The sequence below is a fragment of the Virgibacillus sp. W0430 genome (assembly GCF_051846935.1).
Taxonomy (GTDB): domain Bacteria; phylum Bacillota; class Bacilli; order Bacillales; family Amphibacillaceae; genus JBPYCR01.
Map to the genome: position 1 here is coordinate 1 of NZ_JBPYCS010000002.1, position 57,671 is coordinate 57,671.

The 57,671-nt window shown below is 39.1% G+C and carries 53 protein-coding genes and 1 pseudogene; 2 read left to right on the plus strand and 52 right to left on the minus strand.

What is annotated here, in order from left to right:
- The 8 genes and pseudogenes from ACLIBH_RS01175 to ACLIBH_RS01210 all read right to left on the minus strand — a co-directional run.
- Window positions 1-431 (minus strand): transposase family protein (locus ACLIBH_RS01175; RefSeq protein WP_439314846.1); only part of this gene is annotated, 431 nt, incomplete at its 3' end.
- Between the two features lie 204 nt (window positions 432-635).
- On the minus strand, window positions 636-1,673 hold the full coding sequence (locus tag ACLIBH_RS01180; protein WP_439314847.1) for a TRAP transporter substrate-binding protein: 1,038 nt from the start codon (window positions 1,671-1,673) through the stop codon (window positions 636-638).
- 197 nt (window positions 1,674-1,870) lie between these two features.
- Entirely contained in the window at window positions 1,871-4,030 is a 2,160-nt protein-coding gene (locus ACLIBH_RS01185; RefSeq protein ID WP_439314848.1) for a helix-turn-helix domain-containing protein, read from the minus strand.
- Window positions 4,031-4,499: 469 nt separating this feature from the next.
- Window positions 4,500-4,817, minus strand: a complete 318-nt coding sequence (locus ACLIBH_RS01190; RefSeq protein ID WP_439314849.1) for a hypothetical protein — start codon at window positions 4,815-4,817, stop codon at window positions 4,500-4,502.
- A 279-nt stretch (window positions 4,818-5,096) separates the two neighbouring features.
- The gene (locus tag ACLIBH_RS01195; protein ID WP_439314850.1) at window positions 5,097-8,168 is read right to left on the minus strand and encodes an efflux RND transporter permease subunit; all 3,072 of its coding nucleotides are present in this window, start codon (window positions 8,166-8,168) and stop codon (window positions 5,097-5,099) included.
- Complete coding sequence (locus ACLIBH_RS01200; protein WP_439314851.1) at window positions 8,165-9,034, minus strand: efflux RND transporter periplasmic adaptor subunit; 870 nt, start codon at window positions 9,032-9,034, stop codon at window positions 8,165-8,167. Before ACLIBH_RS01200 ends, ACLIBH_RS01195 begins: the two co-directional genes overlap by 4 nt.
- 166 nt (window positions 9,035-9,200) lie before the next feature.
- The gene (locus ACLIBH_RS01205; protein ID WP_439314852.1) at window positions 9,201-9,719 is read right to left on the minus strand and encodes a competence protein ComK; all 519 of its coding nucleotides are present in this window, start codon (window positions 9,717-9,719) and stop codon (window positions 9,201-9,203) included.
- Between the two features lie 260 nt (window positions 9,720-9,979).
- Window positions 9,980-10,191, minus strand: a pseudogene (locus ACLIBH_RS01210) (IS5/IS1182 family transposase); the annotation flags it as partial.
- Window positions 10,192-10,662: 471 nt separating this feature from the next.
- Between ACLIBH_RS01210 and ACLIBH_RS01215 the strand changes: the two are divergent.
- A complete protein-coding gene (locus ACLIBH_RS01215; protein WP_439314853.1) occupies window positions 10,663-10,851 on the plus strand; it encodes a YjfB family protein in 189 nt (62 codons plus the stop codon).
- 214 nt (window positions 10,852-11,065) lie between these two features.
- On the opposite strand, the gene ACLIBH_RS01220 is transcribed toward ACLIBH_RS01215, so the two are convergent.
- Both ACLIBH_RS01220 and fabZ read right to left on the minus strand, forming a co-directional pair.
- On the minus strand, window positions 11,066-11,341 hold the full coding sequence (locus ACLIBH_RS01220) for a hypothetical protein (RefSeq protein WP_439314854.1): 276 nt from the start codon (window positions 11,339-11,341) through the stop codon (window positions 11,066-11,068).
- A gap of 199 nt (window positions 11,342-11,540) precedes the next feature.
- Window positions 11,541-11,960: a 3-hydroxyacyl-ACP dehydratase FabZ gene (gene fabZ, locus ACLIBH_RS01225; RefSeq protein ID WP_439314855.1), complete on the minus strand. Its 420-nt coding sequence runs from the start codon at window positions 11,958-11,960 to the stop codon at window positions 11,541-11,543.
- 130 nt (window positions 11,961-12,090) lie between these two features.
- Here fabZ and ACLIBH_RS01230 point away from each other — a divergent pair, with 130 nt between their 5' ends.
- Window positions 12,091-12,234, plus strand: coding sequence for a lmo0937 family membrane protein (locus ACLIBH_RS01230; protein WP_439314856.1), 144 nt, complete (start codon window positions 12,091-12,093; stop codon window positions 12,232-12,234).
- 157 nt (window positions 12,235-12,391) lie between these two features.
- Here ACLIBH_RS01230 and ACLIBH_RS01235 read toward each other — a convergent pair whose 3' ends face one another.
- The 42 genes from ACLIBH_RS01235 to ACLIBH_RS01440 form a co-directional block, all read right to left on the minus strand.
- Window positions 12,392-12,664: a DNA-directed RNA polymerase subunit beta gene (locus ACLIBH_RS01235; RefSeq protein WP_439314857.1), complete on the minus strand. Its 273-nt coding sequence runs from the start codon at window positions 12,662-12,664 to the stop codon at window positions 12,392-12,394.
- A gap of 56 nt (window positions 12,665-12,720) precedes the next feature.
- Complete coding sequence (locus ACLIBH_RS01240; protein WP_439314858.1) at window positions 12,721-13,542, minus strand: flagellar hook-basal body protein; 822 nt, start codon at window positions 13,540-13,542, stop codon at window positions 12,721-12,723.
- Between the two features lie 10 nt (window positions 13,543-13,552).
- On the minus strand, window positions 13,553-14,371 hold the full coding sequence (locus ACLIBH_RS01245) for a flagellar hook-basal body protein (protein ID WP_439314859.1): 819 nt from the start codon (window positions 14,369-14,371) through the stop codon (window positions 13,553-13,555).
- Between the two features lie 165 nt (window positions 14,372-14,536).
- Window positions 14,537-15,538 carry a rod shape-determining protein gene (locus tag ACLIBH_RS01250; protein ID WP_439314860.1) on the minus strand — a complete coding sequence of 334 codons (1,002 nt, stop codon included), beginning with the start codon at window positions 15,536-15,538 and terminating at the stop codon, window positions 14,537-14,539.
- Between the two features lie 538 nt (window positions 15,539-16,076).
- Window positions 16,077-16,364, minus strand: coding sequence for a sporulation transcriptional regulator SpoIIID (spoIIID, locus tag ACLIBH_RS01255; RefSeq protein ID WP_439314861.1), 288 nt, complete (start codon window positions 16,362-16,364; stop codon window positions 16,077-16,079).
- 373 nt (window positions 16,365-16,737) lie between these two features.
- Window positions 16,738-17,565: a peptidoglycan DD-metalloendopeptidase family protein gene (locus ACLIBH_RS01260; RefSeq protein WP_439314862.1), complete on the minus strand. Its 828-nt coding sequence runs from the start codon at window positions 17,563-17,565 to the stop codon at window positions 16,738-16,740.
- Window positions 17,566-17,717: 152 nt separating this feature from the next.
- The gene (gene spoIID / locus ACLIBH_RS01265) at window positions 17,718-18,872 is read right to left on the minus strand and encodes a stage II sporulation protein D (protein ID WP_439314863.1); all 1,155 of its coding nucleotides are present in this window, start codon (window positions 18,870-18,872) and stop codon (window positions 17,718-17,720) included.
- A 1,129-nt stretch (window positions 18,873-20,001) separates the two neighbouring features.
- Window positions 20,002-21,342: a UDP-N-acetylglucosamine 1-carboxyvinyltransferase gene (gene murA, locus ACLIBH_RS01270; protein ID WP_439314864.1), complete on the minus strand. Its 1,341-nt coding sequence runs from the start codon at window positions 21,340-21,342 to the stop codon at window positions 20,002-20,004.
- 35 nt (window positions 21,343-21,377) lie between these two features.
- The gene (locus ACLIBH_RS01275) at window positions 21,378-22,091 is read right to left on the minus strand and encodes a YwmB family TATA-box binding protein (protein ID WP_439314865.1); all 714 of its coding nucleotides are present in this window, start codon (window positions 22,089-22,091) and stop codon (window positions 21,378-21,380) included.
- A 187-nt stretch (window positions 22,092-22,278) separates the two neighbouring features.
- Window positions 22,279-22,509, minus strand: a complete 231-nt coding sequence (locus ACLIBH_RS01280) for a DUF1146 family protein (protein ID WP_439314866.1) — start codon at window positions 22,507-22,509, stop codon at window positions 22,279-22,281.
- Between the two features lie 1,255 nt (window positions 22,510-23,764).
- Window positions 23,765-24,163 (minus strand): F0F1 ATP synthase subunit epsilon, encoded by a 399-nt coding sequence (locus ACLIBH_RS01285; RefSeq protein WP_439314867.1) that lies wholly within the window; start codon window positions 24,161-24,163, stop codon window positions 23,765-23,767.
- Between the two features lie 236 nt (window positions 24,164-24,399).
- A complete protein-coding gene (atpD, locus tag ACLIBH_RS01290; RefSeq protein WP_439314868.1) occupies window positions 24,400-25,803 on the minus strand; it encodes a F0F1 ATP synthase subunit beta in 1,404 nt (467 codons plus the stop codon).
- A gap of 39 nt (window positions 25,804-25,842) precedes the next feature.
- The gene (gene atpG / locus ACLIBH_RS01295; protein WP_439314869.1) at window positions 25,843-26,700 is read right to left on the minus strand and encodes an ATP synthase F1 subunit gamma; all 858 of its coding nucleotides are present in this window, start codon (window positions 26,698-26,700) and stop codon (window positions 25,843-25,845) included.
- Window positions 26,701-26,816: 116 nt separating this feature from the next.
- Window positions 26,817-28,328: a F0F1 ATP synthase subunit alpha gene (atpA, locus tag ACLIBH_RS01300; protein WP_439314870.1), complete on the minus strand. Its 1,512-nt coding sequence runs from the start codon at window positions 28,326-28,328 to the stop codon at window positions 26,817-26,819.
- 21 nt (window positions 28,329-28,349) lie between these two features.
- Window positions 28,350-28,892, minus strand: a complete 543-nt coding sequence (locus ACLIBH_RS01305; RefSeq protein ID WP_439314871.1) for a F0F1 ATP synthase subunit delta — start codon at window positions 28,890-28,892, stop codon at window positions 28,350-28,352.
- Complete coding sequence (gene atpF, locus ACLIBH_RS01310) at window positions 28,889-29,353, minus strand: F0F1 ATP synthase subunit B (RefSeq protein ID WP_439315019.1); 465 nt, start codon at window positions 29,351-29,353, stop codon at window positions 28,889-28,891. The genes ACLIBH_RS01305 and atpF overlap by 4 nt, the downstream gene beginning before the upstream one ends.
- Window positions 29,354-29,529: 176 nt before the next feature.
- Window positions 29,530-29,736 (minus strand): F0F1 ATP synthase subunit C, encoded by a 207-nt coding sequence (atpE, locus tag ACLIBH_RS01315; RefSeq protein ID WP_439311583.1) that lies wholly within the window; start codon window positions 29,734-29,736, stop codon window positions 29,530-29,532.
- A gap of 115 nt (window positions 29,737-29,851) precedes the next feature.
- Window positions 29,852-30,574 (minus strand): F0F1 ATP synthase subunit A, encoded by a 723-nt coding sequence (gene atpB, locus ACLIBH_RS01320; protein ID WP_439314872.1) that lies wholly within the window; start codon window positions 30,572-30,574, stop codon window positions 29,852-29,854.
- Window positions 30,575-30,671: 97 nt separating this feature from the next.
- Window positions 30,672-31,034 (minus strand): ATP synthase subunit I, encoded by a 363-nt coding sequence (locus ACLIBH_RS01325; RefSeq protein WP_439314873.1) that lies wholly within the window; start codon window positions 31,032-31,034, stop codon window positions 30,672-30,674.
- 483 nt (window positions 31,035-31,517) lie between these two features.
- Window positions 31,518-33,710, minus strand: a complete 2,193-nt coding sequence (locus ACLIBH_RS01330) for a S8 family serine peptidase (RefSeq protein ID WP_439314874.1) — start codon at window positions 33,708-33,710, stop codon at window positions 31,518-31,520.
- A gap of 371 nt (window positions 33,711-34,081) precedes the next feature.
- A complete protein-coding gene (wecB, locus tag ACLIBH_RS01335; RefSeq protein ID WP_439314875.1) occupies window positions 34,082-35,197 on the minus strand; it encodes a non-hydrolyzing UDP-N-acetylglucosamine 2-epimerase in 1,116 nt (371 codons plus the stop codon).
- 128 nt (window positions 35,198-35,325) lie between these two features.
- Complete coding sequence (upp, locus tag ACLIBH_RS01340; protein WP_439314876.1) at window positions 35,326-35,955, minus strand: uracil phosphoribosyltransferase; 630 nt, start codon at window positions 35,953-35,955, stop codon at window positions 35,326-35,328.
- A 219-nt stretch (window positions 35,956-36,174) separates the two neighbouring features.
- Window positions 36,175-37,410, minus strand: a complete 1,236-nt coding sequence (gene glyA / locus ACLIBH_RS01345) for a serine hydroxymethyltransferase (RefSeq protein ID WP_439314877.1) — start codon at window positions 37,408-37,410, stop codon at window positions 36,175-36,177.
- A 403-nt stretch (window positions 37,411-37,813) separates the two neighbouring features.
- Window positions 37,814-38,578, minus strand: a complete 765-nt coding sequence (locus ACLIBH_RS01350; RefSeq protein ID WP_439314878.1) for an NRDE family protein — start codon at window positions 38,576-38,578, stop codon at window positions 37,814-37,816.
- 496 nt (window positions 38,579-39,074) lie between these two features.
- The gene (locus ACLIBH_RS01355) at window positions 39,075-39,614 is read right to left on the minus strand and encodes a TIGR01440 family protein (RefSeq protein ID WP_439315020.1); all 540 of its coding nucleotides are present in this window, start codon (window positions 39,612-39,614) and stop codon (window positions 39,075-39,077) included.
- 457 nt (window positions 39,615-40,071) lie between these two features.
- Window positions 40,072-40,518: a ribose 5-phosphate isomerase B gene (gene rpiB / locus ACLIBH_RS01360; protein WP_439314879.1), complete on the minus strand. Its 447-nt coding sequence runs from the start codon at window positions 40,516-40,518 to the stop codon at window positions 40,072-40,074.
- 65 nt (window positions 40,519-40,583) lie between these two features.
- On the minus strand, window positions 40,584-41,873 hold the full coding sequence (locus ACLIBH_RS01365; protein ID WP_439314880.1) for a methyl-accepting chemotaxis protein: 1,290 nt from the start codon (window positions 41,871-41,873) through the stop codon (window positions 40,584-40,586).
- 10 nt (window positions 41,874-41,883) lie between these two features.
- Window positions 41,884-42,489, minus strand: a complete 606-nt coding sequence (locus ACLIBH_RS01370; protein ID WP_439314881.1) for a low molecular weight protein arginine phosphatase — start codon at window positions 42,487-42,489, stop codon at window positions 41,884-41,886.
- A 294-nt stretch (window positions 42,490-42,783) separates the two neighbouring features.
- A complete protein-coding gene (locus ACLIBH_RS01375; RefSeq protein WP_439314882.1) occupies window positions 42,784-43,338 on the minus strand; it encodes a manganese efflux pump MntP in 555 nt (184 codons plus the stop codon).
- A 171-nt stretch (window positions 43,339-43,509) separates the two neighbouring features.
- Window positions 43,510-44,526: an L-threonylcarbamoyladenylate synthase gene (locus tag ACLIBH_RS01380; protein WP_439314883.1), complete on the minus strand. Its 1,017-nt coding sequence runs from the start codon at window positions 44,524-44,526 to the stop codon at window positions 43,510-43,512.
- 560 nt (window positions 44,527-45,086) lie between these two features.
- On the minus strand, window positions 45,087-45,488 hold the full coding sequence (locus ACLIBH_RS01385) for a hypothetical protein (protein ID WP_439314884.1): 402 nt from the start codon (window positions 45,486-45,488) through the stop codon (window positions 45,087-45,089).
- A gap of 73 nt (window positions 45,489-45,561) precedes the next feature.
- Window positions 45,562-46,248 (minus strand): stage II sporulation protein R, encoded by a 687-nt coding sequence (spoIIR, locus tag ACLIBH_RS01390; RefSeq protein ID WP_439314885.1) that lies wholly within the window; start codon window positions 46,246-46,248, stop codon window positions 45,562-45,564.
- Window positions 46,249-46,454: 206 nt separating this feature from the next.
- Window positions 46,455-47,312 carry a peptide chain release factor N(5)-glutamine methyltransferase gene (prmC, locus tag ACLIBH_RS01395; protein WP_439314886.1) on the minus strand — a complete coding sequence of 286 codons (858 nt, stop codon included), beginning with the start codon at window positions 47,310-47,312 and terminating at the stop codon, window positions 46,455-46,457.
- A 1-nt stretch (window position 47,313) separates the two neighbouring features.
- A complete protein-coding gene (gene prfA, locus ACLIBH_RS01400; RefSeq protein WP_439314887.1) occupies window positions 47,314-48,384 on the minus strand; it encodes a peptide chain release factor 1 in 1,071 nt (356 codons plus the stop codon).
- A 115-nt stretch (window positions 48,385-48,499) separates the two neighbouring features.
- A complete protein-coding gene (locus tag ACLIBH_RS01405) occupies window positions 48,500-49,114 on the minus strand; it encodes a thymidine kinase (RefSeq protein ID WP_439314888.1) in 615 nt (204 codons plus the stop codon).
- Between the two features lie 293 nt (window positions 49,115-49,407).
- Complete coding sequence (locus ACLIBH_RS01410; protein WP_439314889.1) at window positions 49,408-49,653, minus strand: type B 50S ribosomal protein L31; 246 nt, start codon at window positions 49,651-49,653, stop codon at window positions 49,408-49,410.
- Window positions 49,654-49,926: 273 nt separating this feature from the next.
- Complete coding sequence (rho, locus tag ACLIBH_RS01415; RefSeq protein WP_439314890.1) at window positions 49,927-51,207, minus strand: transcription termination factor Rho; 1,281 nt, start codon at window positions 51,205-51,207, stop codon at window positions 49,927-49,929.
- Window positions 51,208-51,648: 441 nt separating this feature from the next.
- A complete protein-coding gene (gene glpX, locus ACLIBH_RS01420; protein ID WP_439314891.1) occupies window positions 51,649-52,626 on the minus strand; it encodes a class II fructose-bisphosphatase in 978 nt (325 codons plus the stop codon).
- A 66-nt stretch (window positions 52,627-52,692) separates the two neighbouring features.
- On the minus strand, window positions 52,693-53,997 hold the full coding sequence (locus ACLIBH_RS01425; protein WP_439314892.1) for a UDP-N-acetylglucosamine 1-carboxyvinyltransferase: 1,305 nt from the start codon (window positions 53,995-53,997) through the stop codon (window positions 52,693-52,695).
- Window positions 53,998-54,146: 149 nt separating this feature from the next.
- The gene (fsa, locus tag ACLIBH_RS01430; RefSeq protein WP_439315021.1) at window positions 54,147-54,788 is read right to left on the minus strand and encodes a fructose-6-phosphate aldolase; all 642 of its coding nucleotides are present in this window, start codon (window positions 54,786-54,788) and stop codon (window positions 54,147-54,149) included.
- A 403-nt stretch (window positions 54,789-55,191) separates the two neighbouring features.
- A complete protein-coding gene (locus ACLIBH_RS01435) occupies window positions 55,192-55,575 on the minus strand; it encodes a response regulator (RefSeq protein WP_439314893.1) in 384 nt (127 codons plus the stop codon).
- 308 nt (window positions 55,576-55,883) lie between these two features.
- Window positions 55,884-57,476: a CTP synthase gene (locus ACLIBH_RS01440; RefSeq protein ID WP_439314894.1), complete on the minus strand. Its 1,593-nt coding sequence runs from the start codon at window positions 57,474-57,476 to the stop codon at window positions 55,884-55,886.
- Between the last annotated feature and the right edge of the window lie 195 nt (window positions 57,477-57,671).

A 57,671-nucleotide genomic window follows, 5' to 3' on the forward strand; every position in this document is an offset into this window, starting at 1 on the left:
TCCAACAAGGTCGAACCTACTTCATCAAACCTACGCATCACAGTTGTCGCAGAAGTATTAAACCTAGAGGCAATATCTTGAAAGTTCTTCCCATGGATAAGCTCCAATGCAATAGCCTTTTTCAATTCCTTAGATTGTCTTTGATAGCGTTCTACTAAAGAATTATTCTCATAGAAACGTTTTTCACATCCGTGCTGCTGACATGAATAACGGCGTTTGCGGTAAAATATAAGTGTTTCTCTTACAAATAATTTCGTATGTTGTATCTTTTGAATGCGATAGTCGTGCACTTTCTTTGTATGAGAGTTACACGCTGGACAGTGATGCGAAGTGACATCCAGTTCCACGTGAATTTGAAAAACACCATCATTTTCAATAGATTTTTTGATGTGAAATGCTTCTAAACCTGGTAAAGAAATGTTAAAATTCACTTACACGCAACTCCTTTTGTGTTTGTTTTGTCGTTAAAACAAGTCTAACAAATTTTGGAGTTTGCGTGCTTTTATTTTGCTGAATTTTTTCTATACCCCAACATATATTTTAGAGCCTAATTTTTCTATGCTTTCTAATCGGTATAATAAAAAATAGAGGCGGACATCCCGCCCCCTTATCTATTTCGTTACGTTAACGAGTTTTTAGTTGTTTGCTCGATATTCTTCTAAAAATTCCAGCATTTCATCTACTGCTTCATCGCTCGTTTGCTCTCTTGCGATGTCATAAACTGGATCCATTTTTTCACGGAATGGAGCTGGGTCTGGTTCCGTAATTTCTACAAATTCGTCTGCTAATAGCTCATCCATTTCTAAGCTTTCTTCAATTGTATATTCGCGTGAAGCTTTTTCTGCTTCTTCACCTGCTTTTAACACAATTTGCTGAAGCTCTTCATCGAGGTTATTAAATAAATCCAAGTTCATAATGAATTTCGCTGTGTAAAAAGAAATGTTTACGTTTGTTAAATAGTCTTGAACTTCATGGAATTTCGTTTGATAAATCGCGTCTTTCGGGTTAAATTGTCCATCAACAACGCCTTGAGAAAGTGCTAAGTAAAGCTCTGAATATGGCATACTAGAAACCTGGCTGCCTAGTGCTTCAAATGTTTCCATCAAAATAACGTCATTCGGTGCACGCATTTTAATACCTTCTAAATCTTCTGGCTTGTTAATTGGACGTACATTGTTCGTTATTTGAGCAAAACCACCTAAATCCGTCGTACCGATTACTTTAAAGCCGTAATCTTCGCCCATATCTGCCCATTTTTGACCGATTTCACTATCCAACAACGCGTACGCCTCGTCAAAATCATTAATTAAGAACGGCATTGAAATTAAGCCATATTCAGGGATCGTATTTGCTACAAGGCTTGTCCCAATAATTTGCATTTCAAGTGCTCCCGCTTGGATAGACTCTAACATTTCTTGCTCATTTCCTAACGCTTCTCCTGGGAAGATTTCTACAGTAATGCGACCATCTGATTCTGCTTCTACGACTTCTTTAAACTTTTTAGCAGCGATATCCTTTACGGAACCTTCTACTGTATTAAAACCAATTCTCCATTCTTGTGTTTCTTCGCTGTCTCCACCTTCACTTCCAGCATCATCTTTTCCTCCACATGCAGTAGCGAGTGCAAGTACAAAAGCTGTTATCGCAACTAAAAATAGCCATTGTTTTTTCATTTATAGTCCCCCATTATTTGTTAAAATTATGTTTTTATTGAGCATACTAGCTTTTCTTTATGCTCTTCTGCTAAGCCTCCTCTGATTATATAATAAAGTACAGTATAAGCAATATAGCGCATTAATTCAGTGTGTAAACATACAAATTATTAGAATAAATATTGAACGATATACAAAACGTTACTTTACAAATGCCGTTACATTTTCATCCAATCGCTTTTTGTTCCGAGAACCTCCATAATATTCCAGGCAAACTTCAGTTGTAACAAGTCATCCTTTGGGGATAAGCCTATTATTTCTTCGATTCGTTTTAGTCGATAATGCAACGTGTTAATATGCAAATGTAGATCTTCTGCTGTTTGCTTTAAGTTTTGATTATTGCTTAAAAATATATCTAATGTTTTTATGAGCTCCTCTCGGTTTTGGTGCTCATAGTCGAATAACGGCTTCAACTGATCCAGCACAAATTGCTGCAATTCTTCCTGAGATGTGTTCATTATGATTCGCGATAAACCAATTTCCTTATACGTCATAATTTGCGCGGGCACTTTTCTTTCATGTAAAATATCCATACATTTATTCGTATCTTGAAACGATAGTTGGATATCTTTCCACGATTTTGAAAGTCTACCAATCGCAAAGGAACAGGAAAAGCTTGGGAAGTCATTTTCGATTTGCTGTTTAATTGTTTTTACAAGGGTTAGTGCGCGTTCAATTGCACGTTCGTCGGTCACATTTTTATTCCAGCCGACTAATGCTTTTAAGCCATGCATTCGATGAAATGTAATATTGCTCATGTTTGCTTGTAAAATGATTTTTTCAATTCTTCTTTGCAACCGTTTTATTTGATGCTTATCAAAGTAAATATGATTATCTATCGTTCGATCAAGCTCAATTCCGATAAAATTATAATAAAATCGATCGGAAATTCCTAAATAGCTCCCTTGCTTTTTAATGAGCTCCACATCAAGGTTTGTATCGATATCATCTAAAAACTCCCCTTTTATTCGTTGCTCCGTTTCATATATTGACTCCCGCTTTAGCAATTCGATAGCTATAACGGTTGCCGATTGTTCAATCGTCGTTTTCTCTAGCTGTTTAATCGCATTGTTTCTTTCTACAATAATTAAATAGCCACGAACATGGTTAGCGACGATAATCGGATAAAGAAACAGAGGGTACGTGATGGGATATGTTTCGGCTTTTTTTATATGAACCGGCTGTTTTGTTTGTTCAATCTTTTTAAATTCGTGTAAAAAAGACGGCATTTCCTGTACGAACCCTAAATCCTCTTCAATATCGGATGCGGCTAATAAATTTATGTGTTCATCGTATATTACGATTGGGTTATCTATAACGTCGGCGATAACATTTGCCATTTCTGATATTTGCTTTTGCTGCAAAATTATTTCCATTAGTTTTGTATGAATGTTTGAGGCAGACTCGAGCAGTTTGTTTTTATGCTGAATGGACTCATTCAATTGTTGGAGCACTTGTACTTGATCTTCAAGCTCCTGAAATAATTGAGCACGTTGAATAGCAAGTGACGCTTGGTTACAAATAGCTTCCAGCAAATCAAGGTCGTCCTGATTAAAATTAGCATTAATAAAATAATTGTTAATGACAATTACGCCGAGACATTTACCTTCTATTATAAACGGGCACCCCATCGTATCGCGAGGTTGTGCATTTTCACCGTTTGCATCTTTAGGAACGGCCTGATCAAAATAATATCGGTTTTTTTCCTCCATCGTTGTCATTGCAGCTAATACATTTTTAGTATTTTTATAAATTGTCGGCTTACCTGTAGAAAAGGTAAGTCCGGTTAATGATTCGTTTGGCTTAAATCGAATATGTTTAATATACCTCCAGTCGTATCCGCCTGTCACCATGGGAACTAACAGATTTTCTTTTTCATCGTAGAAATAAATACTTCCTGCATCCGCCGCTTCAATAACTTCCAACGTATTGCTTAAAATTTGTTTAAGTACGTCTTTAAATCTTAGCGGGGAGGCGAGTGTTTTCGCAGTGTACAGAAGGAGATTTCTCGATTTTAACTGGTAGCTTGCTTTCCGGATTAATCCAATAAATTGCCAATGATGATGAACTATTTTCTCCCAGCGGTCTTTCTCCCTTTGAGAGAAAAGCTCGGAAAATGTAAGTAATACCGTTGTTTGCGGTTCGACATTGACTTGTATTGTTGTAGCCTCTGCTTCATTGACCGTACATTCTTCATTCTCAAGCATGAAATTATACGTAGTTTGCTTATGTGTAATTTCAAAATCTACGAGCTGATGATCCAACAGTTCTGCTAAATTCGTAATTGACTCAGAAAATGATTTATATACTTGCAACACGTATGATCATCCTTTTTATATTTGCATGTTTTGGTGCAAATGCTCTATTATTACAATAAAAATTTTACCATAAATTTAACGGAATTATCGCCTTTTTATTTCTCTCTATTTTATTTATTGACCATCTTATATTGATTTAATTACATACGAGCGGAAATGGGGTGGAGCGACATCGAAGTCGTAAAGTGTTTTCGTTACTTTATTTAATGTATTTAAGAGCACGTGCGGGGGGAGATCGGATACAATGAATGCTACCTAATTAAGTTTGATTGTTTTACTCCAAATAGACTGCTTACCCACGTTTTCCCTATGGAAAAAGACTTGCTTTATGCAAGTCCTCCTGTGTAATACGTATATTTGTGCTATAGCTATTCGTTTATAGTTTTAAAAAGGCCGTTCGTTAAATCACATAACAGAGTAATAAAATAAGTAATATGAGAACGATTGCTAATGATTTATAATGGATAGCTTATAAAACTTCTCCATTCGCTTCCAATTCAGGATCTGGCTTTGCAGCATTAATCATTAAAAAGATTGCTGAAATAACGTGCATGATCCAGCCTAAAATTGGAACCCATCCAATACATGAAGTAATTATCCCAATTATACTACCTGCTGTAGGTCCACCATCTTTTTTCGTCAGTATAAGTGTGACAATATGTAATATGAGCATAACTAAAAGCGGTGTCCAATAAAGACCGATTACAAATGCACCACCGATAAACGGAATGGCTAAAAGGGCTTCACAACTACCAGAAATCCACTTTAAAATACGCGATACAGACATTTTTTCACCCCAGTTCTCCTCTTTAGTTTCGATATAAAAATATATTTCTATCGTACCATTCGTTCCTAATTTTGTCGATTGATTATTCGCATGATACGGAAGGATGAACTGTATATACGAGCGGTGAAATTGGTGTCGAAAAGTTCGTTTTCGGTAGAAGTGATTTTAACGGAAGTCTTGTACAGGAAAACGCACTAACGCGATTTGTTTAGACCAAAGTATCCAGCCCCAAGCATCATTGTCAATTGAAGCTTGGGGCTGTTCCATATTATTGTTCTTTCACACCGTTTTTTCATTTTTCTTGCGGCGCATTACTTTATGAGTTAAATCATCAAAGAATGTGTAAACAACCGGGATGAGTAGCAATGTAAATATACTTGCTATTCCTAATCCAAAAATAATTGTTATCGCAAGCGGTTGCTGCATTTCTGCCCCTTCTCCAAGAGCTAGGCCGAGAGGAATCATTGCTAGTATTGTCGTTAATGTCGTCATTAATATCGGACGCAAACGGCTTCTTCCTGCCTCAATAATTGCTTCGTACCGTACCATACCTCTACCTCGTAATATATTAATGTAATCGACTAATACGATTGAATTATTGACAACAATTCCTGCAAGCATAATGATTCCGATAAATGCAGGGATACTGAAAGGAAGTCCGGTGACAAGCAAGCCAACGATCACTCCAACGACAATGGCAGGCATAGAGAACATAATAATAAATGGGAAAAGAAAGTTTTCAAATTGGATTGCCATGACCGCATAAACTAAAAATATAGAAAAAACGAGTGCTAAGGCGAGATCAGAAAAGGACTTGGCCATATCCTCTGCTTGGCCGCCAATTTCATAGCTGTAGCCTTCCGGAAAGCTCATTTCATCTAAGACAATCTCTACATCTTTAACGATAGAGCCGAGATCTCGATCAACGATCTCACTCGTAACGTTCATTTGCGATTGTTGATTTTGACGCAGCAATGTTTCCGGCCCTTGTACTTCTGTAAAGGATGCTATTTCCGCTAATGGAATGAGTCCGCCTGACGGAAGTTGAATTGTTGTATTTTCAAGGTCGTTTATTTCGGTTCTCTTTTCTTCTGGATAAAGTAAGGTAACATCGATTTCATGACCAGCCTCACGATATAACGTTCCGACTTGACCGGTAAATTGCAATTGAATTTGTCCGATCACTTGCTCCTTCGTTAACCCATAAGCAGCAGCCTTTTCAGCATCTACTTCTATGCCCATTTGTGGAATTGTATCCGACGCTGCTGATTGTGCATTATAAATGCCTTTAACTTCTTCAATTTCGTAAACTACGTGTTCAGCAAGGTCACGTAAAACGGCATGTTCCGGGCCGTTTAACTGAATTTGAATTGGGTCGCCCATTCCCATGCCTGCATCCATTGCACTAACACTAATATCCGCTCCAGGAATTGACTCCAATTGTTCGTCTAGCCCTTGGACAACGTCAACAGTAGATTGTTCACGGTCAGCAGATGGAATGAGTTGTATTGTAAAGGCTGCACTATTTGCGCCCGTACCCATACTATCAAATCCTGTGTTCCCAATACTGACGAAGTTTGTTTCGATCAGTTCCTCATAATGCGATACCTTTTCCTGAACTTGATCTACAATTGCTTCGGTATACTGTAATGCACTTCCTGCTTTCGTTTCCACTCTGATTTCTAATTGCCCTTGATCGGAAGACGGAATAAACTCCGCACCGATTAATGGGGTAATTGCTAAGCTAGCGACAATTGCTATTATCGTACCGATTACCGTTGTTTTTCTAAATTTCAATACTTTTTTTAGGACTTTTGCATATCCATCGGTTAAATATTGTAAAAGTCGGTCGAACCAGTAGCGTCTGCCGCTATCCTCTAACCCTTTTGATAAAAGCTTCGATGACAGCATCGGAACAAGTGTTACTGCTACAACGAGCGATGCAATCAATGAGAAGGAAACTGCTAACGCAAGTGGTGTAAACATATCTGAAGCAATTCCTTCTACATAAACAATCGGTAAAAATACGACAAGGGTAGTTGTTGTTGAGGCAATTACAGCTGGTGCAAGCTCGGTTGCTCCTTTAATTGCTGATTCAATAAGCGAAAGCCCTTTTTGTCGATACGAATATATATTTTCCAATATTACAATGGAGCTATCAACCATCATTCCGAGTCCCAGTGCCAACCCACCGAGCGTTAATATATTCAATGTTTCGCCTGTAAAATACATTAATGAAAAGGTTGAAATGATTGCAATTGGAATAGACAATCCGATAACGATTGTAGCGCGTATGCTCTTTAAAAAGAGTAGCAATACAAAAATAGAAATTGCTCCACCGATTAAAATGTTTTTCGTAACGGAGTCGATGGACATTTGAATAAACTCCGATGTGTCAATAATAACATCGAGCTGAACACCTTCTGGTAATTGCGACTGAATATCTTCCATACTTTCCGTAATGTTTTCAGCTACTTCAACTGTATTTGCATCGGTTTTTTTCATAATGGATACGACGAGGGATGGCTTACCGTTAACTAATGTCGCTGACCCCATTTTCTTGAACGTATCCTTTACCTCTGCAACATCATCAATATGGATTGTCGCCCCTAGCTCGGTTTGTACGATCGTCTTTTCTATATCTTCAACTGATGTAAATTCTCCAATTACCCGCAGTTGTAAATCTTGGTTTCCTTTTTCTATTTTCCCAACAGATGCCGATTGATTTGCGGCGCGTAATGCTTGGGAAATTGCTTGAGTCGTCACACCATATTGCTGTAGCTTCGTTTGATCAAGAACGAGTTGAATTTCGCGTTCTTTCCCACCTTCAACGGATACAGATGCCACGCCTCCTTGTCTTTCAAAAAAAGGTACAATGTGGTCATCGGCAATTTCTGTTAAAATGTCGGGATCTTTACCTGTTAAACCTACCCACATTACCGGTAATTGGTCTGGACTAAATCGCATAATATTCGGCTCTCTAGATCGTTCAGGCAGCATTCCTTTAACTTGGTCTACTTTCTCCCGTACATCAAGCAAGGCTTGATCCAAATCTGTTCCATTTTTAAACATCATAATTACAAGTGATGTTCCTGATTGTGATTGGGATTGAACGGTTTCCATTCCTTCAACAGAGCTAACGGATGATTCGATTGGACGACTTATTAGTCTCTCTACTTCCTCTGGGGCAGCATCTTCATACGAAGTCGCTACGACGGCAATCGGTAAATCAATTTTCGGAAACAGATCAACAGCTAAATTTTTTAAAGAGACGATCCCTAAAGCAATAATCGCAAGAACAATCATAATAACGCCAACTGGCCTTTTTACAGAAACGTTTACGAGCTTCACGATGATTTCCCTTCCTTCACGACTTCCACTTTACTCTGATCCGATAGTGTTAATTGGCCACTAATAACAACTTGATCTCCTTTATTAAGCTCACCGGTGATTGCCGTTTTGTCCGATTGTGTCGCTTGAATTTCAATGGCTGTTTTCGTTGCTTCGTTATTTTTAATGACATAAATAAAGACGTCACCGCCTTCTGTTACAACCGCTTCTGTTGGCACGATAATCGTCGATTCAACGACTTTTTCTGTGACATACATCTCTGCAACTACACCAGCATGGATATCAGATTTGCTATTGTCGACACGTGCCTTAACTTGATACAAGCCTGTTTCCTCCGGTATCGTACTTTTCGTTATAATTTCTGCCTCATATTCTATATCTGAAATGAGAACAGGCCATTTGTCTCCTGATTTGATAAGCTGAAGGACATTTGCTGTCACTGAAAATACAATATGTATTTCTTCTGTATCTACAATCATAGCGATCGGTTCTTCGCTCGTAGCTACCGTTCCTTCTAATTGCAAATTAGCTACCTCTCCATCTCTTGGTGCTTTAACAGTCTGTTTCCCCATCGGTGTAGTTATTCTAGCAATCCGATCGTTCTTTTCCACGATATCGCCATTTTCAACGTAGCGTGTATCTATTTCACCTGGGTTTTGTGCGAGTACTGGAACCGCTGCCGCTGGATTTGTGCGACCGTATACGGATCTTTCTACAACGAAATCACCTGTTTCGACCTCTACTACTTCTACTGGAATCGACCTTTCATTATCCGTGTTTTCATTGCTGACTTCCTCTTTGTCCGTACAGGCGGCAACTATTATTATGCACATAAGAATAAGAACGCCTACCAATTGTTTTTTCATTCAAGCTACTCCCCTCAATACACTCTATTTGAATGTTCGACTTCAATTTGCTTTGAATTATTTGGGTAAAGAAGAGACCCCCTCTACTATCTTACATCTTATAAAACCGTTTTGTAATGAACGTTTTGTTAATTTTTTGCATTTGCTGTTCAGTTTCACTTACTAACTATCTAGGCTTTATTAATTTATCTGTTGATTTGACCATTTCTATCATTGGCATATACTCTTTTCTATATATAACGTCGCGGTGATAATGAACAATTAATTGACTTGCCTTTTTATATTGCTTATCAAAGCTATTTGCAGATATATTCACTAATAAACCCGATTGATCGGTAAAACAAATAAATGTTTGATTTTCTCTTGATTCATACGATTTTATATGGAAATAGGACACATAAATACAGTCGTTTTTTCTTGGAGATGCGGTTGGAATCATGTAAACACCTTGACTTGGTATAACAGCAACCGGGAGTTTACTACTGCTTTTAAGGATGTTGACAGCTGTTTCTTTTCTGCCTGCTAAGCTTGCTCCATAAAAGGTACAGCTGTTATCCAAAATTTTTTCCGGAGAATGTGTGGATTTTCGAACCGTATTCCCTTCAAAAATAATTGATCGGTAATACGTGGATTCACTCGCGGCAATTGCTTTTGTTCTCCGGGATATAATAAATACAGCCGACATGTCCATCCTCCTCGTATATTGAGTCCATTTCATAATTGCCATTTTTAAAAAATGACAAAAGAACAGAATTTTAAAATCCACTTAAAAATTTAAAGCGAGATTGGTGTCTGCTGTGCTCCATCCGAATCCACTTCGCTTTCCGCAGGCAACGCCTCAACTACTTTTAAACGTTTTTCCCTACACTTTTAAAATGGATTTTCGACTGGTGCTTTACCTGCGGATCCAGATTCTACACAGACGAGTTGGTGTTGCTATGCAGTCTCTGTTTCTTGGTTATAGATAGGCAAGTTAGCTTCTCTTTCAGCCTTTTTTTAACCATGCCTCACGCTCTTCTTTTGGTTTACGCCCACGTTTCTGCGGTTCAGATTTGGTTTTTTCCTTCTTTAGCGGAGCCTGATCACGAGCCTCACAAAGGGGTTGCATCAATCGCGACAGTATCATCAATGATGTAGCCTTCTTTGATTGCTTGAAGAACAAGATTTCTTTAACAATCTATTGTACTATTGTTGGATTAATTTATCTAATTATTGTGGCGTTGGGATTGAGTCACGTATTTGTGGGTGTTATATTAAGAAGTTAAAAAACCTCTCTTTGTATTCGTTAATTTTAGTATTGAATCCTACCGACCGCAATAGATATACACTACGCTTTCCGAGGAGTCTGAAGCCGTGCCCGCGGAAAGCATCCACCTGCAGGGAAAATCAACGGTGTTATTCATGTGTACATCGTTCGAAGTATAATTGATCACATATTATCGAGTTAGATTCGTGCATCTGTTCCCCCACAAACATTTTACTCATACTGGCGTTGGCGTATTTTCTGAACGCATTTGTTATAAGCCGTTTATGCATGTCTTATACTGTAAAAATAAGTGAATCAAAAGCAATCTATGGTACAATTTATGAAGTAGTACAAAATGTTTTCACAACGAGGGGGAAAGTCGATGGATATTGCAGCTATGTCTATCCTTATGGCCAATCAAAACGTACGTATTAATGCACAAACAGCTGTATTAACTCATGCGAAGCAACACGCACAGCAGCAAGGAAATCAAATCGTTGAAATGCTACAGCAATCTGCTCCAAAGGTCGAGCACCCTTCTTTAGGAAAAACGGTTGATTTTTACGGATGAAAAGTAGCGTCACTATACTTTAAAGCTCATTATACCACCTATTTGAAGAAAAGGTATACCGCCTCGTTTGAGGAGTATACCTTTTCTATTGATACATTTGAGGTGCTACGGTAATTGCTTAACTATCATTCATTAAAGCATGCAAATAACCAGCACTTACACCTTTACGTTATTTTTTACGTTTCCTACACATAATGAAGCAATGTGTTTTAAACTATTGATTGTTATTATTATTCATACCACCGTTATTATCATTTAAATCGGGTTCATTCCCGTCTTCATTATCAACTGGATTGTTGTTATTATCGTTATCCATATTGGTATTATCGTCTAAATTCCCGTTATCCATATTATTATTGTTATTTTCTTCGTTTAACGGCGCATCGTTGTTGTCATCACCCGGGAGATCATCATTATTTGTTCCACAAGCAGTTGCTAAAGCTACTATGAGTAATGGGGTGCAAAGCTTTAATAAAAGATTCCTTTTCATCTGACTTCCCTCCTTTTATCCATGTTATTTCCGTTTTAGCTTAACCACTTTTATATAAGTGATACTTCCTTTTTAAAAAGAATTAAAAAAACCACCGACGTAACGAGTGGATTTTGATTCGATGTACACTAAGAAAATCCGCTCAACGTAGAGGTTTTTTTATGTTAGCATTATTTAAAATGGAACTAATACAATGCGCTTATTTTATTGCAAAAGTAATTTCTGCCTCACAAGCAAGCTTGCCATTTACTGTTGCTCGCCCTTTCCCTTTTCCGATTGGGCCTTTCATCCGTAAAATTTCGACTTCAAGCATAAGCTGATCGCCAGGCTGTACTTGTCGTTTAAATCGGCACTTATCTACTCCGGCCAAAAAGCCAATCTTTCCTTTATTTTCCTCTATACCAAGTACGGCGATTGCCCCTACCTGAGCAAGTGCCTCAAGAATTAATACACCTGGCATTACTGGATAATCAGGAAAATGGCCTTGAAAGAATGGTTCATTGATCGTAACGTTTTTGAGTCCAACGACTCGCTTTCCTTCTTCCATTTCAGTAACTTCATCCACAAATAAAAAAGGGTATCGATGTGGAATAATTTTTTTAATTTCATTTACATTCATTTTATCAACTCCAATACATGTTTAACAAAAGGAAAAAACGGATATATCTTTTTCAAAGCAACAATTAGTAACTAAATCGGTATCAAGGATATTTAATGTTTTAAATTCGCTTAACAAGGAGGATATAATTGTGCTTTGGACTATCATTTTTATTTTAATCCTGTTATGGGTACTCGGTTTTTCATTTGAAATAGCTGGTAATTTAATTCACATTTTGCTCGTTATTGCGTTGATCGTTCTAATCTTCCGCATATTTACAGGAAGAACGCCTTAAGGAGTATAATGGAATTTGCGATTGCACATGACTGTTGCAATGTTTCTACAGGTGCGAACATGCAATAGACGGATAATTCAAACGCTGCATAGTAGATAAACGAAAACTAGACGATTTCTGTCTAGTTTTTTTATCGTCCAGCGATTTCTCTTATCCACTATTCCTTCGTTACGATATCAATAATGTGTTGCCATGTTTCCTTCTTTAAAGCATCCGATGGGTTTCCATCTCCAAGTACTCCATAACCGAACATTAAGCCAGCCATAAGGCTTCCAGCAAAAAGTAAGAGAACAAAGATTACACGTAAGCCTATCGGAAATATACGGCGTCTAGGCTTCTTCGTACGCTTCTTTTTCTCTTTTTCTTCCTGCCTTGTTTTTCCTTGATCGTGTTGTTCTTTTTCTGAATGGTTATTTTTTAATTGTTTCATGGGTTGTTTCACCTTAATTCTATTAAAACTTCGGCTATGCCGAACGTTCATTTTGATTAGCGAAGCTGGTTTACTAAGCCTTGCATCTGATCCCCCATCGAAATGGTGCGTGCGTTAAACTGATAGGAGCGCTGGGTCATAAGTAATTCGGTCATTTGTTTCGCAAGATCAACGTTTGATTGCTCTAGTGCTCCGCTTTTCAGTATTTCTGTCGCCGGATCTGCCGCTTGAATTACTTCATTGATCGGGTACTCAACATCTGGAAGTCGATACAAATTTCCCCCCGTTGCCTCAAACACCTTTGGACGAATGGCCTCCACAATTGCCAAGCTTCCGACTGTTTCTGTTTGATTTCCACGTTGAACGGTAATTTGGCCGTTTGTGTTGATATGAATGGAATCAAACCCTTGTGGAATAACGATAGATCCATTTAAGCCTCGAACAGGATGCCCAGCTTGAGTAGTTAACTGTACATCCGCACCATTGTTAATTGGCTGCAAATAAAACGCACCGTCTCGCGTATAGCGTGTTTCCGTAATGCCATTTTCAATTACATCCAATTGGTAAAAATAATTTTCTTGGAGCAATGCTGTGTCAAGCGCCCGGTTTGTTTCTTTTATTGCGCCGAGCTGATCGTTTGTACTTATTTTACCGAGTTTGGCTCCTGAACCGATCCGCAAGCCGTCCGGCGTTTGCCTACCTACGGCATTGCGTGAATCCGATAAATTATTCATTTGTTGAAATAGTAAGGAGGAAAAGGCTGTTTCACGACTTTTGTAGCCTGTTGTCTGGCTGTTTGCCATGTTATGTCCAATAACATCGAGCTTCTGTTGCAGCTGATTCATCGTAACGGCTGCTTGTATCATCGTTCGTGACATAAAATACCTCCTATCCTAATCGACCGATTTCATTAACTGCTTTCCCCATGCTTTCATCATACGCTTTCAACACGCGCTGATTTGATTCAAACATACGGTACGCTTCCATCATTTGTGTCATCGATTGCAATGAATCGACGTTTGATCGTTCTAAATACCGTTGCTTAAGCATAAAAGTTGCTCCTGCTTGTCCAGGTGCAATACTGTTTATATTGGCTTCTCCGCGCAGTAATCCATTTCCTTCTTTAACTAATTGGCCGACATTTTCAATGTACATAATACCGAGTTCAGTAGTTTGTCCTTCCGCTTCTACGAGACCTTCAGGGGAAATGGTAAATTCCGAGCGATTTGTTTGGATTCGATTTTGTCCGTTGTCCAATACGTAATAGCCTTCATTCGTTACTAAAAACCCTTGTCCGTCTACTGTAAAATTGCCATTTCTCGTATACCGAACTTCTCCAGATTCGTTTTGGACTGTAAAAAACAAGCTGCCTGTTTCGTCTGGAAGTGTTCGATTTACGAGGGCGACATCGGTAGAAATGCCTGTTTCAGTTATATCGCCTTGAGCAAAATTTGGAATTGTTTCATGAACATATACGCCGGTATTCATCCTGCCAATTGGCTGTTGAACCGGTAATTGTAAATGTCGCTTCGTTGGAGTATGTTTCGTACCCATTTGCTGAAGAAGCATTTCAGGAAACGCTCTGAGGGTCGCTTCATCGGCTTTATACCCTGGTGTGTTCGCATTAGCAATATTGTTTGATAGCGCTTCTTGGCGTCTTTGCTGGGCAATCATTCCACTTGCAGCTGTATAAAATCCTCTAAGCATCCTTTCCCCCCTAACGTATTTAAACCAGTAATAGCTGTTTATTTGTTTTATTCCCTTGAGTAACCGAGCGTACGCTGCAGAATGGAGGAGCAGTACGTCTGTTCAAATTGGAAATTTGTCGTCCTAGCTACCTACGCATTTACTTGTATTTCGTGTAAGATGTAATTACATAATTTTTTTACGATCTATTTTATCAATGTTTTCTAACATAAGCCCTGTGCCGGTAGCTACACAATTCATTGGTTCTTCTGCTAAAAATACAGGTACTTTTAATTCTTCAGACAACAATTGGTCGATGCCATGAATCATCGCGCCTCCACCAGTTAAAATTACGCCGCGGTCAATAATATCTGCGGATAACTCGGGTGGTGTACGTTCGAGAACCGATTTTGCTGCTTGTGTAATTAATGCGACCGATTCACGTAGTGCTTCTTCAATTTCGTTGGAGTAAACGGTTATTGTGCGTGGCAATCCTGTAACCATATCCCGGCCGCGAATAGCCAATTCCTCTTGTCTTGATCCTGGGAAAACCGTCGCGACGTTTACTTTAATGTCCTCGGCCGTCCGTTCACCAATTAAAAGCTTGTATTCTTTTTTAATGTACTGCAATATTTCAACGTCAAATTTATCGCCGGCCATTTTAATCGATTCAGCGGTTACAATATCACCCATCGATAATACCGCGACATCAGTTGTTCCACCACCAATATCGATAACCATGTTTCCGCTCGGCTGGAAGATTTCCATACCAGCACCAATGGCTGCTACTTTCGGCTCTTCCTCTAAATATACTTTCCTACCGCCAGATTTCTCTGCCGCTTCTTTAATTGCCTTTTGCTCCACTTTTGTAATATTCGTTGGGCAGCAAATTAACATGCGTGGCTTTGACAAAAACCCGCGCACATTTATTTTATTTATAAAATGCTTTAACATTGCTTCTGTAACATCAAAATCTGCTATAACGCCATCTTTCAGTGGACGAATGGCTTCAATATTCCCTGGTGTTCGACCGACCATCCGGTGCGCTTCTTCGCCAACTGCAAGTACTTTCCCTTGCACTCGATCCATTGCTACGACTGCCGGTTCATTTAATACAATCCCTTTTCCTTTTACATGGATCAGCACGTTTGCTGTTCCAAGATCAATCCCAATATCCCTAGAAAACATGTACGTTTATCCTCCTTGCAACTAACTGTCCTGAGCCGTTTTCAAAAAATGCATAACTAATATAATATTTTACCACAAAGTTCTACAATTAACTGCATTTAAGTTAAAATTGTTAAATCAATTTTCGACACTCGTCAAATAATCTGCTTCGTTTCAGATCCTCTACTCATTACTGCAGTGAAAGGCAGACGCGTTTCGCCGGTATGGCATCAGCCGCTTCCCTCGCTACGCTTAGTACAGAACCTTTGTCTCAAAGCATACGTCCGAAAATCCTTAATGCGACACGATAGTGGAGCGATAAGAGTTGAGTCGATGCCCTGTTGAAAACGTCCACCTGAACTGAAAATCAACGGTGAAAGAAATCATAATAAAAAAGCATAGACGCAACATTTACGACTATGCCACTTTATTAAAAAAACTCATCTCTACTAGCACCACACTAAAGGTGTCTTCTTTTTATTAACGAAAAGACTTTGCTCAAAATAACGACCGTTTTTCAGTGGCCTCCCTAATCGTATTAGTGACTTTTTTAGTTGGACTAGCTTACTGGGTCTTTAGGTGCATCATTTTTTACTTCGGCTGTCGTGCGGTATTTTTTTCTCGTTGCTTCGCCTCCTCTTAAATGTCGGATCGATTTGTGGTATTCTAATATTTCTTTTACTTGCTTCGCTAACTCGGCATTTACTTCTGGTAGACGTTCTGTTAGATCCTTATGAACTGTGCTTTTTGAAACACCAAACTCCTTTGCTATCATTCGGACTGTTTTTCGTGTCTCAACGACATAATTACCAATCCGGATAGTCCTTTCTTTGATGTAATCGTGCACACCGTTCGCCTCCCTATGTTGAATTTCCGAGGTGTCCATCGAGACAAGGTGTATTATGTGACGTGGCTTTAGGTAAAAGTCTACTTATCCTTCTGCTAACAGATGCCTATAAACAGGCATCGGATGCGTTCGTCGTTTCCCCATTTTTTATGTTAAGAGCGTTATTATATGTACATTAGAAAGGCCACACAAGCTCTCACCTCAGACATTACTTGAACGCTTGGTTTGTAACATTTTATTAATTGTTGTCCGTGTTTATGAGTAAAATCGGAAAATTTCCATAACGGACAAGTATTATTTAAAGACAAAAAAATAACCCTGGTTATTTTCCAGGGTCGATTGTTATTTATTTGCTTTGGTTTTTCTTATGTTTTTATGCTGGCGTTGAATTTACTGATGACTCGAGCTGCTTTCCTGCCTCGTCTTCATCTTTGTCTTCTTTTTCTTCTTTTTCTTCCTTTTCGTCTGTCTCATCTTCGTCGTTTTCTGCTGCTTCACTTTCCGACTTTACAGCATCAAGCTTATTCAATGGTTGGTTAAAAAATTGCTCTGGGTTCACCTGCATGTCATCTTTCCTTATTTCGAAGTGAACATGCGTACCACTGTCTTTTCCGAATAGGTTTTTCCCGGCTGTACCTATTTTGTCACCTTGCTTTACTTTATCGCCTGCTTTGACACCAACTTCTCCTAAGCTCGAATAATACGTGTCTACATCATTCTCATGAGAAATGATAACAACATTTCCGAGCAATGGGTCTTCTTTCACTTCTGTAATTGTTCCACTTAGCGATGCAATTACGTCGAAAGTCTCTCCATCTGCTGATGCGATATCAATGCCTGTACTCTGATAATAACGGTTGTTATAGAGGATCAGTCCATTTTCTTGATCCTGTTCATCTGCGTTGTAATCATAAAATTTAGTTACGATTTCTGCTTGGTCTTCATTTTTCACAGGCATTTGAATCATTTCCTGTTGTTCCATTACCGCTTCGGCATCCTCATTGAATGGATCGGAGCCGATACCATCTGCTGTTTCGTTCTGTTCTACTTCGTCTGGTAGTTGATTATCGATATTTTGATACCAGACGACAACGGTCAGCAAAACGGCTGCAATTGTTAAATACAATGCTGGGAAAAACCATTTCTTTCGGAAAATGCGCCGCAACTTATTTTTAGAAGCGCCATTTTGTTCTTCTTTCATTTGATCATCACCTCAACAACCATTGTGATCAAATAAAAGAAAATATATACATTTGCTGGAATTTTTTTTAATATTTATGGATTGGTTGCTTAAATTTTGGGCAACTTAAACAGTTATAAGTTGTCTTTTACAAATATAACCTAACGTTTTTTTTATTTTGCAACGAGCGTAGGTGCAATTTCACGCACATTGCTTACTTCAACTCCTTGATAATAATATTGTACAATTTCTTTATAGCTTTTTCCCTCCTGAGCCATACCGTTAGCACCGTATTGACTCATGCCAACACCATGCCCATATCCCTTTGTTTTAAAAACGAAATGGTCATTTTTCTGTTCAATTGAAAAATCACTTGATTGGAGACCAAGCTTTTCACGCACTTCTCTCCCAGTCAGCGTGTTATCTCCTAGCTGTAATTCAGCCACACGTCCACTAGCTGTTCGAGTAATATGCGCTTCAACTGGTAAGGACGTTGGTAAGGGAACCTGTAACGCTGTTTTTAAATTTTGTAAAGTGAATACTTTTTGGTCCAAATATTTTGGCGATGCGGTATCCCATTCGCTTTCTACACTACGTAAGTATGGCAATTCGTTTTCCCAGTAATCTTCCGAGTTCTCTGTAAAGCCATTACTTGTTGAAAAAAACGCAGGAGTAATCGGTGCATCTTTATATGTTAAAACTTGCCCACTTGTAGCATACACTGCTTCTTTTATTTTTTTCATCTTCCAATCAAAATCATTGCCCCATCTTTCTTTTAGTTCAGCTTCATTTTGATACACTTGATGCTTAGTAGTATCTGTTACATCGGAGTCCAAATTAGTATCGTTATGCAGCAAATGATTGACAATATAAGTTCTAGCTGCAAGTGCTTGTGCTTTTAACGCCTCTTGTTCGAATTCCGCAGGCATCTCGGATGCGACCACTCTCATTACGTATGTTTCTAACGGAACATCTTCAATTTCATCAGAGACGGAACGCATAACTGCAACTGAAAAAGGGGACTCAACCTCTACAGACAGTTCTGGCGTTTCATTTTTAGTAGGAATTGTTGTCAACTCATTATCTTGTTTAATAAAGGGGATTACAACCAACGACGGTACAATTACTATAATGATGATGAGCACTGCAACGAATAAAATAGCAGGCACTTTCCAACGAGAGGGAAATGGACGCAATGTTGCTGCTCGTTTATTGTTTATGGCGTTGGTACTGCTTTTTTTCACTTTCTGATTGCGGAATTGTTTTAGCATGGATGTTTTTCTACGTTTTCGTATTTGTTTTTTTAAGGTGTATCGATTTCGCTTCATCGTATCCTCCTCTACACATATCGATCTCTATCATACATACATTGCTTAGTAACTTTTTACAATAAAAATTTCTCGTATATCGAATTGTCTATCTGTTGATAGGGTGCTGTATTTACGGGAGCGCCGTTCTACTCTTTCTATTTTTATACTTGTTGTTCCAATAGTAGACCGATGTTCCAAATTAGAAAGGTGCATGATAAAGTTAAATAAACAACGTTAAAAAGACGGTTTTAAATGAGAACCGTTCCTATAAACAATTGATATCGCCATTATATTTTGCGCATGATCACAACTATTTAATGCTTTTCATCATAAATTCGATTCCTTTATTTATTTTAAATAGAGAAAGCAAACTTCCTTGTTCATATGGAACAGATCATTCCCCCCTTATGCTCATTTCTATTTTCAAATAAAAAGATGATGCTCTCTACTATAATAATTATGTAAATGAAAACGAAGATATGATATATAAACAAGTAAAATTCATAGGAAAATTTAGTTTTGCTAACGGAATTGGAGGCTAGAATGGGTGGGCCTTTGTTTCTCGTGAAGAAGCTATGAATAGAAAATAAAAAAGTATGAGTAAAATGTTTGTGGGGAGAACAGATGCACGAATCTAATCTAGATAATACTTCGAACGATATACACATGAATAACACCGTTGATTTTCACTGCAGGTGGATGCTTTCCGCAGGCACGGCTTCAGCCTCCTCGGAAAGCGTAGTGTATATCTACTGCGGTCGGTAGGAATCAATACTAATAGTAACGAATACAAAGAGCGGTTTTTTAACTGCTTAAAATGACACCGACAAATACGTGACTCAATCAAATAAAAAAGAGGTTCTTTGTCCAATGACGTTAGTGATGTATTGTAAGTTGAGGAAGATCTAACCATGAAGTAGAGCGAAAACATGAAAGCTTGTGCTCTGGTTTCGCATTAAAGAGGGCTAATAGCATTAGTGCACACACTTCAATACTGTTTAAGCGGTTTTTGGCAAATGACGTTAGTGAATTTCCTTCACATTTCCCTACAAAAGTAATGGTTTTTTTCTTCACCAACGTCATACATATATTGTACAACCAAAAAAGACGGCACAATGCGCCATCTTTTTCTATTAATCTATAATCGTTATGATAGTTCAGCTACTACTCTATTTTTTTTGTATTCAAGCGGCATTATAGGCTTGACAGTTTCTACAGTACCTTGTTCCGACTCAGTCACTCGTTTAATATTTGCTCCAAGAGAAGCAAGTTTTCCAGATAAATCAACGTAGCCACGATCTAAATGTTTTAGTTCCGTTACTCGTGTCATTCCATCTGCACGGAGACCTGCTAATATTAGCGCAGCTCCTGCACGAAGATCTGTTGCGGCAACTTCAGCACCTTGTAAATCGCACGGTCCTTCGATAATTACACTTCGACCTTCAATTTTCATTTTTGCATTCATGCGTCGGAATTCCTCAACATGCATAAACCGATTTTCAAATACCGTTTCTGTTAATACACTCGTTCCTTCCGCACACAGCATTAATGCCATCATTTGTGACTGCATATCAGTAGGGAAACCTGGATGTGGCAACGTTTTTATATCGGTAGCCGTTAGCTTCTCTGGACCGATAACACGAATACCTCCACCTTCTTCGCTTATTTTTACTCCCATTTCTTGAAGCTTAGAAATAAGCGGTCGCAAGTGCTCACTTTCTGCATTTTCTATAAGCACATCTCCACCTGTAATCGCGGCAGCAACCATAAATGTCCCTGCTTCAATTCGGTCGGGAATAATGGAATGTTTTGCTCCTTTTAATGCGTCTACTCCTATGATTTTAATTGTTTCAGTGCCAGCACCGACTATTTTTGCACCCATTTTATTCAAATAATTTGCTAGATCAACGATTTCGGGTTCTTTTGCACTGTTTTCGATAATCGTTTTCCCTTCAGCTAGCGCTGCTGCCATCATAATATTTTCTGTCGCACCAACACTTGGTACATCTAAATAAATTTTCGCACCTTGGAGACGTCCGTTTGCATGAACTTCAACATAGCCGTTTCCTACATGTACTTCTGCACCCATTGCTTCAAAGCCTTTTAAATGTAGATCGATCGGACGGGTTCCAATCGCACACCCTCCTGGCAAAGCAACTTTTGCATGCCCGTAACGAGCTAATAAAGGTCCTAACACTAAAACAGACGCTCTCATTTTTCTCACATACTCAAAAGGAGCTTCTGTCATTAATTGCTTCGTTGCATCTACAGTTATTGTATTATTTTTAAATTTAACATTTGCATTCATACTTCGTAATACTTCATTAATTGTATATACATCAGCTAATACTGGAACATCTGTAATTACGCTTTTACCTTCACTCGCAATTAAACTCGCAGCAATAACGGGAAGTACAGCGTTTTTTGCACCTTCAACTTTAACGGAACCGCTCAGCCGCTCTCCGCCCCTTACGATGATTTTTTCCATGACTTAAATCTCCTTCGAATTCTAATCTCAATACATTAATATTCATTTACTAGGATAGGTGTTCCAATTGTCAAATTGGATTGATTTTCATCTGCTTCCTTTTCGACAATTTGAATGTTTAGCGGTTTACTGTTTATCAGCATTTTTTGCTCCCATAGTGGTGTATACCCATAAATTATATTTTTATGCGTAGAATCTTCCACTGTGTCTGTCTGTGTCGCTATATGTAATAAATTTAATTTATCGTCTAAATTTGTCAGTAAAACTCCAATTTCAATTATACCACTATCCTTTGTTTTGATACAAGTAAACTTTTGGGAAGTTCGTGTGAAAAACTTATTTTTCGTCTGACTAAAAGAGCGGTACGCATCCCTAACAGCATTATTCCAGCTTGTTCCACTTATGACCGCATGAACCTCGGCATAACTAGTTGCTTGCTTTGAAATGAGTACACTATACTGTACGTTAAATGTTTCCGTTTTGTTTCGGTCTTCAATGACATATTTTATCGTATTTTCATTTTCTGAAACAGTGACCAAGTGACTATCTTTAATTTTACGCACAAGTTTCTGTACAGTCTTTACCTTTCGTTTATCTTTATAAATAACTTCCCATTCAGCGACATCTAGGTTGTTTTCCAATATAAATGAAGCTAAATAATTTAGCTCCTCCTGCTCTGGTGTTTGATTAGCTCCAATTGAACTAAATAAAATAATAAGACTTGTAATGAATCCAGTTAATTTCAACATAAAAAATCCCCCTAATCATACTAAAATCAGTATGTACAGGAGGATATAAATTAATACGGTACAAATAACGACATCTCGACGACTTATCGTCTAATTATTCGAAGGGTTTTTCTTTTTGATAAATGTACTGTAGAGATCACTCGTAATTAATACAGCCATAATACGTAAAGCACTTCTTGTATGTTATTTAAAACAGAAAAATTAAGTTTTGAGAAGCATAAAGAATATCAAGGAAAAATTGACTAACACTTGTACCAATGACAATTGTTAAAAAAATAATTAGCACACGCGCTTCAACGATTTTCCCTTTACGAATTAATGGATCGAAATTGATTGCTTGTAGTGCAATCCATGTAATATAAATAAATATGATGTGCGAAATTAAAGTGACAAGTGCTGTTTGTCCGATTGATAGCAAGGAGATCACCTATCTTATTAAAATTGTAATATATTGCTACTTTGCCATTTGTGCTTTCTTTTGTCAATGGCCTAAACTGATCGTCATCTATTAACTGTAGAAATGAATTTTTATAAACGCCGTAGACCGCCATTTTTTTGCATATAAGTATGCTAATTATACGTGTGTTATTGAATTTTATCCGAAGCTGACAAATCCCAATTTATCTTTGCCTTTCATTCTTCCCTTTATGGTTTACAACTCGTACGATCTATTGTTATTTGAGATAACTCTTAATAACTAACTTCACGCGATTTTTGTTCACCATTTGTTCGAGCATTTTTGACAAACAATTATATTTCCTGGGAAATAGCGACACATTTTGTGAAAAACACAACATAAAACACATTATTAACTAATTCAAAATAAAGTACGCCTTTATTTTCTCAAACGTGTTTGATTACCAAAAAAGAGAATATGGGAGTTTTTTTGTCTTACTTTAATGTAAGATTCAATCCAAAGTACAATAAGAAAGAACCCCACATTCAATATAGCGCCTAAAGAAGGTTGTACAATAAATGTCGTAGGTGAGAAAAAAGCCATTACTTTTTGGTAGGGAAATGTAAAGACACGAACGTTATTTTGATTTCATAATAAAAAACAAGTGTATTTCCCTGTCGAATAAAAGGCGTCGAAAACCATATCCAGGAGGGAAATCACTTGTTTAGTCGCTTATGGTTACAGAAGCGTCACAAATTATAAAAATCGAATCATGCTTTATTTCAAGCGGAAACCTGTAGAAACAGAGTACAATACAAAACCATAAAGAAACACACCCCAATCCAGCTTAAACAGCATTGAAGTGCGCAATAAGGCTATTAGCTCTCTTTAAGCTGACTGGAACGGAAAATCGACGGACTCCTGCGGAAATAGCATGAATCCGAAGATCACTGTAGCGACTCGGATAGAGGAGCTACAGAAGCTGCGGCAGTAACCGCGGAAAGCCTGTCGACTGTAGTGCAAGTCAGCGGAATCAGAGCGCAAGATTTCATGTTTTTGTTCTACTTCATAATTAGTACTCCTCGACTTAAAATACATCACAAGCGTCATTTGACAAAGAACGGTAAAGAACGAAATCAAAAAGACGCTAGTGAAATCCACCACGCTTCTCGTTAGAAGAAGTACGTAATTTATTTTCACCAACGTCCTATTTTGTAAAACGCAAGTTTCAACGTATCTGGTCGTATATCCCAGATCTGTTACACGTTGCGTTGCACTAATTCGTAATATTTAATCGGTTCATTGCTCGTTTGAGTGCTAATTCAGCCCGTTGGAAATCAACTTCGTCTTGTTTTTGAGATTGAAGGAGTTGCTCAGCTCGTTCTTTTGCTTTTTGAGCTCGCTCTACATCAATTTCGGAAGGCTTTTCAGCAGATTGGGCTAGAATTGTAACCTTTTCAGGACGTACTTCTAAAAACCCACCATTAACAGCAACTTTTTCAACGGTACTGCCTTTCTTTAAACGTACAGCACTTATTGTTAAAGGTGCAACTAAAGGAATGTGCCCAGGTAAAATACCGAGCTCACCATTTTCTGCTTTACAACTAACCATTTCAAAGTCATCTTCCAAAACAGGGCCATCAGGAGTAACAACACTCACAGTTAGTGTTTTCAATGGAACCCCTCCTAGAGAATTTTGAAGAGCTGGGCATGCTAAGAACACCGCTTGCTCATGTACAGCGTACAGCACGCTTTGTTTACACGCCCAAATCCTCCTGCCTTCTCTTATTTATAAGTAATTCGTATTTGAATTTATGCAAACGGGGAAACGTACCCTTTGAAATATCCGGCAGCGTATGTAATTGAGTCAGCAATTACATACGCATACGTGTACGCTTCCACGTATAATTGTTACATTCCTTGAGCTTTTTCAACTACTTCTTCAATGCGTCCAACTAAGCGGAATGCATCTTCTGGAAGATCGTCGTATTTACCCTCAAGAATTTCCTTGAATCCTTGCACTGTTTCTTTAACGGGTACATAGGATCCTGGCTGCCCAGTAAACTGTTCAGCAACGTGGAAGTTTTGTGATAAAAAGAATTGAATTCGACGTGCACGTGAAACTGTTAGTTTATCTTCATCACTTAGCTCGTCCATTCCTAGAATAGCAATAATATCTTGTAGCTCACGATAGCGCTGAAGTGTACGCTGTACAGCTGTTGCCACTTCATAATGCTCTTCTCCTACTACTTCTGGATCAAGCGCACGTGATGTAGATGCTAACGGATCAACGGCTGGATAGATTCCTTGCTCCGATAATTTACGATCTAAGTTTGTTGTTGCATCCAAGTGGGCAAACGTTGTAGCAGGTGCTGGGTCTGTGTAGTCATCTGCAGGTACGTAAATAGCCTGGATCGATGTAACAGAACCTTTATTCGTTGATGTAATTCGTTCCTGTAATTGTCCCATTTCTGTTGCAAGTGTAGGCTGGTAACCAACCGCTGAAGGCATCCGACCTAGAAGTGCCGACACCTCAGAACCTGCTTGAGTAAAGCGGAAAATATTATCAATAAACAATAATACGTCTGCGCCTTTTTCATCACGGAAGTATTCAGCCATTGTAAGCCCTGTTAGTGCTACACGCATACGTGCTCCAGGTGGCTCGTTCATCTGACCGAAAACCATAGCTGTTTTATCGATAACGCCTGAATCCTTCATTTCAAAATAAAGGTCATTTCCTTCACGCGTACGCTCACCAACACCAGCAAATACAGAAATACCTCCATGCTCTTGAGCGATGTTGTTAATTAGTTCTTGGATTAGTACTGTTTTACCTACACCAGCACCACCAAACAAACCGATTTTTCCACCTTTAATGTAAGGTGCTAAAAGGTCTACAACTTTAATCCCTGTTTCCAAAATCTCTGTCTCTGTTGATAAGTTTTCAAATTCTGGAGCGTCTCTATGAATCGGGTCAAGACGTGTCCCTTCTGGTAATGGTTCATCAAGATCGATGTTTTCTCCGAGTACGTTAAATACTCTCCCTAATGTTACATCTCCTACTGGAACGGAGATCGGTCCATTTGTACTAACTACTTCCATTCCACGTTGTACACCATCTGTAGATGACATTGCAATTGTACGTACTGTGTTATCACCAAGGTGAAGTGCTACTTCTAATGTTAAGCTGTTCGTTTTGTCAGTGTTGTCCGCAAATTGAACAGTTAATGCATCATAAATTTCAGGAAGCTGATCGTCTCCAAACTTAACGTCGACGACAGGTCCCATTACTTGTGTAACATGTCCTTTACTCATCGATTTCCCTCCTAACTTCCTTTCGAACTCTCTTGCTTTTTATTCTAATGCGGCTACTCCGCCGATGATCTCGGTGATTTCTTGCGTAATAGCTGCTTGGCGTGCGCGGTTATAAGACAATGTCAATTCGTCTATTAATTCCTCGGCATTATCTGTTGCGCTCTTCATTGCAGTCATTCGTGCAGCATGCTCACTCGCTTTTGCTTGTAGTAACGCTCCATAAATTAAGCTTTCAGCGTACTGTGGCAAGAGCACTTCCAAGATTTGTTCTTCATCTGGCTCATACTCATAATCGCTTGTCGCGCCACTTGTTTCAATATTTGTTATTGGCAACAAGGTTGTCTCTGTAACTACTTGAGAGATGGCACTAACGTATTGATTGTAAATGATAATTAATTCATCAATTTCTTCTTCCGCATACATTTGTACGGATTTAGAAGCAAGCTCTTTAATTTCTGCGAAACGTGGTTGATCGGAAAGCCCTAAAACATTTTGCGACACAGGAATTTCCCGCTTTTTACAAAATTCAAAGCCCATTCGACCAAGCGTAATGACGGTATACTCATCTGTAGACTTGTGACGCTTTTGTATCGTTTGATACAAATGTCTTAAAACGTTACTGTTATATGCTCCTGCTAAGCCGCTGTCTGCAGTAATGATAACGTATCCAGTCTTTTTCACTTCACGTTTTTTGAGCATTGGATGTGAAACATCTGAATTGTTGTTCGCAATACTAGCTACAACCTCTTTGATTTTTTCACTATAGGGAGCGAATTTCCGAGCATTTTCTTCCGCTCTGCTCATTTTAGATGCCGAAACCATTTGCATTGCATTCGTAATTTGTTTCGTTTTTGTAGTAGAGTCGATCCGACCTTTTATTTCTCTAAGTGATGCCAAGCTTTTCACCACCCTTTCAAAACAGAATACGGAGTTTAGAATGAAGTCGATATACGCATGTTATTACGTATAGTCATTCTAAACTCTTCTTCCATAAGATTATTTTCAAAGGCTCATTATTTTTCAGTTGGTAAAAATGTCTTTTTAAATGAATCAATTGCTTCAGCCATATCTTTATCGTCAGGAAGGTTTCCTGTTTCACGGATAGATGTTAGCAATTCCTCGCGGTTGCTATCCATCCAAATATGGAATTCTTCTTCAAAGCGAACAATATCTTCAACTGGAATATCGTCCAAGAAGCCTTTTGTTAAGGCATAAATGATCATTACTTGCTTTTCAACAACTAATGGCTTATGAAGTCCTTGCTTAAGCACTTCGACTGTACGTTCCCCACGATTTAATCGTGCCTGCGTTGCCTTGTCCAAATCAGAGCCAAATTGTGCAAAAGCTTCAAGCTCACGGAATGCAGCAAGGTCGAGACGTAATGTACCTGCTACCTTTTTCATCGCCTTAATTTGTGCCGATCCACCTACACGAGATACAGATAAACCAGGGTTAATCGCAGGACGAACTCCTGAGAAGAAAAGGTCTGACTGCAGGAAGATTTGTCCATCTGTAATTGAAATAACGTTCGTTGGAATATATGCAGAAATATCGCCTGCCTGTGTTTCAACGAAAGGTAGAGCAGTTAATGAACCGCCGCCACGTGCATCACTCAATTTAGCAGCACGCTCTAGTAAACGTGAGTGTAGATAGAATACATCCCCTGGGAATGCTTCACGACCTGGAGGACGACGCAATAACAAGGAAAGCTCACGGTATGCTGCAGCTTGTTTTGATAAATCGTCATAAACAACAAGCACGTGCTTGCCGTTATACATAAATTCCTCACCCATTGTTACACCAGCATAAGGTGCTAAGTATAGTAATGGAGCAGGATCTGATGCACCCGCGGATACTACAATTGTGTAGTCCAAAGCGCCATAGCGACGGAATGTTTCAACCGTACTTCTAACGGTTGACTCTTTTTGACCGATTGCTACGTAAATACAAATCATGTCTTGATCTGCCTGGTTCAAAATGGTATCAACTGCTACCGTAGTTTTACCTGTTTGACGGTCTCCTATAATCAACTCACGCTGTCCTCTTCCGATTGGTACGAGGGCGTCAATTGCTTTAATACCCGTTTGTAGTGGCTCGTCAACGGACTTACGATCCATTACACCCGGAGCTGGTGATTCAATTGGCCGTGTTTTTGTCGTTTCTGCTGGTCCTTTCCCATCAATTGGTTGACCTAGCGGGTTAACTACACGACCCAAAAGTTCCTCCCCTACAGGTACTTGCATAATTCTACCAGTACGGCGAACTTCATCGCCTTCTTTAATTTCTGTATATGCACCTAGTATAACAATACCAACGTTACTTTCCTCTAGGTTCTGTGCCATTCCGATAACACCGTTTGAGAATTCAACGAGTTCTCCGGCCATTACATTATCAAGACCATGTGCACGTGCAATCCCGTCACCGATTTCAATTACAGTTCCGACATCACTTACTTCAATATCTGAATCAAACGATTCGATCTGCTGTTTAATCAGTGTACTGATTTCTTCAGCTTTAATGCTCATACCATTTCACCCCTATCTTCATTAGTTTGCAGTTACGATATTTCGTTCAATTCGCTTTAATTTACCGCTAATAGAACCATCGTAAATCGTATTTCCAATCCGTATTTTCATTCCGCCAATTAAGTCGGAGTCAACAACATTCTTAATTTTAATCGTATTCTTGTTAAATCGTTGGGCAAAAGAAGCTGCTAAATCTTCTTTTTCTGTTTTTGATAGTTCTCGAACAGAGTATACAGTTGCTTCGGCAATGCCTTTTGCATCGTTGTATAATTGGATAAAATGATCAATCATGGATGGAACGAGTTCCACACGCTGACGTTCGACAAGAATTTTTAATGTATTTAAAATATCTGTCTGAATTCCTTGAAAAACTTCATCGAGAAACTGCTTCTTTTTTTCATTTGTAATTCTAGGGTGCTTCAGGAAAACGACAAGACTATCATTCACTTCTAGAACTTCTTTTACGACGCGTAACTCTTCTATTAATTGATCTAATGTAGCTTTTTCGTCGCCAAGTTGAAAAAGAGCATCTGCATAACGTTTGGCAACTACGGCTTCACTCATAGCTCTTCTCCTACCTCTTTAATATATTCATTGATCAATTTATCTTGATCCTGTGCGCTAATTTCCTTCTCAATTACTTTACTTGCAATTAAAACGGATAATGAAGCCACTTTATCTTGAAGTGCTTGAATTGCCTTTTCTTTTTCGTTTTCAATCTCTTCTTGTGCTGCCTTTTTAATTCGATCTGCTTCTAGACGAGCCGATTGAATAATATCCTGCTCTTGTCTAACTCCAGCATTTTTGGCATCTTCGATCATTTTTTGTGCTTCCTGCTTCGTTTGCTTTAGTTGTTCAACAGCTTCTTTCGATGCCTTTTCCGCTTCTGCACGGCTTTTTTCTGCTGCTTCGATTTCGCCAGCAACATAATCTTCCCGTTTTTTCATCATGTCCATAACAGGACCCCAGGCATACTTGCGGACTAAAATTAGTAAAACGACAAAGAACAACAGCTGAACGAGCATATCTCCAACTCGAAGTCCACCCAACACAGCGTATACGTGTGTATAATCGGTAAGTGCTTGCACAGAATTCACTCCTTCCACAACAGATAAGTATATGTCAAAACGCATTTAATTTGAGCCAAGTATAAACAACGGCGAAGGTATTAATATCCGCTTCGCCATTTGTTAAAAACGTGTTACATAACGATTAATGCGATAACTACCCCAATGATCGGTACCGCTTCAACCAATGCAACCCCGATAAACATTGTTGTTTGTAGCTGACCTCTAAGTTCTGGCTGACGAGCAATCCCTTCAACTGTACGACTTACGATCAAACCGTTACCAATACCTGCACCAAGTGCACCTAATCCTACTGCTATTGCAGCTGCTAAAGCTCCCATAATATAATTCCTCCTCATTGTTTTTATAACTTTTATAATTTAATTCCAGTTTTAATCAAATTAAAGCTGGTTCATGCATATAATGTAAAGTGATTCAAATTGCTTTCATTTACCCCTAGTGCTCGTTACTTACTTTATGTGAAATAAACACGAGCGTTAGCATTGTAAATATAAATGCTTGAATTCCCCCGATAAAGATACTAAATCCTTGCCATGCGAGGAACGGGATTGCTCCACCTAGGAATCCGAAAACTCCTGAAGTTGTTAATCCAACTAATAATGCCAACAAAACTTCTCCAGCATATAGGTTACCAAACAAACGCAAACCGAGTGTTAACGTATTCGCAAATTCTTCGATCAGCTTAATCGGAAACAATACCGGGATCGGTCTGAAATAATCCAGGAAATATTCTTTTCCGCCGCGAAGCTTAATGCCATAAAAATGCGATAATAAAATAACCATTGTTGACAAGGTTAGCGTAATACCTGGATCGGCAGTCGGTGATTTCCACCACAGCTCATCCCCAAATACACCATTTGTAATTACACCAAGCATGTTGCCAACTAAAATATACGTAAATAATGTAAGTGCCAATGGCAGGAATACTTTACCTGTTTTCCAATCCATTGTGTCATTAATCATGCCTTTAATGAAATCAAGAATCCATTCCATAACATTTTGTGCACCCGACGGCTTCATTTCAATCTTTCGGGCTCCTAATACACAAAGTACAAATACGATAAGCGATGTAACGGCAATCATCAACACGTTAGACAAGTTGAAGTCAAGCCAAGAAATACCAAATACGTTTTCTACAATTGGTGCTCCATGATCCATTCAATTCACCCCGCTTTCAGACCAGTTTTGTTAGACGAAGAATAAGACAGCCACTCAGTAATGGGTAGCACCTTTCTTCTAAACAGTGGGGAGTTCCCTATCTGTTAAACAAAATAAAATCAACCATAACGACAACATATGCTGTCATTAACCCTACGATAAAAGCGATGATATCGATATTTTCTTCTAACCGTAATACGATAATCACACCTAAAGCAACAGCGGCTAACCGGGACAGTGTGCCAAGACCTTTTGCTTTTTGTTTTTTTTCAACTGCTTCAGAAAAATCGTTTATTTTCTTTTGCATTAGCCACAAATTGTAGAAGCTAATAACACTTCCTAAAGCAAGTCCTAAAAAAATAGTCGTGTAAGGTGTAAATCCTGCCCCAAGGACTAAGAGTGCGAGAAGATAGAGCATCCATTTGCGTTGTCGAACAGCCATTGTTTCATAATTCAACATTCTTCACTCTTCTCTTCTGTAAAATCAGTAAAGCTTGTAGAATATACAGCGCAAAATCAGACACATTTCACTTGCTATTCCGACATTTGCCGCCTTTCAAAATACTTACCTATAATTGTGTTAAAGGCACACAGTTATGCAGTATAATTATTACATTCCACACTTTGCAATTCTACCTTAGCTATACCGCAATGTCAATTAGTTATAAGGGATTCACGGACAGCAATTTAAATAGGACGTTTTTGGCTTTTCTAGTCACGTCCCTTAGTCATTATAAAGGAAGTAACATGTCGAATGGTTGACATTTTTGTGAACAATTTTGTGAAAAGTATACAACCTTCAATTCTCTCCATTTTTCCAGCTGCGATTTGATTTTAATCATCCAATGCGGTACGGTCTCGTACTTCATCAACAATTGCTATTCAACGATATATAAAGTGTAAATTGCGTTGTTGGTTCATGGAGTGACCGAGGGCACTCCGGTTAATCTTCAATACGTATTTCTTGTACATGGCTTGCAAACGTACCACTTTCTAATTGAAAGGTAAGGACAGCTGTGTAACTCCCAGCCTTCACGTGTACCCTATCTATTTCCCCCTCCGTTAAGCCGACGTTAACCTCTTTCAATGTAAGCAATTCTTTTGCATAGAGTAACGATTCTGCTTCATATAGATGAACAGCGACTTCCTTTGCCCGCTCCGTCATATATAGTTGATATGCATATGTATTATCCGTGTATGGTTTTAAGCCGAAATGGAATCCAGCAGCTTTTGGATAATCGGCCGTCCGATTCACAAATAAATAAGGTAGATGATACGTTTTGCTCGTACGAATATTTTCAAGCACGAGCCAATCCTGTACAATTCCATCTGGCAGGAGGGAAGGGATTACTGCTAGCTTAATTGGAATTTCTTTTCGCTCTCCTTCCTCTACTGTAAAACGTTGTGGCAAATTCCACTGTAATCCTTGCTTCTTTTTCGGTATATGAAAACGATACTGCTGCGGTTTATTTGTCACATTTTCTATCGTTACAAATGTTTCGTTCTCTTCTTTGTATTCATTCATTTTGCCAAAGGTAAGGAACGAGTTTGTAAGTATTGTATCTGCTCGTAGTGCTTGTTCGATGTCCATAATCCCGGCACCTTGAACATTTGGATCAAAAAGCTTACCATCCTCTTTAATTGGATGTGCAGTTGTTTTTAAAGCTCCAATTATTTGCTCGTTCGTCCAATCCGGTTTTGCCTCCTTGAGCACAGCGATTGCACCAGCAATATGTGGAGCTGCCATACTTGTGCCATTAAGTGCATCATAGCCGCCAGGTATGCTACTTAATATATTTGTTCCTGGGGCAAGAATATCTGGCTTAATGTGCCAGTTTGTCGTGACGGGTCCGCGTGAGCTAAAAGATGCGGTTCCTGTTTCCCGCTTTTCATAAAGCGTTTCCAAATAAAGTATTTGTCCTTCTAGCTGTTTAGCAATCCACTCTGCATCAGCTTTTCGAATTGCAGCGACAGGAATGTGGAGCGGAGCTTTTTCATTTGCTATACTCCCGGGAAATAGCTCGTCTTCCTCATTATAAACAACGACTGCCACTGCTCTTTGTTCCTCTGCATGCTTTATCGAGTCATAAATAGAGCCGTCGGAATGCTCCATAACGACAATACTATTTGCTACTTTTTTTTCGGTATTAAACTCGACAATAGGATAATCCTTTTCAAACTTCCAAGGGGAAGAGCCGATGAGTGGCGTTAACGGAATTTGTTTTTTATGTAATGTTTCATATAAATATGCAACCTTGCGCGGATGTGTCGCTGCTCCAACAGCAATTGCATTTGCTGCCGTTGCTGTTGCCGGTGAGCCGACCGTCCAATTCGCCGGTCCGTCGTTTCCATTGGCAATTACGACTGCCACGCCAAGTTCTGTTGCACGATTTACTGCTTTGCTTGTCGGATAATCTGGCCCATTTACAGTATTGCCAAGCGAAAGATTTATTATGTCTACGCCATCCTTTACAGCTTGTTCCATTGCTGCGATCACTTGAATTGATGTTCCTGCTCCACCCGGACCTAATGCACGATACGCATAAAGTGCTGCATTTGGTGCTACCCCTTTTAGTTGGCCATTCCCAGCAATTATTCCGGCAACATGTGTCCCATGAGATGTCGGTATTCCTTCTGAAGGCAATGTTTCCATCGGGTCATCGTCCAAGTCGACTAAATCATAGCCACCAGAATAATTGGCCGCTAGATCTGGATGGGTGTAATCAATACCTGTATCTACTACGCCAACCTTAACTCCTTTTCCTGTAAAATCTGTCGTATTCATTTGCTCTGCGAGTACAAAACCATTCCCTTCTTCACCTATTTCCTCCAGATACCGATCGTTTATCATTGATTTATATGTATGTACTGGATGAACTACTTTAACAAAGTCTTGATTAGCTACTTTTGCCAGCTTTTCCGGCGATCCCTGTACTGCAATCCCTGTAAATAGTGTGTCATAGGTTGCTACAACACGTAAAAACGGATACTGCAACTCAATATCTCGTGCATATGTATGTGGGTCTCCTTCTACTTCAACAATAATTGAAACGTCGTTCTTTTCTAGTGCAGCAGCGTGCGATGGAATTATAAGCAAAAGCATTGGAAATAGTAAAAGGATACGTATACGCATCATAGATCAACCTCCTGTTGCCTCTAATAAAAGGAATTATTTGCTAAAAATGGAAGCATAGACGAAGGGACGATAAAATACAAAGTTTATAATAAGCTAGTTTTCATCGTTTTTGGCACGATATTTTCCCCGCGCACTTATCGCTTTTCTTAGTTTCTAGAATATAAAGAGAAATATGCATGTGTTGTAAGCTTCTTCTGTATATTTAGTTTCTCAAAATCAAAAAACTACAAAACATGACTGAACCGAACAACAAACCAAAAAAAGAAGCTAAGCAATTCCAATTAAATTGGAGTGCCTAACTTCTTTATTTTTCTACTTATATGCACGAAAAAAACGAGAGTGGAACGAAAATTAAGTGATGCTGTTTTGTTTTACTTTTTAAAATAAGCACGGATAGCATCTGCAATACGGCTGGAGGCTTGGCCATCGCCATATGGATTCGCAGCTTTCGCCATTTTTTCATATGCAGCTTGATCAGACAATAGTTCGTTTGCCATGTTGAAGATTGTATCCTCTTCCGTTCCAGCAAGCTTCAATGTCCCCGCATCAATACCCTCTGGTCGCTCGGTAGTATCGCGCAAAACGAGTACTGGAACACCTAAGGATGGTGCTTCTTCTTGAATACCGCCGGAATCGGTTAAAATCAAATGCGATCTAGCCGCAAAATTATGAAAATCAACAACACCGAGTGGTTCAATTAGCTGGATGCGGTCATCATTGCCCAATATTTCATCTGCTGTCTGTTTGACGACTGGATTTAAGTGAACGGGATAAATAACACGAATATCGTCATGTGCTTCGACAAGCCGCTTAATTGCTCGGAACATCTGTTGCATATTATTCCCTAAGTTTTCCCTGCGATGGGCGGTCATTAAAACGAGCCGCTTGCCTTCAATCGCAGTAAGCATCGGATGGCTATAGCCCTCATCAACGGTTGTTTTTAATGCGTCAATCGCAGTATTTCCCGTTACAGAAATTCGATCTGCATCTTTATTTTCATTCAGCAAATTTTGTTTTGCCTTTTCTGTCGGTGCAAAGTGTAAATCAGCCATAACTCCCGTTAGCTGTCGGTTCATTTCTTCTGGATAAGGGGAGTATTTATCCCACGTACGTAAGCCTGCTTCAACATGACCAATCGCAATCTGATTGTAATATGCAGCTAATGAAGCAGCAAACGTCGTGCTCGTATCCCCATGTACAAGTACGATGTCTGGCTTCGTTTCTTTCATTACTTCATCCAAGCCTTCAAGTGCTCTTGTCGTAATTTGTGCTAACGATTGTTTGCTTTTCATAATGTTTAAATCGTGGTCCGGAGTTACTTGGAAAATTTCAAGTACTTGGTCAAGCATTTCCCGATGTTGTGCGGTAACAGTGACAATTGATTCAAACTCATCTGCACGTTTATTCAATTCCAATACGAGCGGTGCCATTTTAATTGCTTCAGGTCTTGTACCAAAAATCGACATCACTTTAATTTTTTTATTCATTCCTACGTTTCACTCCAATATATATTGTTAGCTTCCAGCTATCTCCGTTCGCGCTTTTTTTTCTTAAAAAGATGCAGCGTTAACAATTATTCGATCTTAATAAACCGATCGTAAGTGGAAATTCGTATCTACTTCGTACCGTATAACCGATCCCCGGCATCGCCTAGCCCTGGAACGATATACCCTTTTTCATTGAGCTTTTCATCCAGGCCACCTAAGTATATATCGACATCTGGATGATTCTCCTTAATAAGCTCCACACCTTCTGGAGCTGCAATTAAACACATTAGGCTTATGCTCTTTGCCCCGCGTTTTTTCAAGGAATCAATCGCGTCGTTAGCTGAACCGCCTGTTGCTAACATCGGATCGAGAACAATTAGCTTGCGTTCCGCAATGTCAGAAGGAAGCTTAATATAATATTCTACTGGCTTTAATGTTTCGGGATCACGATAAAGGCCGACATGTCCTACACGAGCAGCTGGTAAAAGGTTTAACATTCCATCTACCATCCCTAAGCCTGCACGTAAAATCGGAATTAAGCCGATTTTCTTTCCAGATAGAATGTGAGCTTTTGCTTCTGTAACCGGTGTTTCTACAGTAATTTCTTTAAGTGGAAGCTCTCTCGTAATCTCAAATGCCATGAGCATAGAAACCTCATCGACAAGCTCTCGAAACTCTTTTGTTCCAGTATTTTTATCGCGTATGTACGTTAATTTATGTTGTATTAATGGATGATTCAGTACAAATACGTTACCCACTTACAATTCATCCTCTCTATTTTTGTCCATCGACAAAATTGTACAGAAAAAACATACAGCTTTCAAGCGTCGATATCCCTTTAATTTTGTCAAGCGTTTCAGACGCTATTTACTAAAGTTGTATTGTTATGGACATAAAAACAGCTGACAGTAACCGATACAAACGTATGCTACTGCCAGCTCCTATAAAATTATTCAATAAAATGAAGCAGCTGCTTTTTATACGTAAAGGGGAAATTTGCTCGTTAATTCCAATACACGCTTTGCCGCTTCCTGAAGCTTTTCCTCGTCATCATGATTTTTTAACGTCAACGAAATTATTTTAGCGACTTCTTCCATATCTGTCTCTTTGAAGCCACGCGTAGTAACTGCCGCTGTTCCTACACGCACCCCACTCGTTACAAATGGGCTTTCTGGATCAAATGGAATTGTATTTTTATTCGTTGTGACACCAATCTTGTCCAATACTTCTTCTGCAACCTTACCTGTCAGCTGAAGTGGTGTAACATCAAGAAGGAGAAGATGGTTATCGGTACCACCGGATACAATTCGAATGCCTTCGTCTGTTAGTGCTTCGCTTAATGCTTTTGCGTTTGCAATTATTTGTTTCCCATATGCTTTAAAATCATCCGTTAGAACTTCTTTGAAGGAAACTGCCTTTGCTGCGATTACATGCATTAACGGGCCACCTTGCATGCCTGGAAAGACTGTTTTATCAATTTGTTTTGCAAATTTTTCTTTACATAAAATCATACCACCGCGAGGTCCACGTAACGTTTTATGTGTTGTTGTCGTTACAAAATCTGCATATGGAACTGGGTTTTCGTGCAAGCCTGCTGCGACTAATCCTGCAATATGTGCCATATCCACTAATAAATAAGCACCAACCTCATCAGCGATTTCTCTGAACTTGGCAAAATCTATTGCGCGGGAATAGGCACTTGCACCAGCAACAATTAGCTTCGGTTGTACTTCTTTTGCTTTATTTAAAACATCTTCATAATCAATTACTTCCGTTTCTTTATTCACGCCATAGTCGACAAAGTTATAAAACTTCCCACTGTAGTTTACAGGGCTTCCATGGGTTAAATGACCACCATGACTTAAGTTCATTCCTAATACAGTATCCCCAAGCTCTAAAATGGTGAAATAAACCGCCATATTTGCTTGTGCACCAGAATGTGGCTGGACGTTTACGTGTTCGGCGCCAAAAATTTCTTTGGCACGGTCTCTTGCTAAGTTTTCTGCGACATCGACATGCTCACAGCCACCATAATATCTTTTATCAGGATAGCCTTCTGCATATTTATTCGTTAACACGGAGCCTTGTGCTTCCATTACTGCTTCAGAGACAAAGTTTTCCGAGGCAATGAGTTCAATTTTTTCTTGTTGCCGCTTTTTTTCTGCCTGAATCGCTTCATACAATTCTTGGTCATCACGCTTTAAATGTTCCATTTCCAGATCCTCCTGTATTTTACCGATTTCAAAACGAATACTGTTTTATCATACCAAAAAAAGACCAAATGTTCATGTATCGTAACTAAAATAATTGTGTCACGTATTTGTCGGTACTATATGACGGAGTACGATAACTTCACTTTTGTATAGCGTTACGTTATCGTCACCCTTAATACATTCGAACATTTCTATTAGTGTGATGCTAGTAGTAATGCGTTTTTTCTAAAAAATTGCCATAGTCGTACATGTTGCGTCTATGCCTATTTATTATGATTTCCTCTACCGTTGACTCCCGCTTTAGGTGGACGCTTTCCGCAGACATGGTCTCAACTGTTATCGTTCCACTATCGTGTCACGATAACGATTTTCGGACGCATGCTTTTCCTGCTAGATTCGCAGTTCAGCGTGCATAAAATGTATATTTTCTTTCATCTGTTAACGTTCCATGCGTAAATGTTTTTTCTATGAAACATACGTGATCGTTTTTGTCGACTAAAAGAATGGTCATCGCACGTGTTCCATAATTCGACATACGGATAAATTGAGGCGATAGCTTACGCTCCAATGATTGACCAACCCCTGTACAAGGCAAATCATCATCCCTTGCTTCCGTCGTATCCGAGATTGTTTCAAATAGTTCCTTTGGCTGGCTAATTACTCGTTTAGGAGTCGTGTACGCCTTCAGCTTTTCTTTTCCTTTTACAACTTTTGGCCAAGGAGTGTTTAAAAGATGGTTACTTAAGCCATGTGTACCTGGGCGTATGAATGACATTTTGTTTTCTATGTTAGAATAATAATACAAGGAGTCGGCAGTACCTACGAGTAAATTAAATCCACTATATTGAGCGCGGTTGTATCTTAGTTTTTCTATATAATCGACCGGTGTATAATCGGTTTTTAAATAATTAGCGACAATTTCGCCTCGTGAACGCGGACTATCCATTTGCATCGCATCACGATAATTTGTTATAGCTGCAAAACGGCCCGCTTTAGTAATGCCAAGCCATGTACCCATTCGTTGCAAATCACGGCCTGCTAATAGATTGGGGAAATCCGTCCAAAAGTGCGCTTTTGCAGTTGGACGGTCGTAAAATTCATCACGATTTGCAACTAATATTAATTTATAATTCGAATGTGCATGAAGCTGAAAGTGGATTAAACACATAGTCACCCTCCCTCGTATAATAGGTTTAGTCTTAACCATTTTTCTATTAATTTTTTTTCAATCTACCTAATAACACTTTGAGCGTAACGCCGTTACCTTCCACTGCTGGCGGACGATTCCGCAGACATGCTTGAGCCTCCACGGAGGAAGTTCACTTCACGCACACGGAGACTCACCATTTGCCCGCGGAAAGCGTGTGTATTCCATGAGCGGAATGTTAGAAAATTTCTCCTGGTACACTATTTTCCGGATACTCATAATTTCATTGTAAAAAGGCGAAACGCCCTATTAATCCAATTGGTTAAAAGGGTCGTTTCATCTACATTTTTATTGGGCCATGTATTTGTCGGTGAAATTAAACGTTTGAAAACTTCCTAAATTAGGTAAGGCGTTATGAGAAAACGGATCTAATCGATGAGCAAAATAAGTAAACCATATTTTAGAAATAAACGACAATAAATAGTTCATGCTTGCTCACAAACGTTTTACCTATCTTTCAGTATCGTTCATTGGGTGGTTCGGAGCGATAGCACGCACGGACACCACCAATTAATTTAGGACGTGTTCGTGCCGCTGTAATTCGTGCTTCTCCGACCATTTTTTGTTGAAAGCGAAGCGGTACGGCTACAGACTTCAAATGCATGCCGATCATCGTATCTCCGATGTCGATCCCTGCATGTGCTTGGAGCGACTCGACAACAACGGGGTCCGTCAATTGTTTAAAAGCATACGTCGCCATTGACCCTCCAGCTTGAACAGCTGGTATAACAGAAACTTCTTCAAGCTGGAGTTTTTGGGCGGCTTCACGCTCCAGCACGAGTGCTCGATTTAAATGCTCACAGCATTGAAATACGAGATGCATTCCTGTTTTTTGCTGCAGCTTTTCTAGCTCTGTATAAATAACGGCCGCTATTTCTTCACTGCCAGACGTACCGATCTTCTCCCCAGCAGCTTCACTTGTTGAACAACCAATTACAAATAAGTGACCACGCTGTAAATGGCCACTTTTGTTCCATTCAGAAACGATCGCTCGCATGTCATTTGTTATCTGATTAAGAAGCTGTTTCACAAACGTTCACCCTCGTATATTATGTTTAGGCGTTATTATTCCGCCTATTGTTTCGAATTGTTTCTATAGCAATAATCGGGTAGGTTATACCCGCTACTTTGCACTACAGGCGAACGCTTTCCGCGGGCATGGCTTGAGCCTCCTCGGAAGAAAACCAGTTCCTCTGGGGTCTCAAGACGCATGCTTTTCCCGCTGGAGTCGCCACCTTTCGTTCCTAGTAACTAATAAGTGCACGCATTGGTATAAGTGATTAAATCCCTCCACTATCCTTTGAAGCACTTGACAGTAATTTCCGTTTTTGCCAGTTTAGCTTAGCGTTGCTTTTTTAAGCAAATTGTACCTTAATAATCAAATGTTTTTTTAGTTTTCTCTCAACGTATTACCGTAGTTCTTTCATCACTAAGTACAATTGTCCGATTTCAATCTATTCGGAATCGCTTTCATAAGTCGCTATTTTGCCAATTCGATTTGCATGTCGACCTGCCTCAAATTCCGTTTCAAGCCACACGTTGACGATTTCACGAGCTAATCCTGGACCTACAACACGTTCCCCTAAAGCTAAAACATTTGAGTCGTTATGTTGTCTTGTTAATTTAGCACTATATACGTCATGCGTTAATGCGCAGCGAATACCTTTTACCTTATTTGCTGCAATGGACATGCCAATTCCCGTACCACAAATAAAAATTCCACGATCAAATTCTCCTGAGGCTACTCGTTTCGCCGCAGGCAAAGCGTAATCTGGATAATCAACAGAGCTTGAGCAGTCACAGCCAGTATCCTCATATTCAATACCTTTTTCTTCGAGCAGGCTAATCACTTCGTTACGTATAGTCATACCTGCATGATCTGCAGTTAGGATTACTTTCATTGTTGTCTGCATCCTTTCCATCGCTTAATTAAAATTACATGTATTTAAATTTTAATCCATTTTGCTTACATTTTAAACTGATTGATTTGCTTCTTTAAATTTTGTGCTTGCTCCTCGAGCTGCTTAGCTAATGCATCTACTTCCTCGATTGTACTTGACTGCTCTTGTACCGCAGCATTAACTTCTTCAGAAGCGGCAGATGTTTCCTCTGCAATTGCAGCTACTTCCTGTGATTGCTTTACTGTCGCTTGAATGGATTGCAGCTGTTTCGTAACAAGAGTTGTAATCGTATCGACTTCAGCTGCAACGTCGTTTACGGAGCCTGACATTTGTTCAATCGCATTATTCGTGTTGGCACCACTTTCCGCTTCTTTGTTCGCATGATCGACATTGTCATTGATTTGCTTAACAACTAAGCTTACCCCATTTTGAATAGAAACAATCAAATCAGAAATGCGCTGTACAGCTTGAGCACTCTGGTCTGCAAGCTTTCGAATTTCCTCTGCCACAACAGCAAACCCGCGTCCATGCTCCCCTGCTCTTGCAGCCTCAATTGAAGCATTAAGTGCGAGCAAGTTTGTTTGCTCGGCAATTTCACCTACCATCGTAATAATAGATTCAACTTGCTGTGCATTTTGTTTTAAATGCTCTACATCTTTTAAGGAAGCTTCCTGCTCAGTAGCTAATGTCTGGATTCCCTCTACTAAACTGTTTACCACATCTTTACTTTTATTTAACGTTTTCAGCATTTCATTTGATTTTTGTTTTGATTGATCTGCTTTCATTTGAACTTCTTCAGCCAGATTTGTTGCTTCTTCAACTGCTTCTGCTGTTTCTTGTATTGCTTCAGCGGAACTGACTGCGCCTTTTGAAATATCATCCGATGAAGAGCTGATCATTTCCGAATGCTGTGCCGCTTCATTTGCTACTTTTTTCATTTGAATTACATTTTTATTCGTATGTTCAAAGTTTGTCTCAATATTATGTACGATATTTGTAATGTTTTTCAGCATTGAATCAAAAGCAATACTAAGGGAGCGAATCTCATCGTCAGATTTCGGAATATTAATCGTTTGTCTTAAATCGCCTTCAGCTGCGTTCGTTGCTGCTACTTCTAACTCCTGCAGAGGCTTCGTAATAATTCGAGCTGCAATAAATGCAAGTATGCCAGACCAAATAATCCCTAGTACTAACACAACTATAATATAAAGCTGCTCCGGAATTGCAAGCAAGGACTGGATGTAGTCATAAATAAGATAAATAAATGCTGCACTGCATGAATACGTAATAATGGCTAATACAGTTGTAAACAATACTAATTTTCTGCGTAAATTAAAGCGGTATTTTTTCCTCATTTCCGTTCCCCTATCTATGGTTAATTTTTTTCTCTAGTAAAGCGATATATTTGTCCAATTCTACCATTGTTTGCTCATATACTCGCAGATCGCCACCAAATGGGTCGGAAATATCATAATTAATTAATTCATTTTCCAACCGTCGAATATTTTGCATATCTTTTTTCAAATGCTGTCTAACTGCAGTATCCAACTGATCTGGACTAAGCTTTTTATTTTTTTGGATAAATAGAGCTCGCTTTTCTTCCAACATTGCATAGGACTTTTTCAGTACATCCCATACTTTTTTATCGGCTTCGGAAACGTATTCTTTTAGGGTAAAGTACTTATTTTGAAAATTCGGAAATTGTATAATTAATACTTGCTTATGTTGGGTTGTCATTACGAGTACGATATCCGCCCACTCTAATAAGCTTTCTGTAATTGGTTGGGAACGGTGTTCATGGTAAATACCCCGCTTTTTTAATGCTTGAATTGCTTGTGGATTAGCAGGTTCCTTCTCCCCAGCATAAATTCCAGCTGATTGAACGGACGCTTCTGGAATTTTGTCTTTTAGTAATGCCTCAGCCATAGGACTGCGGCACGTATTTCCTGTACAAACAAACAAGATGTTCATATTAAATCCTCCGTGTTCTCATCGTCTCTTAAATATACCATAAGGCGAGTAATCTTGTCAGAAAACAAAAATGGGCAGCCGGAAGACTAGCTGTTGATTTAAACGCAGCTCTGTTTACGTTTATCGAATTACCGTTGAGAAATTAATGTGGAAGCGAGGACATATACATACTGCACAAAAATAGGAATTGTACCGTGGCATATGGAAGCAGAAACCGAGGAATGATCATACTTCCGATTTTTAAATGCGTATACTTGCAATAGAGTCAAAATAAGGGATAGCGATAGAAGCGTACTAGCTAAACAATATGTACATACCAAACGCGCAAAGAATACTTCCACCTAAGATTTCGCTATATGCACCAAGATAGCCTCGGACTTTCCTCCCAAGTAGCATTCCTGCCCATGTTAAGATCGTGCTTATAGAGCCAAATAGGATAATTGCCATTATCGTCTTTGCATTCGACATCCCAAGGCTTAATCCAACCGAAAAGCTATCAATACTTACAGAGCAGGCTAACAGTAGTAAATGGATTCCAGATGAATTTATACTACGCTTTGGTTCTTGATTAAACGCAGAAAATATCATATGTGCTCCGATGCCAACTAGTAATAGACCGCCTCCAAGCACGGTGTATTGTCCGATCTTTTCTGCTATTACTTTCCCAGCTAAAATACCAATTAGAGGGAAAAGAATATGAAATGACCCAATAAGCAGCCCAATCAGTGCAATTCTTTTTAAGCGTGGACGTTTCATTCCTAATCCTAAGCTTACGGAAAATGCATCTAAGCCTAATGCTACCGCCATAAAAACCAACGTAGTAAATTCGCCTAATTGAACGAATGCCATGAAAACCCCTCCTTGGACATGCTTATTAACTATATGCATGCAAAGGAAGGGTTATGAAAAATTGCTGTAGAATGATATACAAGCGTGAAATGTGCGGTCTTATTTTTAATTTTTTCAATTAATATGAGCGTAAATTCAATACGTATCGTTCGATAAACGCACATTACGTGATTATAGTATACGTGTTGCTGCCTTTTTCAGCCGATTCATAATAGCTTGTCCAATCCCTGTTTCGGGGAATGTTTCACAAATAATTAAGTCAATGCTTTCTTTTTTGTAAGCTCGTAGTGCATCGTATAATGTCGCTGCAATTTTTTGGGGATTGTCACCTAAAGGTTTTAGCTGATCAGCCTCTAATTGAGCGATCGTTTTTGTGCTTGCTAACACACCAATTCGTTTTCCGTTATCCTGTTCTTGCCGAATCACCTTCTGCATGTGTGATGCTGATCCGGTAACTAACCATAAAGGAATTTCTGGTGCATAATGTTTGTACTTCATTCCAGGAGACTTTGGCTTCTTATTTTCATTATTTAGTGCCGGGTCAGTCTTAACAGGTCCTACTACTTTCTCCAATTGCTCCTTTGTAACGCCTCCTGGTCGTAAAATCACTGGTGAATCGCCTGTGCAGTCAATTACTGTTGATTCCACTCCTACGCCAGTCGCCCCGCCATCTAGTACGCCAGCAATTTTTCCGTACAGGTCGTTCCATACGTGTGCGCCGGTAGTTGGACTTGGCTTTCCAGATAAATTTGCACTTGGAGCTGCTATTGGAAGCTGTACCGCTTGCAACAGTTGTAAGGCAATTGGATGATTCGGAATCCGAATTGCTATCGTATCCAATCCAGCGGTTACGTTTGTTGCACATTTTCCGTTACTAGGTAATATATACGTTAATGGACCGGGGGAAAACGCTCGCAATAACGGCAGTACATAGGAAGGTATGTGCACGGCAAATTCGTCCAGCTGTTTTATTTCTGCTATGTGTACAATTAATGGGTTATCCTGTGGTCGCCCCTTTGCTGTAAAAATTTTAGCAACGGCATTGTAGCTTGTTGCATCAGCTCCTAATCCGTATACCGTTTCCGTTGGAAATGCAACAGGCAAACCTTCTTTAAGCAAGACGGCTGCTTCTATTATCGCTGCTTTACTACTGCTTTCATTTGTCACGTTCCATCGTTTCGTTTGCATCCTGTTTCTGCCCTCTTTTCTGTCATTTACATTTTAGTTGATCTGCGTATTTTTAGCAAAAACAAGCTACAAATTGATTGAGTCACGTATTTGTGGGTGTTATTTTAAGAAGTTAAAAAACCTCTCTTTGTATTCGTTAATTTTAGTATTGATTCCTACCGACCGCAGAGGAGGCTGAAGCCGTGCCCGCGGAAAGCATCCACCTGCAGTGAAAATCAACGGTGTTATTCATGTGTATATCGTTCGAAGTAAAATTGATCACATATTATCTAGTTAGATTCGCGCATCTGTTCCCCCACAAACATGTTACTCATACTATGCAAAACAAAATGAACGATTATTAAGTTCACCTCGTCCTTTAATGCATATACGCTTTTTTAATATGCTGCAGCTGTCGCCGAATTCATTAAAGCTTTTTAATAAGGTGTTATAGGAAACAAGAAACATATAAAAAAAGCCTGTTACGTCATTTGAGACAACAGGCTTTTCGTATGGTTATCATTTTGGACGATCTCGTTGTAAGCATCATGTAGTAGTCTATCTAAATAATCTCTACCCTGTTACGAAACGTTATACGACCACCAGTTTCCTTGGGTCTTTGGGTATTCTCCCGCAAACACATTCCCTTTTTGCGGATGGAATTGCAACGCTTCAAGTAATATATCAATAACAGGCTGATGACTATGAACATAGATTACTTTCGCTTGCTTCTTTTTTACTAATGTTAAAATGCCTTCAAGCAAATACGGGAGTCTAGCTGCATGGTTTTTTGTGATGTACAACTGCTTTAACCAGTATACCCCTTCTTCCATCTGCTCAATGCTAAAACACCCTTCAATTTTCCCATCGATTTCAACAACGTAGCCGCAATAAAGTAATGTTTCCTTTTTAATTTCTATGTTTCGTTCTAAAAAATGAGCAAGTGTGTGCTCCGATGCACGGGTAGCTGGCATAATATTCATCGTATCACCTCGAATTATTTTAATTACAGCTCAATCCGATATTCTTTACTAGTCTATGCAGTTTTATTGAAATCTATGTCCATCCGAGCCACTCAAACAGAAAAAATTGTACGTCTATATCTTCTTCTGTATCGTCCGTCTCCGTGCTATGTTCTAATGGTTCCTTTTCTTCGCTATTTCTCTCGATTCCCTCGTCCTCATCTCTTTCTTGGTCTTTAGCCGATGCTTCGTCGTCTGTATTTTCATCTTCGGCAACCGTTGTACCATTTGAAAAGTCTAAAAAACAAAGTGGAGGAAACAAAACGCACCACCAATTAGATCCTTTTCCTTCGCCTAACGTAATAAGGACGGCTTCATATTCTCCAGGTGGATAAATATATGAACCATACAGCTTCATAGGAAAAGATACGTTTTTTCCGTATTCAACAGTTACAGACAGCTGTTGATTTTCTGTTCGTACTACCGAGTGGACAATTTTCTCAATTTCTCGTAATCGCGACTGAATTAAATGGCGCGCATCATTTATAGTAGACATCTCTTCAACCCAGCTTGTAATCTCTGCATTCACCTCGTCGCGAATGGTTTGTTTTAATCGTTGGTCCTTGTCTTCATCGCTATTGGCTAAAATACGCAAACGAATTGCATCGTCTGGGATCACTTGATAATCGTACGTGGAGTGTACGGTGTTTGTCGGGAAAAACTTATATGGTAGCATTGTAAAAATTAGGATGAAAATAATTAAGACAATTACCTTTTTCATTGATGGATAGCTCCTTCCATTTACTTATGAAAAGTATGGACAGCGTTTCCCTTTTTTAAACTAGCAATCTATTATTTTTATACGTATAAAATTGACACAACCTAAAAAATGGCTTCAATCATCGTAAAGGATGATCGAAACCATTTTTATTAATTAAGCGTCATACCGTTGCATGTTCATAAATAGTCATACGATATAAACGAGCATTAATGACCGAGCACAATGCGTTCCTTCGTATTAATATCTTTTACGATGGAAGTAGTTAAACGAGGATAAGCGTTGCTCAACAATGTGCAAACCGCACTTCCTTGCTCATGTCCAATTTCAAAAGCAATTAGGTGGAGTCTTTTCTTAATTCGTTGTGATTGTGTAATAATATCTTTATAAGACGCAAGCCCTTCCTCATCAGAAAACAGGGCCAGTTCAGGGTCAAAGTTTTTCACCGTATCTGCCAGCGCTCTTTTTTCCTCCCAGTCTATATAAGGCGGGTTTGAAACAATTATATGTGGTTGAATCCCACCTTCTACAAGTGGCTGTAGAAAATCGCCTTCCATAAAATGAACAGGTGCATTTAGGCTTTTTGCATTTCGTTTAGCTACTTGTAATGCATTTGGAGAAATATCGGTAGCATACACCTTCGCATAAGGAAGCTCTAATGCTAAAGTTATAGCAATTATACCACTCCCCGTTCCGACATCAACAATTGTCAATTGCTCATCTACATGCATCGACTTCACTTGTAGAAGCACGGCATGCACAAGCTCCTCCGTTTCTGGACGAGGTATGAGCACATGTTCATTTACAATAAACTCTCGCCCATAAAAAACATCTAAACCTGTTATATGCTGAACCGGTACCCCTGTTCGTGCATGCTCCCTAATGGCATGCTCAAATTTTTCTTTTATGTGCGTCGGCACACGTTCATGCATCATCGTAAAAAATGTTGATCGTGATACATTTAAAAAGTGCTGCAATAAAAGCTCGGCAACCCGTTGTTCCCGGTTGTGTTTTTCTAAAAAAAGAGAAGCCCATTTGAGGACTTCATATTGCTTGCTTTCCTTCATTTTACTCTCCAATTTGCTCTAGCTTTTTCGTTTGCTCTTCCATTAACAAAGCATCGATAAACTCGTCGAGCTTTCCTTCCAAAATTTGATCCAGCTTTTGAATCGTAAGAGAGATTCGATGGTCTGTAACCCGATTTTGCGGAAAATTATACGTACGAATTCGTTCGGAACGATCTCCTGTCCCTACCGCTGACTTTCGATTTTCATCATACTCCGCTTGTGCTTCCTGTTGAAATTTATCGTAAATCCGAGCACGCAATACTTTCATTGCCTTTTCTTTGTTCTTTATCTGTGACTTTTCATCTTGACAGGAAACAACAATACCTGTTGGCACATGCGTCAATCTGACGGCAGACATCGTCGTGTTAACACTTTGACCGCCTGGACCGCTTGATGCGAAGGTATCTACACGTATATCGTTATCGTTTAATTCAATTTCTACTTCTTCTGCTTCTGGCAAAACTGCTACCGTTGCAGTCGAAGTATGCACTCTACCACTGGATTCTGTTTCTGGTACACGCTGCACACGATGTGCGCCATTTTCATATTTCAGTTTGGAGTACGCACCATTCCCGTTAATCATAAAAATTATTTCTTTATACCCACCGACTCCAGTCGTATGTGACTCAATAACTTCTGTTTTCCAACGGTTGTTTTCGGCAAAACGGGAGTACATACGGTATAAATCTCCTGCAAACAGTGCTGCTTCATCACCGCCTGCCGCTCCTCTAATTTCCATAATAACGTTCTTATCATCATTTGGATCCTTCGGCAATAGAAGTATTTTCATTTGCTCTGCTAACTCTTCTTTACGAGAAGAAAGCTCATTAATTTCTAGTTTTACCATTTCAGTCATTTCTGTATCTAAATCATCATCCAGCATTGCTTTTGCGTCTGTTAGCTCCGTTGACACGGTTTTATATTCCCGATATGCGGTAACGACAGCTTGCAATCCGGACTGTTCCTTTGAGTATTCTCTTAGCTTATTCGTGTCACTAATTACGTCTGGATCACTCAGCAGCTCGTTTAGCTTATTGTAACGATCTTCCAACGTTTGTAATCGATCCAACATGCAAGACTTCACCTCTTTTTAATTAACAATACAATTATAGTATACACGTTTATACGCGGTCAAAAATCACCTTAACTTAATCTAAAATAATACCTGTATATGTTTTAAATAGCATTTAAACCTTCGCTGGTGCATTCGCTTCTGGCCTTCTCTTTTTATTCGGCACTTCATGATGATGTCGACAGCGAGGCTCATAGGATTCGGAAGCACCAACCAATATAACGGGTTCATCATACGATGCTGGCTTCCCGTTAATAAGTCGTTGCGTACGGTTTGCAGCAGATCCACACACTGGGCAGATCGCAGTCAGCTTTGTAATTGATTCACTCGACACTATTATTTCTGGCATTGGGCCGAATGGCTCTCCACGAAAGTCCGTATCTAGACCAGCGACAATTACACGCTTGCCATTCTGAGCAAGCTCATTAACGATATGGACAATTTCTTCATCAAAAAACTGCGCCTCATCTATTCCAACAACATCCACTGTTTCATCTACATGATTCCATATTTCTGCGGCCTTTGTAACAGAAAGGGCGAACAAAGCTGTCCCATTGTGTGATACAACTTCTGTGTCAGCATATCGATCGTCAATTGCTGGCTTAAATACACGTACAATTAAATTACCATACGTTGCCCGACGAATTCTCCGAATAAGCTCCTCTGACTTTCCTGAAAACATACTGCCGCAAATGACTTCTACTGAACCGCGAATTTGTTGTTCAAACATATGTACACTTCCTTTATTACCGTTAATCGTATTTTATTCTTTTTCTATTCTACCATTAATCTAGACGTTTTTCTGTTTATATTTATATTTAAAACAAGATTAATAAACGTAATTGCAGGTGTATATTTCAGAAGCTAACATACGCTCACTGTGATTACTCATGCTTAGTTTGTCTTGCGGGTTTTATCTTACTCAACGATTTGTATATTTGTTTCTAAAAACCAAAAAACAGGCAAACAAGTTGCCTGTCCTTACTAGCCAATTGGCTATGATCATTCTAATTATAGAAAAAATTAATTCATATTATATTTTTTCTTAAAGCGGTCTACACGTCCGCCAACTCGATCTGCTTTCTGCTTACCAGTATAGAATGGATGTGTATCCGAACTGATCTCAATACGAATGACTGGGTACGTGTTTCCATCTTCCCATTCCATTGTTTCATCTGAGCTTCTTGTTGAACCACTTAGAAACTTGTAATTTGAGCTCGTATCAAGAAAAATAACTTTTCTATATTCTGGATGAATTCCTGTTTTCATGTCTTTCCACTCCTTTTTGCCCTGAGTCCCTTGGAAACAGAGTTATAAGTCATAGATGTATCACCTATCAAAACTCATATAAAAAGATTATAACAGTGTATTTCATTGATTGCAATAGAGATGTTCTCCCCAATCAAACTTTTTAAAGGTGTTTTTTCACACCCATTTATACAACATTTCATTGTCTCTTACTCCAAAACAATTCAATGCTTTTATAACCTTTCCCGTAGCCTCGCTTCCTTACTTCTTCGGATTTGAAAAAGGCACTACTGTTTATCGCTTTGTCCCGCGGCGTTTCATTTCATCGTCCATTTGCTGAAAAAATTCTGCATTATTTTTCGTCGTACGTAAGCGTCTAAGGAAGCGTTCCGTGAAATCATGCGAATCTTGCATCGTTTTTCGAATCGCCCACATCTTATCGAGGTGATCCTTCGGTACGAGCAATTCTTCCTTTCGTGTTCCAGAACGTAAAATATCAATGGCTGGGAATATTCTGCGCTCGGCTAAACTACGATCGAGATGCAACTCCATATTACCAGTCCCTTTAAATTCTTCATAAATGACATCGTCCATTCGAGAGCCTGTATCAACAAGAGCAGTTGCTAAAATGGTAAAGCTGCCGCCTTCCTCAATATTTCGTGCGGCACCAAAAAATCGCTTTGGACGATGAAAGGCTGCCGGATCAATCCCTCCAGATAGTGTACGTCCACTTGGTGGGATGACAAGGTTATATGCACGTGCAAGTCGTGTAATACTATCCATAAGCACGATAACGTCATGCTTATGCTCAACGAGCCGCATTGCCCTTTCCAGCACAAGCTCAGAAACTTTAATATGACTCTCAGGCACTTCATCAAATGTCGAGCTTACAACATCGACATTCGGATGTACGGATCGCTCAATATCTGTTACTTCTTCGGGGCGTTCATCTACTAATAAAATAATTAGCTTAGCCTCTGGGTGATTTTCCGATATGCTGTTAGCAATTTCTTTAATAAGCATTGTTTTTCCAGCCTTAGGAGGGGCAACAATAAGTCCACGCTGCCCGTAGCCTACAGGTGTCATTAAATCCATAATTCGTGTCGATAGCTTTTTATGCTCGAGTTCCAAGCCCATAAATCGATCCGGGTAAAGCGCAGTCAATGCTGGAAAATGTACCCGTTCTTTTGCAGTTTCGGGATCCTCATCATTTACGGCATCAACGTGTAGTAATCCATAGTACCGCTCGTTTTCTTTTGGAGGACGAACTTTCCCAGAAACTTTATCCCCATTACGCAAATCGAACCTACGAATTTGTGAAGCGGATATATATATATCCTCTGCACTTGGAGAATAGTTAATTGGCCGCAAAAATCCAAAGCCTTCAGATGGAATAATTTCTAAAACACCATCCATAAACAAATAGCCATCTTTTTCTGCTTGTGCTTTTAAAATAGCAAATATTAATTCGCGCTTTGTTAGTTTTGCATAATACGATACTTTATATTCACGTGCAAGCGTGTATATTTCTTTTAGCGTTAATGTTTCTAAATGAGAAATTGTTAATGAAGCCACTCAATCACCACGTCCATTCATTTTTTCGATTCATAAAATTTTTCTAGCAATCATTATTTTCTTATCATGTGTAATCCAAAGATGCAGTCGCAAATTAATAGATTTTTACGCTTACTTTATAAAGACTGTATAATTGGTAAACAAATGAAAATTCAGGCAAGCGTTTTTATCGTTAGAAGTTAAGCATTATAGCTGAAGGTTTGTCGGAAGCTAGATTTGAAGTTTTTAATTAAATATATTTTAGCCAACAACGGTTCCAATTAAACATCTATCATTTTACTTGTATAATTACATATATTCAACATATTTACTGCTTCAGTGTAAAAAAGAAAATACGTCATCTATACAGAGGGGGGCAGGCGGTTACATTTGCTTAATGTGTTTTAATTAAGAGAGAGCCATATTCGAAATGGCTCTTCTTTTTAAATAAACGTCCATGTATTACTTTCTAGGTGGATCCATTACAAGATTTGGCTTCTTGTTTAAGCTGTGTTCCCCGTCAATAAAGCGGATTGTTCCACTGCGTGCACGCATAACGATGGTTTGCGTTGTCGCTGTTGACCCTTTAAATTGAACACCTTTTAGCAATTCTCCGTCTGTAACACCTGTTGCGGCAAATATCGCATCGTCACCAGCACAGAAGTCATCCATATAAAATACTTTGTCCATATTAGTAATTCCCATTTTTTTACAACGTTCAATTTCCGCCTCATTGGATGGGGCTAGCTTTCCTTGAATCTCTCCGCCAAGACATTTTAAAGCAACCGCCGCAAGCACCCCTTCTGGAGCACCACCAATTCCGAATAGCACATCCACGCCTGTCTCATCAAATGCTGTGTTCATCGCACCTGCTACATCACCGTCAGGAATCAACTTAATTCTTGCTCCTGCTTCACGAATTTCTTCAATCAATTCTTTATGACGTGGACGATCCAATACAACAGCAACGACATCTGCAATTTCTTTATTCTTTGCTGCTGCAACTGCCTTTAAATTGTCATAGGTCGAAGCATTTATATCCACTTTTCCAACCGCTTCAGGACCAACAGCAATTTTTTTCATGTACATATCTGGCGCATGCAATAAGTTATTTCCATCTGCTATCGCAATGACTGCTAATGCATTCCACGTTCCTTGTGCTACAATGTCCGTACCTTCTAAAGGGTCAACCGCTACATCGACAACCGGTCCTGAGCCTGTACCTAGCTTCTCACCAATATAGAGCATAGGCGCTTCGTCCATTTCGCCCTCGCCGATTACTACTGTTCCTTGCATCGGGATCGTATCAAACACGGTACGCATCGCGGATGTCGCAGCATCGTCTGCTTCTTCTTTTTTTCCTCGCCCCATCCATCGTGCGGAGGATAATGCTGCCGCTTCTGTTACGCGTACCAATTCCATCGTTAAGCTTCTTTCCATTCTATGTCCACTCCCCTTAGAAAATACGTTCGTTTCTTGTTGTCTTTGCCGCTTTATTCGTTACTGTTACGCATTTTGAATTTGCTCAATTTCCTGCTCTGTCATTTCTTCTCGCCATACATTTGCACCGAGCTGAACTAATTTTTCGGTAATTTTCTCATAACCGCGTTCAATATGTTCTACGCCAGTAATTTCCGTAATCCCTTCAGCCATTAGGCCAGCAATAATAAGTGCTGCACCAGCACGTAAATCGGAAGCTTTAACACGTGCACCCTCGAGTTTGATCGGACCGGTAATTATTGCCGATCCGCCTTGCACTTTAATTTTTGCTCCCATACGTCTCAGTTCATCAATATGCTTTAAGCGAGCGGAATAAATCGTGTCTGTTATTACACCTGTGCCTTCCGCCTTTGTTAATAATGTCGTAAAAGGCTGCTGTAAGTCGGTCGGAAATCCTGGATATACGAGCGTTTTAATATCGACACACTTTAATTGCTTTTTTGATACAATATGCAATTGTTCGTCGCTTACGTCAATGGTGACACCCATTTCACGCAGTTTAGCGAGTAAAGACTCTAAATGCTGTGGGATTACGTTGTCAATAATTACTTCATTTCCTTGAGCGGCTGCAGCGATCGCATACGTACCCGCTTCGATGCGGTCTGGTATAATTGTATGCCTGCATCCATGCAAAGCGGATACACCTTCAATACGGATAACGTCTGTGCCGACTCCTTTTATTTTCGCCCCCATATTCGTAAGCAATGTTGCTACATCAATGATTTCTGGCTCTTTGGCAGCATTTTCAATGATCGTTTTACCTTTCGCCTTTACAGCAGCGAGCATAATATTAATCGTCGCCCCTACACTGACGACATCGAGATAAATGCGTGCACCGCGAAGCTCTTTTGCTCGTAAATAAATGGCGCCTTGCTCATTCGTAACCTCTGCACCAAGCGCTTCAAACCCTTTAATATGCTGGTCAATTGGACGTGGCCCTAAATAACATCCACCGGGTAGTCCGATGACAGCTTGGTTAAACTTTCCTAACATTGCGCCCATGAAGTAATAAGATGCCCGAAGCTTTTTCACTCTCCCATTCGGAAGTGGCATCGAAACCATGGAAGCAGGATCAATAGTCATCGTATTTCCAAATGGAGGCTCTTCTTCTCCCCAAGAAACCTTTGCGCCAATTTCTTCGAGAAGACCGCCGAGTGTATCCACATCGGATATGTTTGGCAAGCCTTCAATTGTTACGGAAGAGTCAGCTAAGATAGCTGCGGGTATAAGAGCTACAGCACTATTTTTTGCGCCATTGATACGTACTTTACCATTTAAAGTACGGCCACCTTCCACCAGTATCTTTTGCATGTAATAACCTCGCTTTGTACATGTATCAAAAAAGTTAAAAACCTATGTTTTGAAAGCATGTATATGAAATAGTTTGCACAAACGTTCTATAAATTAAAAACTAAAGCTCTGCGATGCTTAGTTTATGCCGTTTTTCCAATTTCATACAATTATTGTTGTTTGTTCCAATCGGCAAGAAACTTTTCTATTCCTTGATCGGTTAATGGGTGTTTCACTAATTGGGAAAGTACACTATACGGAATTGTGGCAATGTGTGCCCCGTTTAATGCGGCATCAATTACATGTAATGGGTGTCTAATCGAAGCTGCTATAATTTCCGATTTAATCCCATGTTTGTTAAAAATGTCTGCAATCGTCGCTACTAATTCCATGCCATCCTGACCGATATCATCGAGACGACCTAAAAATGGTGACACATATGTCGCACCTGCGCGAGCAGCAAGCAAAGCTTGGTTCGCATTAAAAATTAACGTTACATTTGTTTTAATATTTAGATCGCTAAACGCTTTAACAGCTTTTAAGCCTTCTAATGTCATTGGAACTTTGACAGTAATGTTCGGAGCAATGGCTGCCAATTCTTTTCCTTCCTCAATCATGCCCTCTGCATCTTCAGCGATTACTTCTGCACTTACAGACTCCTTTACTTCAGCTGTAATTTCTTTTAGTCGTTCGTAGAAGTCTACACCTTCTTTGGCGATTAAACTTGGGTTAGTCGTCACTCCGCCGAGGATACCTAATGCATTCGCCGAGCGAATCTCTTCAATATTAGCTGTATCAATAAAAAATTTCATCTGATTATTCATTCCCCTTTATATTAATTATTTTAACTCCAAATTTCATTATACTAAAAACAGCTTGTTCCAGTGCGGAATAAGCCCTCACTGGAAACAATATTTTACGTTCTATTTGTTCTTTGTCAATGCAACGGTGTTTGAATGGTACAATTGATCTTCCCTATACTGCATTCTAGCACAAAATTATAAATTATAATTACGGATAGATAACATATACGCTTGCGCTTAAAATCCAGCCGTTACGATCGATAACGAAGGGCGCTCGTATTTTGACTCTAATGAACAACGATGCCTTTCATCACTATGTAGTATGAATCTATACTATAAGAATACCAACTAGATTCTGCATACGCAACAATATACATTGTATGTATCAAAAAATAGTACGAGTTCGAGATATTTAGACAGCGTTAGCGTTTTTTCGTAGGATATTACTTACAGTTTTGCAAATATCTTGTATGTTAAATGGTTTCGCAACGATTGCTTTTACTAATTGTGATTCTTTCGTATTTTTATCTACATTTTCAATTAAACCACTCATTAATATAACCGGTATCCCTATGTTCATTGCTTCCAATTGAACAATAACTTGTTTCCCGTCAATAATAGGAAGCTTGTAGTCAAGGATAATTAAATTATACGCATTCTGTTCTACCTTAACGATTGCCTCTTTTCCTGTCCGCGCTAAATCGATTGTATATCCTTCATTTTCTAAAATATCAGACAAAAGTAGCCGGATTCCTGGCTGATCATCGACAACTAGTAGCTTGCTTTTCATATTCATTTCTACCACCCCTATTAGTAGGAAATACCCAAATTTAAATGACCTTAAACATCGATGTTTTGAAAATTGGCAAAAAGAGATATATGAAAAACGTCTATTCAAGAATTTGTTTACTCTTAGCAAAAATGCTATACGAAAATTTGTTTCAGAAATAGCTGTAAAAAAGTTCATCTATTATGTTAAAGATACTACAATAGACATGCTTATGTCAAAAAACCTAAACAGAGGATGGTGCTCTCTGTTTAGGTAATATATGTTATGATGCTTATAAATTAGTACTACTTATAATAGGCTTTTATTATAGTCTTTTATTTGTCTTTTTGAGCAGTTGCTCCAATAAATCCTTCAAACAAAGGATGAGGTCGTGTAGGTCTCGATTTGAATTCCGGATGGTATTGACAGGCCACAAACCAAGGATGGTCGCTTAGCTCGAGCGCCTTAACAGAATTTCCATCTAGACTCTGGGCAGAGAAAACGAGACCTTTCTCTTCTAACGCTTTTTTATACTCCATATTAAATTCATAGCGATGACGATGGCGTTCTTCTATTGTGTTTGCATCGTTATAAGCATTTTTAATTTTAGTATTATCTATCAGCTTACAAGGGTAAGACCCTAGCCTTAAATCTGGCAAATCTTTTACTGCACCATTATTAGCTATAATTGGATGTGGCGTTTCTGGGTTAATTTCAAACGTATGCGCATTATTTAATCCAACAACGTTACGTGCAAATTCAACTGCCGCTAGCTGCATACCTAAACAAATACCTAAAAACGGGACTTTGTTCTCTCTAGCATACCGAATTGCCTCGATTTTCCCATCAATCCCACGTTTCCCAAAGCCACCTGGAACGATAATACCATCTACATCTGCTAATTCTTTTTCAAGCGTTTCAGGTACTAATGCTTCAGAATTGATCCACTTTATACGCACATCGGTATCATACGTAAAGCCAGCGTGCTTCAACGATTCAACAACGGATAAATAAGCATCCGGTAGTTCAACATATTTTCCAACAAGACCAATTTGTGTTACTTGCTTTAATTCTTTTACTTTCTTGACCAATGCTTTCCATTCTACCATATCTGCTTCATTACACGATAAATGAAGGTGATCACAAACGAGTTGATCGAAGTTTTGCTCCTGCATTGCAAGCGGAACATGATACAGTGTATCTACATCACGCATTTCAATGACTGCTTTTTTATTAATATCACAGAACAAAGATATTTTTTCTTTCATATCCTCGCTAATTGCATGTTCGGTACGTAATACAATTGCATCTGGTTGAATACCGAGAGAACGCAATTCTTTTACACTATGCTGTGTTGGTTTTGTTTTAATTTCGCCAGCAGCCTGAATATAAGGTACAAGTGTACAATGTATATACATTACATGATCTCTACCTACATCGCTTTTAATTTGACGGATAGTTTCTAAAAATGGCAGTGATTCAATATCTCCAACCGTTCCACCAATTTCAGTAATTACAACATCGGCATTTGTTGCTTCACCTGCACGATACACTTGGTCTTTAATTTCATTTGTAATATGCGGAATTACTTGAACCGTAGCACCTTTGTAAGCTCCGCCTCTCTCCTTTTTCAAAACGCTTGAGTAAACTTTACCGGTCGTAATATTACTATACTTATTTAAGTTAATATCTATAAAGCGCTCATAGTGTCCCAAATCTAAGTCTGTTTCTGCGCCATCCTCCGTTACAAATACTTCCCCATGCTGATAAGGACTCATAGATCCAGGGTCAACATTAATATAAGGGTCGAACTTTTGCAACGTTACCTTTAAGCCTCGATTTTTTAATAAACGACCTAACGAAGCAGCGGTTATTCCTTTTCCTAGCGACGACACAACTCCACCTGTTACAAAAATATATTTGGTCACTTTTTTATCCCTCTCTTTTCATTATTTCAATATTATAGGCATTTTTAATATACCCTTTAGTATATACAGGAGAATCTAATAAAAACAAATTTATCCTTACAAAAATATTAAACCACTTTTCCCCTATCCTTCTAATCCTCGCACGTATAGATGTGCTACATCTAAAAGCTATCACAAACTATTAACTGAAGCGAG

Coding starts and splice junctions, on each gene's coding strand:
- ACLIBH_RS01180 (WP_439314847.1), bottom strand. CDS start 1,673: ATGAAAAAACAATGGCTATTTTTAGTTGCGATAACAGCTTTTGTACTT.
- ACLIBH_RS01190 (WP_439314849.1), bottom strand. CDS start 4,817: ATGTCTGTATCGCGTATTTTAAAGTGGATTTCTGGTAGTTGTGAAGCC.
- ACLIBH_RS01200 (WP_439314851.1), bottom strand. CDS start 9,034: ATGAAAAAACAATTGGTAGGCGTTCTTATTCTTATGTGCATAATAATA.
- ACLIBH_RS01205 (WP_439314852.1), bottom strand. CDS start 9,719: ATGTCGGCTGTATTTATTATATCCCGGAGAACAAAAGCAATTGCCGCG.
- ACLIBH_RS01215 (WP_439314853.1), top strand. CDS start 10,663: ATGGATATTGCAGCTATGTCTATCCTTATGGCCAATCAAAACGTACGT.
- ACLIBH_RS01220 (WP_439314854.1), bottom strand. CDS start 11,341: ATGAAAAGGAATCTTTTATTAAAGCTTTGCACCCCATTACTCATAGTA.
- fabZ (WP_439314855.1), bottom strand. CDS start 11,960: ATGAATGTAAATGAAATTAAAAAAATTATTCCACATCGATACCCTTTT.
- ACLIBH_RS01235 (WP_439314857.1), bottom strand. CDS start 12,664: ATGAAACAATTAAAAAATAACCATTCAGAAAAAGAACAACACGATCAA.
- ACLIBH_RS01240 (WP_439314858.1), bottom strand. CDS start 13,542: ATGTCACGAACGATGATACAAGCAGCCGTTACGATGAATCAGCTGCAA.
- ACLIBH_RS01245 (WP_439314859.1), bottom strand. CDS start 14,371: ATGCTTAGAGGATTTTATACAGCTGCAAGTGGAATGATTGCCCAGCAA.
- ACLIBH_RS01250 (WP_439314860.1), bottom strand. CDS start 15,538: ATGTTTTCTAGGGATATTGGGATTGATCTTGGAACAGCAAACGTGCTG.
- ACLIBH_RS01260 (WP_439314862.1), bottom strand. CDS start 17,565: ATGAAAGAAGAACAAAATGGCGCTTCTAAAAATAAGTTGCGGCGCATT.
- spoIID (WP_439314863.1), bottom strand. CDS start 18,872: ATGAAGCGAAATCGATACACCTTAAAAAAACAAATACGAAAACGTAGA.
- murA (WP_439314864.1), bottom strand. CDS start 21,342: ATGGAAAAAATCATCGTAAGGGGCGGAGAGCGGCTGAGCGGTTCCGTT.
- ACLIBH_RS01275 (WP_439314865.1), bottom strand. CDS start 22,091: ATGTTGAAATTAACTGGATTCATTACAAGTCTTATTATTTTATTTAGT.
- atpD (WP_439314868.1), bottom strand. CDS start 25,803: ATGAGTAAAGGACATGTTACACAAGTAATGGGACCTGTCGTCGACGTT.
- atpA (WP_439314870.1), bottom strand. CDS start 28,328: ATGAGCATTAAAGCTGAAGAAATCAGTACACTGATTAAACAGCAGATC.
- ACLIBH_RS01305 (WP_439314871.1), bottom strand. CDS start 28,892: ATGAGTGAAGCCGTAGTTGCCAAACGTTATGCAGATGCTCTTTTTCAA.
- atpF (WP_439315019.1), bottom strand. CDS start 29,353: ATGCTCGTTCAGCTGTTGTTCTTTGTCGTTTTACTAATTTTAGTCCGC.
- atpE (WP_439311583.1), bottom strand. CDS start 29,736: ATGGGAGCTTTAGCAGCTGCAATAGCAGTAGGATTAGGTGCACTTGGT.
- atpB (WP_439314872.1), bottom strand. CDS start 30,574: ATGGATCATGGAGCACCAATTGTAGAAAACGTATTTGGTATTTCTTGG.
- ACLIBH_RS01325 (WP_439314873.1), bottom strand. CDS start 31,034: ATGTTGAATTATGAAACAATGGCTGTTCGACAACGCAAATGGATGCTC.
- ACLIBH_RS01330 (WP_439314874.1), bottom strand. CDS start 33,710: ATGATGCGTATACGTATCCTTTTACTATTTCCAATGCTTTTGCTTATA.
- wecB (WP_439314875.1), bottom strand. CDS start 35,197: ATGAATAAAAAAATTAAAGTGATGTCGATTTTTGGTACAAGACCTGAA.
- glyA (WP_439314877.1), bottom strand. CDS start 37,410: ATGGAACATTTAAAGCGTGATGACCAAGAATTGTATGAAGCGATTCAG.
- ACLIBH_RS01350 (WP_439314878.1), bottom strand. CDS start 38,578: ATGTGTTTAATCCACTTTCAGCTTCATGCACATTCGAATTATAAATTA.
- ACLIBH_RS01355 (WP_439315020.1), bottom strand. CDS start 39,614: ATGCGAGCGATCGTTTCTGAATGGAACAAAAGTGGCCATTTACAGCGT.
- rpiB (WP_439314879.1), bottom strand. CDS start 40,518: ATGAAAGTAATCCTAACTGCAGATCATGCAGGTATGACTATACGTAAC.
- ACLIBH_RS01365 (WP_439314880.1), bottom strand. CDS start 41,873: ATGAGGAAAAAATACCGCTTTAATTTACGCAGAAAATTAGTATTGTTT.
- ACLIBH_RS01370 (WP_439314881.1), bottom strand. CDS start 42,489: ATGAACATCTTGTTTGTTTGTACAGGAAATACGTGCCGCAGTCCTATG.
- ACLIBH_RS01375 (WP_439314882.1), bottom strand. CDS start 43,338: ATGGCATTCGTTCAATTAGGCGAATTTACTACGTTGGTTTTTATGGCG.
- ACLIBH_RS01380 (WP_439314883.1), bottom strand. CDS start 44,526: ATGCAAACGAAACGATGGAACGTGACAAATGAAAGCAGTAGTAAAGCA.
- ACLIBH_RS01385 (WP_439314884.1), bottom strand. CDS start 45,488: ATGAATATTATGCCAGCTACCCGTGCATCGGAGCACACACTTGCTCAT.
- spoIIR (WP_439314885.1), bottom strand. CDS start 46,248: ATGAAAAAGGTAATTGTCTTAATTATTTTCATCCTAATTTTTACAATG.
- prmC (WP_439314886.1), bottom strand. CDS start 47,312: ATGAAGGAAAGCAAGCAATATGAAGTCCTCAAATGGGCTTCTCTTTTT.
- prfA (WP_439314887.1), bottom strand. CDS start 48,384: ATGTTGGATCGATTACAAACGTTGGAAGATCGTTACAATAAGCTAAAC.
- ACLIBH_RS01405 (WP_439314888.1), bottom strand. CDS start 49,114: ATGTTTGAACAACAAATTCGCGGTTCAGTAGAAGTCATTTGCGGCAGT.
- ACLIBH_RS01410 (WP_439314889.1), bottom strand. CDS start 49,653: ATGAAAACAGGAATTCATCCAGAATATAGAAAAGTTATTTTTCTTGAT.
- glpX (WP_439314891.1), bottom strand. CDS start 52,626: ATGGAAAGAAGCTTAACGATGGAATTGGTACGCGTAACAGAAGCGGCA.
- ACLIBH_RS01425 (WP_439314892.1), bottom strand. CDS start 53,997: ATGCAAAAGATACTGGTGGAAGGTGGCCGTACTTTAAATGGTAAAGTA.
- fsa (WP_439315021.1), bottom strand. CDS start 54,788: ATGAAATTTTTTATTGATACAGCTAATATTGAAGAGATTCGCTCGGCG.
- ACLIBH_RS01435 (WP_439314893.1), bottom strand. CDS start 55,575: ATGAATATGAAAAGCAAGCTACTAGTTGTCGATGATCAGCCAGGAATC.